Genomic DNA, 56,930 nt, shown 5'->3' with positions numbered 1-56,930 from the left:
GATGTTCGCGTTGCACTACGGCACCTACGGGGACATGGCCGTGCGCATCGTCTACCTGATCGCGGGCCTGGCGGGTGCCTTCCTGTTCTACTCCGGCAACCTGCTCTGGATCGAAACCCGACGCAAGGCGCGCCAGGCCGAGCAGCCACGTGTACACAAGCTGCTGGCGCAGGCCACAGTGGGCGTCTGCATTGGCACCTGCATCGGCGTGGCGCTGTGCTTCCCGGCCGCGTTGCTGTGGCCAGAGCGTGCCGTGAGCTATGTGTTCTGGCCGGTCTTCGGCGTGGCGGTGGCTTGGGCGCTGGTCCGGCCGCCGATCCGTGCAGCGGTCGAGCTGCTGTACGTGGCCGCCCTTGCCACGCTGACCGTGCCCTTGGCGGACCTGATCCTGGCCGGAGACAATCTGTTCTCGGCCGCGCTCCAGGGTCGTTGGGTCATTGCTGGCTTCGACATCGCCGCCATCGCCATGGCAGTCGGGTATGTCGCGCTGGCACGTGCCACACAACGCCGTGCGCAGAATGGTCCGGTTGAATCGGTCTGGGCGCCACCCGGCGCCGCCGCTCAGGCCGCGCCGCAAGCCACGATGCGCAAGGCCGACGCCTCCTGATTGCAGGTGTCGACGCCTCAAACAAAAAGCCCCGCCATCACTGGCGGGGCTTTTTGTTGAGCGGTTCGCGGCAGCACTCAGCGCAACTGTGCTTCCATGGCTTGCTTGATGTCCCCGATCAGATCGCGCGTATCCTCGAGGCCAATGTAGAAGCGCACCAGTTCGCCAGCGTTCTCCCAATCGGCGGGTGGCCATGTTCCCACCGGCCGCATGGTGTCGACGTGATACGGCACCGCAAGGCTGTGCGCCCCACCCCACGACCAGCCGATGGCGAACAGCTTCAGCGCTTCGACAAAGGCATCGACCTGTTCTCGCGCGTAGCGGCTGTGCAGAATGATCGAGAACAGACCGCTGGCGCCGGAAAAGTCCCGCAGCCACTCGGCATGGCCGGGGCAATCTGGCAGCGCAGGGTGCAGTACGCGCGAGACCTCGGGTCGCTGCTTGAGCCATTCGGCGATTTCCCGTGCCGCGCGGTCGTGGGCGGCCAGCCGGACCGGCATGCTGGACAGGCCACGCAGCACCAGGAAGCAGTCATCCGCCGACACGCCCCAGCCCATGATCATGCGCGTGCGCTTGAGTCGGTCGTGAAGCTTGTCGTCGCGCGTGATCACCGCGCCCATCAGCACATCGCTGCCGCCGGACTGGTACTTGGTCAACGCCTGCACCGAGATATCGATGCCCTTGTCGAACGGCTTGAAATACACACCCGCCGACCAGGTATTGTCGATTGCCGTCACCACGCCGCGTGCCCGTGCTGCGGCCACAATCGCCTCGGAATCGGGCACCTCCATCGTCACGGACCCAGGCGCCTCCATCCAGATCAGCTTGGTATTCGGCTGGATCAGCGCCGCAATGCCCGCTCCGATGGATGGATGGTAGTAACGCACTGTCACGCCAAACTCCCGTGCCAGCCACTCGCCATGATCGCGGTTGGGACCATAGACGTTGTCCGGCACCAGCACATCGTCACCGGCCTTTACCAGCGCAAAGTAAACCAGTGATATTGCCCCCATACCCGACGGCAGCAGCAGCGTCTGGCTGCCACCCTCGATCTGCGCCAACTGCTGGCACAGTGCCTCGCTGGTGGGCGTGGCGTGCAAGCCATAGCGCCAATAGGTTTTGCTGCGGTCGCCATAGGCGCGCAGTTCGGCGAGATTGCGGAAAACGATGGTGGAGCCGCGATACGTCGGCGTCGAGAACGATTCGAAGCCCGGCGCGATGTCGAGGTCGGGTTGGACTGCGGTGGTCTGGGTATAGCGGGACGGATGGCGGGGCGAGTCGGAAGCAGACACGGCGCGTTTCCTCGGAAGACTGGACAGGCGTTCGAGCTTACCAGCAATCAGAAATCCGTCCACCCCTGCGCCGCAATCGCCGCTTCAGGCTCAGCGAGACTAGCGCGACTTGCCCGTCGAGATCGACGATTTCGGCGGTGGCGGCGCGTAGGTCACACCACTGCTGGGTTGCATGTCAAACGGTGGAATAACGAGAAACCCGCCAAACGGCCGGATGAAGAATGGCAGGACGATGGCCGGGTTGTAGGGATCGGTCCACGTTCCGCGCACGGCACCGTTGCGGTCAATCTGGCCGTCCCAGTTACCGGATACACGCGTACCATCGTCGGACTCTTCCATCAGGAAGTTGCCGTTATCCCACTCGCCGGACAACAACCGGACGCCCTTGCCATCGCCCACCGAGTATTCGCCCTGCAGGCTGTCCCGGGTGTCGGACTTCGGCGCCACGCGCATGCGCACCGGCTTGTCGCCAAGCGTGCCCACGTAGACGGGATATTGGGAGTATTCGGCGCGCGGCGCCAGCACGGTGGCTGCGCCGGTGGAGAGCGTGGTTCCGCGCCGGGACTCCCCGGCGCGAATCGCATCATTGATACCAAAGGAGCCGCCCTGCCCCCCCGCCGTCGACAAACTATCGCCAGCCGCCGAGGCGGCCATCGGTGCCGCCAACATCGCGGCCATCGAACATGCGCAAAACGCGTGCAAAGCTGAAGAAAAGCGGGGCAAGGCAGACTTCCTTGGGATGGGGGCTGCCGTGACTTTAAACGCGCTCGAAGATCGCGGCAATCCCCTGGCCGCCGCCGATGCACATCGTCACCAGCGCATAGCGGCCTTGCACGCGCTGCAGTTCGTGAAGCGCCTTCACCGTAATCAGCGCGCCCGTGGCACCGATAGGATGGCCCAGCGAAATGCCCGAACCGTTGGGGTTGACCTTGGCCGGATCGAGTCCCAGCGCCTTCGTCACGGCACAGGCTTGCGCGGCAAACGCTTCGTTGGCCTCGATCACGTCGAGATCCTTGACCGACAGCCCAGCGCGCTCCAGTGCGATCTTTGTTGCCGGAACCGGGCCGATGCCCATCGTCTTGGGATCGACACCTGCATGGCCGTACGACACCAGGCGCGCCAGCGGCTTCAGGCCGCGGCGCTCCGCCTCGGCACGCTCCATCAGCACCACTGCAGCAGCGGCATCGTTCAGACCCGATGCATTGCCCGCCGTGACCGTGCCGTTCTCCTTGACGAAGACCGGCTTGAGCTTGGTCATGTCATCGATGGTCGCATCGTGGCGCACGTGCTCGTCGGTATCGAAGACGACATCGCCCTTGCGGCTCTTCAGCGTGACGGGAACGATCTGGCCCTTGAAATGGCCGGCCTTGATGGCAGCCGACGCGCGGCGATGCGATTCCAACGCTGCCTCGTCCTGCTGCTGGCGCGAGATGTCGTATTCCTTGGCAACGTTCTCTGCGGTCACACCCATGTGGATCGCGTGGAAGGGGTCGTGCAGCGCGCCGAGCATCATGTCGATCAGCTTGGCATCGCCCATGCGCGAACCCCAGCGGGCCATCGGTGCGAGGTATGGCGCACGACTCATGCTTTCCGCACCGCCACCGATGGCGACATCGGCATCGCCAAGCAGAATGGTCTGGGCAGCACTGACAATCGCCTGCAGGCCAGATCCGCACAGGCGGTTGACCGTCAGCGCCGGGGCGTTGATCGACACCCCGCCGTTCACGGCGGCCACGCGCCCCAGGTACATGTCTTTCGGCTCGGTCTGAATGACGTTGCCGAACACCACATGCCCGACGTCGTCGCCGGACACCTTGGCGCGGGCCAGCGCTTCGCGCACCACTAGCGCGCCCAGGTCAGTCGGGGCCAGATCCTTGAGGCTGCCGCCAAAGGTACCAATCGCGGTGCGCACACCGCTGACAACCAGCACTTCACGCGTCATGTCTTGTCTCCATGCGAAATGTTGCGGCGCACAGTATAGACCGCGGAGCGAAAAAGTGAACGACCGTACTTTTACCTAATGGCAGCAGGCCCCGGTATCCGGAAGCCTGTCCTCAGGCGATTTCGCCCCACAGGTCATGACCGTCGGCGCCGGTGATTTTCACGTTGACGAATTCGCCCGCCTTGTAGCGCTGCGACGGCTTGGCGGCCGGATCGATATAGACCAGGCCGTCAATCTCGGGGGCATCAGCAGAAGAACGGCCGATACCACCGTCCTGATTGATTTCATCGACCAGTACGCGAAGCGTTTGTCCGACCTTGCGTTGCAAGCGGCGTGCCGAAACTTCCTCCGCAACTTCCATGAAACGCGCACGACGCTCTTCCCGCACCTCATCGGGTAGCGCACCCGGCAGATCATTGGCCGTGGCACCGTCGACCGGGGAATAGGCGAAGCAGCCCACACGATCCAGCTCGGCTTCCGCAATGAAGTCCAGCAGCGTCTGGAACTCTTGTTCCGTTTCGCCCGGGAAACCCGCGATGAACGTGCTGCGGATAGTCAGGTCCGGACAGATCGCACGCCAGGCCCGGATCCGGTCCAACGTCTTCTCGGCATTGGCCGGACGCTTCATGCGCTTGAGCACGTCCGGATGCGCGTGCTGGAGCGGCACGTCGAGGTACGGCAGCACGTTGCCCTGGTTCATCAGGGGAATGATTTCGTCCACGTGCGGATACGGGTACACATAGTGCAGGCGCACCCACGCGCCATAGTGGCTGGCGAGTTCGCCGAGCGCCGCGACCAGTTCCGTCATGCGCGTCTTCAGCGGGCGACCTGCCCAAAAACCGGTTCGGTACTTCACGTCCACGCCATAGGCACTGGTGTCCTGCGAAATCACGAGCAGTTCCTTGACACCGGCCTTGAACAGGTTTTCCGCCTCAAGCATGACCTCGGCCACCGGGCGCGATACCAGATCCCCGCGCATGGACGGGATGATGCAGAACGAGCAGCGATGGTTGCAGCCTTCCGAAATCTTCAGGTATGCGTAGTGCTTGGGCGTGAGCTTGATGCCGGCAGCCGGCACAAGGTCAGTGAAGGGATCATGCGGTTTCGGCAAGTGCGTGTGAACTGCCTGCATGACCTCGCCCAGCGCATGGGGACCCGTCACGGCGAGCACCTTGGGATGCACCGTGGTCACGATGTCCTGTCCGGCCGAATCCTTCTTCGCCCCCAGGCATCCGGTCACGATGACCTTGCCATTCTCGTTGAGCGCCTCGCCAATGGCATCCAGGCTCTCCTGCACAGCCTCGTCGATGAAGCCGCAAGTGTTGACCACCACAAGGTCGGCGCCGTCATAGGTGCCGCTGATCGCGTAACCTTCGGCGCGCAGTTGCGTGATGATCTGCTCGGAATCGACCAGTGCCTTGGGGCATCCAAGTGACACAAAGCCGACTTTCGGCGCAGGAGTGGACAAAATGTTTTCAGACGACATGGGGCACCGCGTATGTGGGGATTGGGCACGTCCTACCGTCCCCGGTGGCGCGCCGCTGGCTTAAGGGCATCCGGCGAGCCTGCCGGGCGCCGCAATTGCCATGAAAGGCGGAGATTTTACCTTGATCGGGCCGCCTTGGCGTGAGGTTCGGAAGGAGCCGGCCCGGCTGGTTGGAAACGCGTCCTGGTTATAGACCCAGAAGGCGGGTCAACCGATCCATCACGACGTCTCCGCCGATGGCGTATCCGAGCATGGCTCCACCTCCCGAGGTGAACCAGATCACCTTGTTTACACGGTCCCGCAAGGCAAGTATCCGGCCTTCGTTACTCTTGATCTGGGCGGACAGGTTATCTTCCAGACGATCACAACGGGCCTCGGTCTTGTCCTCGCATTTCTGGATGCGATCACCGAGGTCCGTTGCCACGCGATCGATGCGAATTTCGAGGTCACCCCTACTCTCCCGGATCTGCCTACCAAGGTCCGTTCGCACATGCTCGATCTTGTTTTCCGTCGCATCGATGCGGGTGTGCAGATCCACTTCCATCCTGTCGACGCGCGTCTCGAACTTGTCGAATCGCGTTGCAAGCTGTTCGATTGCCGCCAACACCCTGGACTCCGAGGCGTCGATCCGGTCGAGCAGGTATGCATGACCAGCGGACATACGCGTATCAAGCGTCGACAAACGTGTATCGAACGTCGACATACGCGAGTCGAGCGTCGAGATTTGCCCGGCAAGCCGCCCCTCCACCTCGCGCAAATCATTGCGCACTCCCACCTCCACCGCATCGAGCTGACGCTCCCCGCGCTCGACACGTGCTTCGAGCCCCTGCTGCGAAGCCTTCACCTCGCCTATCTCGCGCTGGATGCACGTCAGTTGGGTGTAGATGCCACCGGCGAATTCGACGAGCCGGGTCAAGCCGGTTGGATCGGCGGGTTCAGGCGCCATGCGCCAGAGATTCGCGCTGTCAGACATGAGTTACCCTCCGGACCAGACCGGATGGCATGCAAGGCGGGATACGCTTGGAAAAAGCCATCGTGCAGTGAAAGCAGGATTGTTATGGGGTCGCCCAGTGCTCAGGGCGTTGGCCGATTGGAGCACATGGCGGCTCCCCAAATCCTTGCTCTGCAATCAATAGCGGAGAAAAAAGGCTAAAAGACGCACATCGGACACACATCAGACACGCATTCACAAAAATGCGTGGCAAGCCAACAACTCAAAACGACCCTGCATTGCACAGGGCCGTCGCGGCGCGCGTTCGTGAGGCTACTTCTTGTCCTGCTGGTTGAACGGGAACGTGCCGAACATGTTCTTGGCCTGGCTCTGCATCTGTTCCTGCATCTGCACGAAGAGGTTTTTGCTCTGCTCGATGTAGTTGCTCATCATGCCCTGCATCATCGGACCCTGCAGGTTCATGAACTGCGACCACATGTCGGGGCTGAATGCCTCGCCCGAGTACAGACCCTTCGAGTTCTCGGCCAGCTTGCCCTGAATGTCGATGAATGCCTGGATGTTCTTTTCGAGGTAGGTGCCCATCATGCCCTGCATCGCGTGGCCGTAGAAACGGATGATCTGCGAAAGCATGGCGCTAGAGAACATCGGCACACCGCCGGTTTCCTCTTCCAGGATGATTTGCAGCAGGATGCTGCGTGTCAGCTCCTCGCCGCTCTTGGCGTCGACGACCTTGAAGTCCTCGGTATCCATGACCAGCTGCTTCACATCAGCGAGCGTGATGTAGGTGCTGGTTTGCGTATCGTAGAGCCGGCGATTGGGGTATTTCTTGATCAGTCGCTCTGCGCCTTTTTTGGTCGTGGCCATCGGTGCTCTATCCTTTTGTCGTCGCTGGTGCCGTGGGTCGGCACCGCTGCTGCGCCTTGACTCGCGCTGCTGCACCGCATGCAGTGCAGTGCGCAATGGAGCGCGTCTTCCCCGCCGAGAAACACGCTGCAGGCGCGCAAGAAACAACCGGACCAGACCCATGTGGACCGCGCCACTTTGGTGCCGGTTGCGCCATTGCCCTGATTCTATGCTCAAGAAAGCACTATGGAAAGCTGGCCGCGTTTAAGGAAAACCCGCAGCATTTGATTGTCCAGCCCCCAAAAGCAAACCGTCCGCATGCCAGCGACATGCGGACGGTGATGCGAATGCCAGGCCATCTCGGTGCAGCACTCGATGGTTTGTGCAGCGCGCCAGATGCGCCGCATCATCGGCAACCTCCGTGACGGCCTGCCGCCCCTCGCGGGCAACGCGCCGTCGCAGAGGTCCGCCTCGACATCAGCCCATGTGCAGGCCGCCGTTCAGGGAGAAGTCCGCACCCGTGGAGAAACCGGACTCTTCCGAAGCCAGCCAGGCGCAGATCGATGCGATTTCAGCCGGCTCGCCCAGGCGCTTCACCGGGATCGTGCCGACGATCTTGTCCAGCACATCCTGACGGATCGACTTCACCATGTCCGTGGCGATATAGCCCGGCGACACGGTATTGACCGTCACGCCCTTCGTGGCCATTTCCTGCGCCAGGGCCATCGTGAAGCCGTGCAGGCCGGCCTTGGCTGTCGAATAGTTGGTCTGGCCGAACTGCCCCTTCTGGCCGTTCACCGACGAGATGTTGATCACGCGGCCGAAGCCACGATCCGCCATGCCATCGATGACCTGCTTGGTCACGTTGAACAGCGACGTCAGGTTGGTGTCGATCACCGCATCCCAATCGGCACGCGTCATCTTGCGGAACACCACATCGCGCGTGATGCCGGCGTTGTTGACCAGAATGTCGACCTCACCCACCTCGGCCTTCACTTTCTCGAAAGCCGCCTTGGTCGAATCCCAGTCCGCCACGTTGCCTTCGGACGCCACGAACTCGAAACCGAGCGCGCGTTGTTGTTCGAGCCACTTCTCGCGACGCGGCGAGTTCGGGCCGCAGCCCGCCACCACCTTATAGCCCTCTTTTGCCAGGCGTTGGCAAATCGCGGTTCCGATGCCACCCATGCCGCCGGTCACGTATGCAATGCGCTGAGTCATATCCACTCCTAGTTGGCTCGATCGGTTCGTTGTTGTCGAAACTTTTCGGTCGTTGTTGTCAATGCCGGCGGCGGTTCCTCGGTACGTACCGCCGGCATACCCCTCATGCACGTCTAGCCAATGCTTTTGTTATGTATTGCAGTTCAACGTTCGACTGCCAGCGCCACGCCCATGCCACCGCCGATGCACAGCGAGGCCAGGCCCTTCTTGGCGTCGCGGCGCTTCATCTCGTGCAGCAGCGTCACCAGGATGCGGCAGCCGGATGCGCCGATCGGGTGGCCGATGGCAATCGCGCCACCGTTCACATTGATCTTCGACTGGTCCCAGCCCATTTCCTTGTGCACCGCCAGCGCCTGCGCCGCAAATGCCTCGTTGATTTCCATCAGGTCGAGATCCTGCACGCCCCAGCCCGCACGCGACAGGCAGCGTCGGCTGGCCGGCACCGGGCCCATGCCCATCACGGCCGGGTCCACGCCGGCATTGGCGTAGGCCTTGATCGTCGCCAGCGGCGTCAGGCCAAGTTCCTTGGCCTTGGCGGCCGACATCACCACCACGGCGGCGGCGCCGTCGTTGAGGCCGGAGGCATTTGCGGCCGTCACCGTGCCCGCCTTGTCGAACGCCGGCTTCAGGCCCGACATGCTATCCAGCGTGGCGCCCTGACGCACGAACTCATCGGTCTTGAACGCCACCGGATCGCCCTTACGCTGCGGAATCATCACCGGCACGATTTCCTCGTCGAATTTGCCGGCCTTCTGAGCCGCTTCGGCCTTGTTCTGCGAACCGACTGCGAACTCGTCCTGCGCTTCGCGCGTGATGCCATATTCCTTGGCCACGTTTTCGGCGGTGATGCCCATGTGGTACTTGTTGTACACGTCCCATAGGCCATCGACGATCATCGTGTCGACGAGCTTGGCATCACCCATGCGGAAGCCGTCGCGCGAGCCCGGCAGCACGTGCGGGGCCGCGCTCATGTTCTCCATGCCACCCGCCACGACGATCTCTGCCTCGCCGGCGATGATGGCATTGGCGGCCAGCATCACGGCTTTCAGGCCCGAGCCGCACACCTTGTTGATGGTCATGGCCGGCACCATGTCCGGCAGGCCGGCTGAGCGCGACGCCTGGCGGGCCGGGTTCTGGCCCGAGCCGGCCGTCAGCACCTGGCCCATGATCACTTCGCTCACCTGGTCGGGCTTGACGCCTGCGCGCTCCAGCGCGGCCTTGATCACGAGTGCGCCCAGCTCCGGTGCGGGGATCTTGGCCAGGGAGCCACCGAATTTGCCTACGGCGGTGCGAGCTGCGGAAACAATGACGATGTCGGTCATGTGAGGTCCTTTCGAGAAAACGAATCGCGGATCGGTTCGAAACGGGGCCGGCGGCTCATCCGCCGCCCCGGCAAAATCAGGCGCGCTGCTTGACGTAGCGTCCCGGTGCAGGCTCGATCGCCTTGTAGTGGGCGTTGCCGTAGGTATCAGGCGCCGCACGCTTCTGGCCGGCCTGCTTGCCGAGCCATGCCATCCAGTCCGGCCACCAGCTACCCGGATGTTCCTCCGCGCCAGCCAGCCATTCATGGGCCGAAACGGGCAGCGTATCACTGGTCCAGTGACTACGCTTCTTCTTGGCTGGCGGGTTGATGACGCCGGCAATGTGCCCAGAGGCGCCCAGCACGAAGCGCAGCTTGTTTTTCAGCAGTGCGGTGGAAGCATACGCAGCCGACCACGGCACGATATGGTCCTCGCGCGAGCCGTAGATATACGTCGGCACGTCGATGGCACCCAGGTCCACCGGGGCATTGCAGACGGTCAGCTTGCCCGGCACCTTCAATTCGTCCTGCAGGTAGGTATGGCGGAGGTACCAGCAATACCAGGGTCCGGGCAGGTTGGTGGCGTCGCCGTTCCAGAACAGCAGATCGAAGGGCACAGGCGTGTTGCCCTTCAGGTAGTTGTCGACCACGTAGTTCCAGACCAAATCGTTCGGACGCAGGAACGAGAACGTGTTCGCCAGTTCCACTCCCCGCAGCAGACCGCACGGCGCACCCGATGCGCCGCCCAGCGTAGCCTCGCGCAGTTGCACATGCGATTCATCGACAAAGACGTCGAGGATGCCGGTGTCGGCAAAGTCGAGTAGCGTGGTGAGCAGGGTCAGGCTGGCTGCGGGCCGCTCGCCGCGTGCCGCCAGCACGGCAAGCGCCGTGGAAATGATGGTGCCACCCACGCAGAACCCGAGCACGTTGATCTTGTCGAGACCGCTGATGTCGCGCGCCACCTCGATCGCGCGGATGGCTGCATGCTCGATGTAGTCGTCCCAGGTCCGCTCGGCCATCGAGGCATCGGGGTTCCGCCACGACACCAGGAACACCGTGTGCCCCTGCTCCACCGCGTGCCGCACCAGCGAGCTTTCGGGCTGCAGGTCAAGGATGTAGTACTTGTTGATGCACGGCGGCACCAGCAGCAGCGGCCGCGCGTAGACCTTGTCGGTCAGCGGCTTGAACTGCAGCAACTGGAAGTATTCGTTCTCGTAGACGACAGCGCCTTCGGTTACGGCAACATTGCGGCCCACCTCGAAGGCGGTCTCATCGGTCTGCGAAATCTTGCCGCGCCCCAGATCCTCCAGCATGTTGCGCACGCCGTTGCGCAGCGATTCGCCGCCGGACTCGATCAGGCGCTGCTGGGCATCCGGATTGGTCGCCAGGAAGTTGGCCGGCGACATCGCATCGACCCACTGCGAAACCGCAAAGCGGATGCGTTGGCGCACCTTGGGATCGGCTTCCACAGCATCGGCAAGCTCGGTCATGGCGCGCGCCGTGAGCAGGTAGAACGCGGCCGTGTAGCGATATGCCGCATTGTTGCGCCATGCATCGCTGGCAAAGCGGCGATCGGACAGACGCTGGCTGGCAGCACCGGCTTGCCCGGCCTGCGGCGCACCATTCGGCACCATGGCCCCGGCACCCATTTCACGCCAGAGTTCGGTGAAATCCTTCAGATAGCGTTCCTGGATGCTGGCGAGCTGCGTGGGCGCGATCTTCACCGCACCATTGGCACCATTGCCCTGCAGAGCCTGGAACGCCTTGGCGAATGCATCGCCGCCCGGAAAGCTGCCGGGGAAACCGTTCGGAAGACCATTCGGGAAGCCACCGGGGAATGCACCGGCCAAGCCGGCGGGAAAACCAGGCGGCATCGCGCCGTTGGTTTCGGGTGCCCACTGACGGGACCACTCCAGCCAGGCGGCTGGGTCGAATGGCCCCGGCGCAAATTGAAACGGTTGGGACTTGTCTTCCTTTCCGGAAGCTGCCGCACCTTTGCCGGTCGCCATGATGTATTCGTCTCTCTGCCGTCGTGATGGTTGACGGGCACGGGGTAACTGTCTCCCGACCCGCCCCGGAATCCGGGATGCGTTAGCGGGCCGCCTGAGCGGCTCGCCACTTACGCTATGCTTGCCGGCGAAACCCTGATACTTCCTCGGTTCCGATACATTTGAAGGCATTGTTGCCTTGCAATGTAGAGGCTGTCAATGCGGAATTCCGCATTCCCATGCGGGCGCCAGGGAAGTGATGTCCGACCTACCGGACGGCCCAAGCGGGTTGCCGGGGTTCGGAACCCGCCTACCAGAGAGAGATGAACGGCTGATGTATATCGTGGCAATTGGCTGGCTATATGTGGCGCTGATGATGGCCATCACGGAGACAAACGTGGTGGCCGGTGTGGCCACGTTCCTGTGCTACGGGCTGGCGCCCGTCTCGCTGGTGATGTACATCCTGGGCACACCGGGCAGGCGGCAGCGGCGACGCGCACGGGAAGAGGCGGAAGCCCGCGCAGCGGTGGACGCGGCGGAAACCCCGGGAACTTCGAGCGCGCCGTCTTCTGCCGTGCGGGACGGCGACGCCTAGGCTTCCAGCCAGACCATCGTGGCCATGCGACCCGTAGTGCGGTCGCGGCGATAGGAGTAGAAGCGGTCTGCGTCGGTTACCGTGCAGGTATCGCCGCCAAAGACCTGCGTGCAGCCAGCTCGCGCCAGGCGTATGCGTGCCAGCGCGTAGAGGTCGGCCATGTACTTGCCCTGCCCCACCGCGACGAATGCCGCATCGACTTCGGCCTGTTCGTGTTGGAACGCGCGATCGAGGAATGCTGCGCGGACTTCCGCGCCCACTTCGAACGCATCGGGGCCGATCGCAGGCCCCAGCCACGCCAGCCATTGCGGCATGCCGCCCGCGCGCTGCGCCATGCGCGACAGCGTGGCCTCGATCACGCCATCGCACAGACCTCGCCAGCCGGCATGCGCCGCGCCGACGACAGTACCCGCCGTATCGCAAAGCAGCACGGGCAGGCAATCGGCTGTCATGATCGCGCAAACGTCGCCCGGCCGCCCCGAAATGCTGGCATCGGCTTGCTGGATCTCGCTCCCGGCATCGCCATGCTCTGCCGTGGCCACGCCACAGCCATGCACCTGTTCCAACCAGAGCGGCATGGCGGGCAGGCTGCGGGCCAGCCGCGCACGGTTGGCCGCAACGGCGGACGGATCGTCGCCGACATGGGTGCCGAGATTCAGCCCGCCCGTCGAGCCATCGGCCAGCCCATAGGCGCCGCGACTGACACCGCCCTGACGCGTGGTAGACAGCGCGCGCACATTTGCCGGGGCCGGCCAGTCCGGGACGAGCCACGAAGTTGAAATAGCTGTCGATTCAGTCGTCATCGGCCTCGCCTTCGTACCACGTGCCTTCGTCGTGGTAATCGTCGTAGTCATCGTCCTGTTCCGCGTGCCCCTCAAAGTCGAGCGCGGCAATCAGCGCCTGCAGGTCCTCGGGTGGCTGGGTTTCCCAGGAGATCTTGCGACCCGTAGCCGGATGCACGAGTCCAAGCTTGTAGGCATGCAGCGCCTGGCGCGTATACGGCACCGGCAGCGGCACCCGGATTGCCTGACGCTGACCGCGCTGGGTGGCCTTGTAGTAGACCGGATCGCCCACGAGCGGATGACCAATGGACTCGAAATGCACGCGAATCTGGTGCGTGCGGCCCGTTTCAAGTTGGCACATCACCATCGACACGTGCGACCGGCCCAGCGGCACGGTGCCGAGCGTCTTGAAATGCGTACGCGAAGGCTTGCCGCTGTTCGTGTAGACGATGGCCATGCGGGTCCGCTCGCGCGGATCGCGGGCAATCGGTGCGTCGATGGTGCCTTCCTCGGGCGTTTCGCCCCACACCAGCGCGAGATAGGTCCGCTTGACCGTACGCGCAGCCAGTTGGCGCACCAGATCGGTCTGCGCGGTCAGCGTGCGGGCCACCACCATCAGGCCGGACGTCTCCTTGTCCAGCCGATGCACGATACCGGCGCGCGGCAGCCGTGCCGCGTGCGGATCGCGATACAGCAGGCCATTGAGCACCGTGCCGCTCCAGTTTCCTGCAGCAGGATGCACCACCAGACCGGGCGGCTTGTCGATGACCAGCAGCGTATCGTCCTCGTAGACCACGTTGAGCGGCACATCCTCGGCCGTGAAAGCCGTGGATTCGGGTGCCGCCTGCGGGCGGATCTCGATCTGCTGCCCCATCTGCATCGATGCCTTGGCGCGGCTCGGTTCTCCGTCCACGCGCACGGCGCCCTCTTCGATCCATTGCTGGATGCGGCTGCGGGAGAACTCGCTGAAGTGGCGTGCGAGCAATTTATCGAGCCGTTCGCCGTGATCGGCACTGCCGACTTCCATGAACTGGGGCACGAGATCGGGGGCGGCAGGCGCTGCCACGAGCACGTCGTCCTGCAACTCCCCACCTTCGTCGAGGACCTCGAATGGGTCGTTCAAGTCCCCATTGACGGGGGCTGCGGCCTCCCTGGATTCGACCTGACTGTCCAGACCGGTTTCGGCGCTGGGGCTTCGGCTATAATGCTTGGCGGTATTTTTCTTCATCCGGAACAGGTTGCCCATGCAATTGCAGAGCATGAAACGCGCGGATTGGCGCGCGAAAATTGGAGCGGTTTTGCTCGCAGGCGGCTGCGTCATGCTGTCGGCATGCGGCCTGCTTGGAGACCAGCCTGACGAAACAGCCAGCTGGTCGGCTAACAAATTATATTCGGAAGCCAAGGATGCCCTCGACGGCGGCGACTATACGCGTGCCGTGAAGCTCTATGAAAAGCTCGAGGGCCGCTATCCGTTCGGCCGTTACGCGCAGCAGGCACAGATCGACACTGCCTATGCCAGCTACAAGGATGGCGAGACCGCTGCCGCGCTGGCAGCTGTGGACCGGTTCATCCAGCTGCACCCGAGCCATCCGAATATCGATTACGCCTACTACCTCAAGGGCCTGATCAATTTCAACGACAACCTGGGCTGGCTGGGCCGCTTCTCGGGCCAGGATCTCAGCGAGCGCGACCCCAAGGCCGCCCGCGCTGCCTACGATGCGTTCCAGATCCTGATCACGCGCTATCCGGACAGCAAGTACACACCCGATGCCACGCAGCGGATGCAGTACATCGTCAACTCGCTGGCCCAGCACGAAGTGCATGCGGCACGCTACTACTACCGTCGCGGCGCCTACCTCGCCGCAGTCAATCGCGCGCAGCAGGCGCTGAAAGACTATGACGGTGCTCCGGCCAACGAGGAAGCGCTCTACATCATGGTGCGCTCGTACGACGCGCTTGGCATGAAGGATCTGCGCGACGACACCGCACGGGTGATGGAACGCAACTACCCGAACAGCGACTTCATCAAGTACGGTGCGCGCAAGAAGGACAAGGCGTGGTGGGAAGTCTTCTGATCTGGAAGCACTGACCATGCAGCATTGACTGCCTGAAAGCAAAACACCCCGAATGCCGGTCACTGGCTTCGGGGTGTTTTGTTTTGCGGGGCCGTCTGCGCATCGGCCTCAGGCATTACTCAGGCATCGGCGTCGCTGGTCTCAGGCCCTCCCGCTCCTTCGACCGTCTTGCCGTTCAGCCCTTCCAGGAAGCGGATCACCGTCTCGGCCTCACGCGTACGCGTGAACGGCGGCAGGCTCTGCCAGATCTGGCGACCGTAGGGTTTTTCCACCAGCCGTGTATCGCAGATCATCAGCACGCCGCGATCGGACTCCGACCGGATCAGGCGTCCAGCGCCCTGCTTCAGCGTGATGACCGCATGCGGCAACTGATGCACGGCAAACGGACTCAAACCCTTCTTCTGCAGCACCTCCATGCGCGCCGCGAGGACGGGATCATCGGGCGGCGCGAATGGCAGCTTGTCGATGATGACGAGCGACAGCGCTTCGCCGCGCACGTCCACGCCTTCCCAGAAACTCTGGCTGCCCACCAATACGGCATTGCCGAGTTGGCGGAAGCGGTCCAGCAGTTCCGTGCGGCTCGCCTGGCCCTGGACGAGCAGCGGCAGATTCAGACCCTTCTCGGCAAACAGGTCGTAAAGCATGTCCGACGCCTTCTGCACCGCGCGCAGCGTGGTGCAGAGCAGGAACGTGCGACCTCCGGCCGCCTCGATCAGCGGCAGCGCCTTCTCCACGACGGCTTCCGTAAACTGCGGGGAATTCGGCGCCGGCATCTCGCGCGGCACGTAGAGCAGGCCCTGCTTCGCGTAGTCGAAGGGGCTAGGCAACGTCAACGAGCGGTCCTTGTCGAGTCCGAGCTGCGCGGCGTAGTGCGTGAAATTGCCCTTGACCGATAGCGTGGCCGACGTGAATACCCATGCGCGCGGATGCCCGGCGCGCTGGCGCGAGAAGATCGGCGCAATCGAAAGCGGTGTGCGATGCAGTTGCACCGTGTGAGAGAAGACCTCTACCCAACGCACGGTTTCCGGGCCCAGTGACATCGGCTCGGGCGCTGCAGCCGTCTCGGCACCATCTGCACCTTCTTCCGCCACGGCGGGTGTCGGGGTGACACTCACGCGGTCATCGCGCCATGCCGCCAGTCGCTGCGCCAGTTCCACGGCGCGGCGATGGCACTGCTCAAGCGTTTCGGCACGCTCGGCCTGCGACTCCAGCGCCTCGACAAAATCGGACAAGGCAGTGTCCAGCGCATCGAGCGTTTCATTGAACGGTTCGCGCATGCGTGGATCGGCCTCGATCTGACCCAGCGCCAGCCGCATGTTCTCCTTGCTGAACGCCAGCCGCAGGTCGCGCGCGGCGCGTTCGAGCGGCGCACCCAGGGCCACCCAGTCCACGGCATCGCGTGCATGGGACAGCCCTTCGGCCACGGTATCGCGCGCCAGTTCAAGCAACTGGCTCGTGGACAGCGTCTCGCCGAAGAACAGCGTGGCCGTTTCCGGCAACTGGTGGGCTTCGTCGAAGATCACGGTATTGGCGGCGGGCAGCAGTTCGGCCATGCCGGTATCGCGCAGCACCACATCGGCAAAGAACAGGTGGTGGTTGACCACCACCACGTCCGCCTGCTGGGCCTCCTTGCGCGCCCGCATCACAAAGCATTCCTTGTACTGCGGGCATTCGCTGCCCAGGCAGTTGTCGCGCGTGGACGTGACCATTTGCCAGACGGGCGCGTTTTCGGGCACGGCAGCCAGTTCGGCCTTGTCACCGGTCGCGGTGGTCTTGGCGAACTTCGCGATGTCGCGCAACCATGCCGCATCCTGCTTGGATGCCAACCGGCCATTGGCCTGCGCGCGCTCCAGGTGGTAGTGGCACAGGTAGTTGGCACGGCCCTTGAGCAGCGCGATCGATATCGGCACGTTCAGTGCATGACGCACCGTCGGGATATCGCGCAGATAAAGCTGGTCTTGCAGGTTCTTTGTGCCCGTGGACAGTATGACCTTGCCGCCCCACAGCATCGCCGGTACGAGGTAGGCAAAGGTCTTGCCGGTGCCGGTGCCGGCTTCGACGATGACCGTATCGTTCTGCGAAATGGCATCCGCCACCGCCTCGGCCATCTTCTGCTGCGAGGCCCGTGGACGATAGCCGGGAATGGCCGTCGCCAGCGTGCCGGTCTCCGCGAACATCGTCGACAGTTGCGACTTCTGCAAGGCCACCTGGCTGGCAGAAGCCACCGCTACCGCTTCGCCGATGGATTCGGGAGGCTCGGCGGGTTCGGGCGTGTCGGCGGCTGGATCACCGGGCAGGTCTGCGGCGTCGGAGAGGAGATCGGGCTGGGGCAAGATGTTTGGGTGGGGTTTTCTTTTGGGCGGCCTCGCCTGATGCGAACGGGCCGGGCACTGCTACCGGGGTCAGGCCGGTACGTCCGGTTCCACGTGCAGTTGCAGCAGCGTGATGGCGTCCTTGAGCTTGAGCCGGCGCTTCTTGAGCCGACGCAACTGCAGTTCGTCATGCGCGGGATCGGATGACAGTCGGTCGATCAGGAAATCCAGATCGCGGTGTTCGATCTGTAATTCAATGATCTGCCGTTCCAGGGTGTTCAGATGTTCATCCATGATGCCTTCCTGCTGCACTGCGGCGGCGGATGCCACCGCAAAGGGCGCGCCGAATCAGAAGCCGAACGGACTCGGACTCTTCCCGCTGCCCTGCCCTTCCTTCTGCTTTTCCTCGGCCTTGGCCCGGCGTTCATCCAGATCCTTCTGGCGCTGCACCGCGTCCTGCTGCTTCTGCTCGTAGGCCTTGACGTTTTCTTGTCGCTGACGCGCCTGCTCGGCCCCCTTCTGACGGGCTTCCTCGATGCGGGCGTCGCGCTCGCCCTGCTTCTGCTGGTACGCCGCCGCGTTGGCAGCGCGCTCAGGCGCCTGCGCATTGGCCTGCGCATCGCGCGCCGCCTGCTCCTGCTGCTTGCGGTCGAACGCGTCGCGGCTGGCCTGTTCGTTGGCCGCGCGGCCCGGCTGGCCCGCTTCGTACTCGGCGCGGCGGATAGCCTGGTTGCGGTCGCGCTGGGCGGCCCGGAAGGCCCGCTCGGCATCGCCCACCTCAAGATCCTTGGCGCGCAGCACCTGCAACTCCGCGCGCTGCTGATCCTTGGCCTTGTCGATGCAGTTGTTGGTCAGGAACTTGCTGTAGCACTCGCGCTCGGCCACCGCAAAACGGTACTTGGCCCATGCGCGCGAATCGTCGATGGCGCGGCGCTCGGCCTGGAAGTCGCGCGGCGTGCCCGGATCGGCCGGAATAGCCGGATTGGCAGCCGCCGCGGATGGGGCCGACGCCTGCGCGTGCGCAGCATGCGGCGCGACGGCCAGCAGTGCGGCCAGAGCGAAGGCGGAAACAGTAAGGGAAAGCGGGAGAGCCATGACGGCCGCTTGGGGCTTGACGATCATGGCGCGATTCTAGCATCCGGGGCCACATCGGGCCCCCGCGCGAAGCGTTACGAAGTGAGCCCGGGACCATGGCCGCGCGCATCGTGCCGAATTGCGGGTGTAAAAGGTGTCTCTCCGTCACCGGAACGGTCCTGCGCTTGTGGCACAATGCCCCGCTTTCGACTGACCGTTTTCTCGATGTCCAAGCTGCCTGCTGCCGTCCTGCAAAAGATTGTGTCGCTGATCGCGGCCGAACTATCCGTGCAACCCCGCCAGGTGGCGGCTGCCATCGACCTGTTGGACGAAGGCGCCACGGTCCCCTTTATCGCCCGCTACCGCAAGGAAGTCACAGGAAACCTGGACGACACCCATCTGCGGAATCTCGAAGAGCGCCTGCTCTACCTGCGCGATATGGAAGACCGCCGCGCCACGATCCTGGCCTCCATCGAGGAACAGGGCAAGATGACCGATGCACTGCGCACGGCCATCGAAGCTGCCGAGACCAAGCAGACGCTCGAAGACCTCTACCTCCCCTACAAGCCCAAGCGCCGCACGCGTGCGCAGATCGCCCGCGAATGCGGTCTGGAGCCACTGGCGCAAGCGCTGCTGGCCGATCCCACGCTCGACCCGCAAGCCGAAGCCGCCAAGTTCGTCAACGGCAACCCGACCGCCGATGGTGGCGTGCCCGACGTGAAGGCTGCGCTCGATGGCGCGCGCGACATCCTCTCCGAACAATTTGGCGAAACCGCCGAATTGCTCGGTAAACTGCGCGAGCACCTCTGGAACAACGGCGTAGTGGCCTCGTCCGTCATGGAAGGCAAGGAAACCGCCGAGGAAGAGAAGTTCCGCGATTACTACCAGTACAGCGAGACCATTCGCACCGTGCCGTCGCACCGTGCACTGGCCCTGTTCCGCGGACGCAATGCGGGCGTGCTGCTGATCAAGCTCGGCCTGGGCGAGGAACAGGACGCGATGGTGCCGCATCCGTGCGAAGGCATGATCGCGCGCCATGTCGGCATCGAGAACCGTAACCGTCCGGCGGACAAGTGGCTGGCCGATGTGTGCCGCTGGTGCTGGCGCGTGAAGGTGCAGCCGCACATCGAGACCGAACTGCTGACGCAACTGCGCGAGACCGCTGAAGCCGAGGCCATCAAGGTTTTCGGTCGCAACCTGCACGAACTGCTGCTGGCCGCACCGGCGGGTCCGAAGTCTGTGATGGGTATCGATCCGGGCATCCGCACCGGCTGCAAGATCGCCGTGGTCGATCACACCGGCAAGCTGCTGGAAACAGCTACGATCTATCCGCACGAGCCGCGCCGCGACTGGAATGGCTCGCTGGCTGTGATGGCTCGCCTTGCCAAGCAGCACAACGTGGCACTTTGCTCGATCGGCAACGGCACCGCCAGCCGCGAAACCGACAAGCTTGTGCAGGACCTGATGAAGAACCTGCCCGATCTCAAGCTGACCAAGATCGTGGTCAGCGAGGCTGGTGCCTCGGTGTACTCCGCATCGGAACTGGCTGCCAAGGAGTTCCCGGAACTGGACGTGTCGCTACGTGGCGCGGTGTCGATCGCCCGCCGCCTGCAGGACCCGCTGGCGGAACTGGTCAAGATCGATCCGAAGTCGATTGGCGTGGGCCAGTATCAGCACGATGTGAACCAGCGCGAATTGGCCCGCGCGCTCGACGCCGTGGTGGAAGACTGCGTGAATGCGGTGGGCGTGGACGTGAATACGGCCTCGGCGCCGCTGCTGGCGCGGGTATCGGGACTGAATTCGGTACTGGCACGCAACATCGTCGATTTCCGCGATGCCAACGGCGCCTTCGCGAATCGCGATGCGCTGAAGAACGTGCCACGCCTGGGCGACAAGACGTTCGAGCAGGCCGCCGGCTTCCTGCGCATCAACACCGGCGACAATCCGCTGGACCGCTCGTCGGTTCACCCGGAAGCCTATCCGGTGGTGCAGAAGATTCTGGAACACATCAAGAAGGGCTTGTCCGACGTGATGGGTAACCGCGAGGCACTGCGCGGCGTATCCGCCCAGCAGTTTGCCGATGACAAGTTCGGCCTGCCCACCGTGCGCGACATCCTGACGGAACTCGAAAAGCCGGGCCGCGACCCGCGCCCCGAGTTCAAGACCGCGACGTTCCAGGAAGGCGTGGAAGACGTGAAGGACCTGCAGCCGGGCATGATCCTGGAAGGCGTGGTCACCAACGTGGCCGCCTTCGGCGCGTTCGTCGATATCGGCGTACACCAGGACGGGCTGGTCCACATCTCGGCGCTGTCGACGAAGTTCGTCAAAGATGCGCATGAAGTGGTCAAGGCCGGCCAGATCGTCAAGGTCAAGGTGATGGAAGTGGACGTCAAGCGCAACCGGATCGGCCTGACCATGCGCCTGGACGACGAACCGGGCCAGACGGCTGCGCGCGTTGGCGGTGGTGGCGATCGCGGCAATGATCGCGGCCAGCGTAGCGGCGGTGGCAATCGCAATGCTGGCGGCGGTCAGCGTCAACCGGAAACGCAAGGTGCGATGGCGGCTGCGTTTGCGAAGTTGAAGCGGTAAGCGTTTTCAACTTCCGCTTGGTTTGCCCCCTCTCCGGCAAGCGGGAGAGGGGAACAAGATTCAAAAACAAAAAACCCCGCAACTGCGGGGTTTTTTGTTCCTTAAATTTCCACCTTCGTCCCCAACTCCACCACCCGGTTGGTCGGGATCGAGAAGAAGTCCGAGGGCTTGGCGCCGTTCTGATGCATCCAGGCGAACAGGCTCTCGCGCCACATCGACATACCCGGCAGCTTGGATGGGATCACCGATTCCCGGGCGATGAAGAACGAGGTCTCCATCAGTTCGAACTGCATGTTGAGCTTGCGCTGCGCAAGGTCCAGCACGCGTTGCACGTCGGGGGTTTCCTTGAAGCCATATTCGGAATTCAGGATGAACACGCCGCCGCCGAGATCCTTGCAGCTCAGGCGCTGGTCATCGTCGACATAGGGAATGTCGCGCGTTACGAAGCACAGGAACACCACGCGCTCATGCAGCACGCGATTGTGCTTCAGGTTGTGCAGCAGCGACACCGGCACCGATTCGGTATTGCCCGTCAGGAACACGGCGGTGCCCTCCACCCGATGCGGCGGGTGGGCCAGCAGGCCGGCGATGAACGGTTCGAGCGGAATGCCATCCTCGAGGCTGCGGGCGCGCAGCAGCTTGCGGCCGTTGTGCCAGGTCATCAGCAGGAAGAACGCCGTGGAGCCCATCAGCAGTGGGAACCAGCCGCCCTCTGCCACCTTGAGCAGGTTGGCCGAGAAGAACGACAGGTCGACGATCAGGAATACTGCGCCGAGTGCCACCACCAGCACGCGGTTCCACTTCCAGAACCGGCGCATCACGATGACGGCCAGGAACGTGGTAATCAGCATCGTCGTGGTCACGGCAATGCCGTATGCCGCAGCCAGATTCTCGGACTTCTTGAACGACAGCACCACGCAGATCACCAGCACCAGCAGCGCCCAGTTGATCACCGGCAGATAGATCTGGCCGATCTCCGCCGCCGACGTGTACTGGATACGCATGCGAGGCAGGAATCCAAGCTGGATGGCCTGGCTCGTCAGCGAGAACGCGCCGGAAATCACTGCCTGCGACGCGATGACGGTGGCCGCCGTGGCCAGCAGCACCATCGGCAGTTGCAGCAGGTCAGGCACCATCAGGAAAAACGGATTGGCGATGGCCGCGGGGTTGCCCAGCAGCATGGCGCCCTGGCCGAAATAGTTCAGCATCAGGCACGGCATCACCATCACGAACCAGCCGTAACGGATCGGCCGGGCACCGAAGTGGCCCATGTCGATATAGAGCGCCTCGGCCCCGGTCAGCACCAGAAACACGCTGCCCAGCACGATGAACGCCTGCAGCGAATGATCCAGGAGGAACGAAATCCCGTACCACGGGTTGATCGCCTTGAGGATCTCGGGCGATTGCATCAGGTTGTACACACCCAGCGCACCAAGCGCCAGGAACCACGCCACCATGATCGGGCCAAAGAACTTGCCCACGGCGGCCGTGCCGTGGCGCTGGATGAAGAACAGCACGCACAGGATGGACAGGGTGATCGGGATCACGAAGTGCGACAGCCCCGGTGCGGCGATCTCCAGGCCCTCCACGGCCGACAGCACCGAGATAGCCGGCGTGATGACCGCGTCGCCATAGAACATGCAGGCGCCGAAGATGGCCGACATCATGATGATCTTGGCCATACGCGAACGGGGGGCCGCCGTGCGCAGCGCCAGCGCCATGAGCGCCAACACCCCGCCTTCGCCGTTGTTGTCGGCGCGCATCACGAACAGCACGTACTTGATGGACACCACGACGATCATTGCCCAGAACAGCAGCGAGATGATGCCGAGCACGGCTTCGGGACTGAACGGAATGCCGTGGTCCTTGCTGAAGCATTCCTTGAGGGCGTAGAGCGGGCTAGTGCCGATGTCGCCGAAGACGACGCCGATCGCGCCGATCATCAGGGCACGCGTGCTCGGACTTTCGACGAAGTAGTGACTGGTTGTGGACTGGGTGGTCATGGATTTGGGTCAGGTGGACCGGCTCGCGGCCTCCGCACGCCAAAGTGACTTGGCGGGCACAGTTTCTCTCTCGCAAGCGGTTCCGGTCCCCGATGGGGCGTGTTGGCCTTCTCAGTTTCTATTGCGTTGCACAAACGCGCGCATTCTAGAGGAAGTGCCGTAGGACGACCACTGTTGTAATTCCCAGCACAGCCGCACGATCGATCAAGGATGGGAAAGAAGGCTCGCCGGGTCAAGCTCGGCACGCGCTCGAACCGTGGGACATCACACCGTGCCGCCGTTGCGAGAGCACGACAGACATGGATCAAGCTCCACTTTTAGTAATGTAATGGTTTCAAACGCCCGTCTTCGCGATGTCAGACGCCAAGGTATCGATCCAGCGCAGCCGGCGCAGCGGCCAACTCGGCGGCTGGGCCCGCCATGGCGACGAGCCCTTTCTCCAGCACCACCACGCGCTCGGCATGGGCCAGGACGGCCCGATAGTTGCGATCCACAACGATCGATGCAATCCCGGTGGCACGCACCGTGGCAATCACGTTCCAGATCTCGTGGACGATCTTCGGTGCCAGGCCCTCGGTGGCCTCGTCGAGGATCAGGCAATCCGGGTTCGTCATCAGCGCGCGACCAATCGACAACATCTGCTGTTCGCCGCCGGATAGCTGCTGCCCGCCGTGCGAGAGGCGCTCCTTGAGCCGGGGGAACAAGTCGAGCACGCGCGACTCGTCCCAGTCGCGGCGCCCGTTGCAGCCCGGTCGCGCCGCCATCAGCAGGTTCTCGCGCACGCTCAGGTTCGGAAAAATTCCGCGCCCTTCCGGCACATAGGCCACGCCGAGCCGAGCTACCTCATGCGGCCGGGCACGCGACATATCGCGTCCGGCCACCCGGATCGCGCCCTCGCGCTCGCGGACGTGGCCGAGGATGGTGCGCAGCAGTGTGCTTTTGCCCATCCCGTTACGACCTAGCAGGCCCACGGTCTCGCCAGCCCCAACGCGGAAGTCGACGCCGCGCAGCACGTGGCTGGAGCCATACCAGGCGTTGACGCCAGCAATGTCGATGATGTCTGCGGCGCTCATACCGATTCTTCCTCGCCGAGATAAGCCAGTTGCACCTCGCGATTGGCACGGATCGAAGCCGGATCACCCGATGCGATCACGCTGCCGTTGACCATCACCGTGATGCGGTCCGCTACCGCGAACACGGCTTCCATATCGTGCTCGACCAGCAGGATCGCGTGCCCATCGCGCAGGCCGCGCAGGAGATCGAGCATGCGGGCCGATTCCTCGGCACCCATGCCGGCCAGCGGCTCGTCGAGCAGCAACGCCACGGGCTCCGTCGCCAGGCACATCGCCACTTCGAGTTGACGCTTCTGCCCGTGGGCGAGTTCGCTGGCCACGCGATCGGCGTGCTGCACCAGCCCGGCGCGCTCCAGCGCATCGTCGGCCAGGCTGCGGCTGGTACGGCAACCCTGCGCTGGCTCCCAGATCCGCCATGCCCGCTGCGCGCGAGATTGCGCAGCGAGCCTGCAGTTCTCGCGCACGGTCAGCGGCAGGAAGATGTTGTTGCGCTGGTAGCTGCGCCCCACCCCTTGCCGGGCCAGCTTCGGCTGCGGCCAGCCGGTGACATCCTGTCCCTGCAGGTCGAGGCGGCCTTCGCTGGGCGGCAGTTCTCCCGACATCAGGTTGATCAGCGTCGACTTGCCCGCGCCATTGGTGCCGATCACCGCGTGGATCTCGTGCAGGTGAAGCGACAGATCCACCTGGTTCACCGCCGTCAGGCCACCGAAGCGGCGCGTCACCGCATGCGCCTGCATCACTGGTGCGGCGCGATTCGTATTCGAATCCGTGTTCATACGGCCTCCCGGCTGCGTGCAGCGGATTCCGGCGCTTCGCCCTGCTGGCGTTGGCGACGCGGCGAGCGATGGCGCAGCACAGTGGGCACGCTGACCAGTCCGCGTGGCAGCAACGCTACGGCGGCGATGATGAAACCGCCCATCAGCAGTTGCCAGTGTTTGGTCAGCGCGCCGAACCATTCGGCCAGCAGCACGAACGAGAACGCGCCCAGCACCGCGCCGGCCAGGCTGCCCACGCCGCCCAGGATCACCATCAGCATCGCATTGCCCGACTGGTGCCACGAGGCGATCTCCGGATTCACGAAACCGAACTGGATGGCGTAGAGGAAGCCCGCCACACCCGCCAGCATCCCGCCCGCCACGAAGGCGCCGAGCTGGTAGCGATACGTGGCGTATCCCGCTGCGCGCATGCGCTGCTCGTTGTGACGAATGCCAACCAGTGCATGGCCGAACCGCGACCGCAGCAGCAGCGCGAGCACGGCAACTGTCAGCACCAGCGCCGCCAGCACGAGCCAGTAGAACTGCACGGGCTCGTTGACGGTCATCGGCTGCTCGGAGAACAGCCCGAACTCCGGGCGGAAGTAGATATAGGTGCCGTCGCTGCCGCCCGCGATCTTGGTGTCGTGGAACACGAAATACACCATCTGCGCGAAGGCCAGCGTGACCATGATGAAATAGATGCCCCGCGTGCGCAGCACCAGCGCACCCACCACGAGGGCCAGCAGTCCCGACGCGCCCACCGCCCCGAGCAGCAGCAGCCAGCCGTTGCCTGCCCCGCCCTGGGGCGCGAGCATGGCCGTGGCATAGGCGGCCATCGCAAAGTACGCCGCATGACCCAGGCTGACCAGCCCTGTGTATCCGATCAGTAGTTGCAGCGACAACGCGAAGATCGCCATGATCATCACCTTGCTGAGCAGCTCGACGTAGTACTTGTGGCTATCCGCAGTCAGCAGCAGCGGCGCGGCGCAGAGTAACGCTAGCGCGATGACCCAGCCAGCGGCAGCCAGCCATGCGGGACGGCGGACTTCGAGCGGCGGCGGGGTTTCGGTGTTGGTTTGCATTTGAATCCAGCTCGGTTACGCGCTCCCCTCTCCCGCCTGGCGGGAGAGGGGTCGGGGGAGAGGGCCAGCGCCTCGTTCCAGACGAATTGCAATTTGCACCGCCTACCCTCTCACCCTGCCCCTCTCCCGCGTAGCGGGAGAGGGGAGCAAACAATCGGTCATCCTTCGTTCTACCCCGCCTTGAACAACCCCTGCGGCTTCCAGATCAGGATCACCGCCATCAGCAGATACACCAGAACCCCTGCGGCGTCCTGCCAGAAGACCTTGCCAAAGGTATCGACGAAGCCGATCAGCAGCGATGCCACGAGCGCGCCCTTGACCGAGCCGATGCCGCCGATGACCACCACCACGAAGCAGATGATCAGCACCTGCCCGCCCATGCCCGGATAGACCGACGACACAGGCGCCGCAATCATCCCCGCCAGTACGGCCAGCGCCACACCCAGGGCGAACACGAAGCGATACAGCACATTCACATTGACGCCGAGCGACTGCACCATCTCGCGGTTCGAGGCGCCGGCGCGGATCATCATCCCCACGCGGGTGCGGCGAATCACGTAGTACATGGCACCGGCCACCAGCAGGCAGACCGCCGAGATGAAGAGCCGGTAGACCGGATACGTCATGTCGTTGCCGATGGGCAGCGACCCGGCCAGCAGCTCTGGCACGGACACGCCGTGCACATCGTCGCCCACCAGGATGCTTCGCAACTCCTCGAAGACCAGGATCAGGCCATAGGTCATCAGCACCTGCTGCAGGTGGTCGCGGTGGTACAGGTAGCTGAAGAAGGCCCATTCAAGCACGTAGCCGAATGCCACCGCCAGCACGATGCCGAGCGGCAACGCAATGAACAGGTTGCCGGTCAGGCTGGCCAGCGTGAATGCCAGGTAGGCACCCAGCATGTAGAAGCTGCCATGGGCGAGGTTGATCACGCCCATGATGCCGAAGATCAGGGTCAGCCCGCTGGCCACCAGGAACAGCAGCAAACCGTACTGCACGCTGTTCAGGCATTGAATCAAAAACGAAACGAGGTCCATGCGGGCTTACCGTTGCACCAAAGTCACGAAAGACAAAGCAGGAACGATCACAGGCGGCAGCCGCGCGCCGGATCGGCCAGCGCCTTCACCGCCACGGTGCTGACCTTGTTCTCGCGACCATCTACCTTGCGCAAGTAGAAGTCCTGCACCGGGTTATGCGCCTTCGACAACGTGAACGCACCGCGCGGGCTATCCACCTTGGCCGCTTCCATGGCCTTGATGACTTCGGGCTTGCGCGTCATGTCCCCCTTCACCGCGTTGGCGCCAGCCGCCAGCAACTGCGCGGCGTCGAAGCCCTGCACCGCGTAGACATCGGGCTGCAGCTTGTATTGCTTGGCGTAGTCCAGGCGGAAGGCCTTGTCGCGCGGATTGGTCAGGCCATCGGCGTAATGCAGCGTGGTCTCCAGCCCCTGTGCCGCCGCGCCCTGCGCCTCCAGCGTGCCGTCGGTCAGGAAGCCCGAGCCGTACAGCGGAATCTTGTCCTTGAGGCCCGCAGCCTGCCAGTCTTTGACGAACTTGACTGCGCCACCGCCAGCGAAGAATACGAACACGGCGTCAGGCTTCAGCGATGCCACCTCGGTAATCAGCGCCTGGAACTCGACGTTCGGGAACGGTACGCTCAGTTCCTTGACGACCTTGCCGCCCTTGGCTTCGAACGCCTCCTTGAAGCCCTTGACCGACTGCTCGCCCGCCGCGTACTTCCACGTCAGCGTGACCACCTTCTTCATGCCACGCTCGGCCACCACGTGGCCCATTGCATAGCCGGGCTGCCAGTTCGAGAACGACGAGCGGAAGATGTTCGGGCCGCACAACGGGCCAGTGGCCTCGTCTGCACCGGCATTGGGAATGATCAGCAGCGTGTTGTTTTCCTTGGCGACCTTGACGATGCCCATCTGCACGCCGGAATGCACCGTGCCCACCACCACATCGACCTGATCGCGCTTGATCAGCTTGGTGGCGTTTTCCGGGGCTTTGGCCGGGTCCGATTCATCGTCGACCTTGAAGTACTCCACATCGCGCCCGCCGAGCTTGCCACCCTGCTGCTGCACATACATCCGGAAACCGTTCTCGATGGCCGTGCCGAGCGCCGCGTAGGTGCCCGTGTAGGGCAGCATGAAACCCACCTTGATCTTGGCGCCCAATGCGGGTGCAGCCGGCGCAGCGGTCTGGGCGACGGCGCCCGTACCGGCCGCGAGCAGCGCTGCGGTGCCGAGCCAAAGGGACAAACGACGAACGCGGGGCGGCCTGCGCGATGCATTGCGATGCATGAAATCTCCTCCTGGTGGTCTGAAGCCCGAGGCACGCCTTGCAGCCCGGAGCGTTGAAACCCGGGAACCGAGAAGCCGGCGGCGCCAATTATTTTAGGATTGAAGTATGTGTGTTTATAAACGCCACGGTGGCCGCCGTCAATGCACCGGTCTGGTCGCGGTGCGGCGAGTGCCCACAGCGCGCGAGTTTAAGCAGCACGGTTTGCGGGGCAAATTGATGGATACCCTCGATCTGCGCCATCGTGCCGTACTCGTCGTCCTCGCCCTGCACGGCCAGCACCGGGCAACGAATACCGTCGAGCAGCGGACGCAGGTCGAAGCGACGAAACGCCGGATCGAGCCAGATATCGTTCCAGCCCCAGAACGCCGAGTCCACATCGTTGTGGTGGCGTGCCAGCCGCGCGCGCAGGTCGGTGGTCAGGTAGGTGTGGCGTGTGGCGGCAATGCTGCGCACGGACAGATCCTCCACCTCGATATGCGGCGCCAGCACCGTGATGCCGTCCACTGCATCGGGGAAGCTGGCCGCGTGGATCAGCGCGATAGACCCGCCATCACTGTGACCAAGCAGCCAGGGCTTGCCATGGCGACGCCCCGGGCCGATGTCGAGCGCCTCGAACAGTGCGGGCAATGCCTCGCGCGCCTGGCGATGCATGAAGTCGACGCCCCACTTTTCGTCGTGTGGCCGGGGCGTGGAACCGCCATAGCCATACCGCGAGAACACCAGTCCACGAAAATCCCCAGCCTCGCACAGCTTGTGCGGGAAGTCGCGCCACATGGCCACGGAGCCCAGCCCCTCATGCAGGAACACCACCAGCGGACGCCGCGCGCGCTCGGGCCGCAGCCACTGGTATTCAATCTCGATCTGCCGCCCGTCAAACGGAATGCGCACCGCTTCACTGCTCATGTCATCACCCTGCCTCGCTGCCCTTCACTTCACGCCGCGCCTCACGCCACCCGTGCTGCGTCCTCGCGCTGGCGCAGGCGGAACCGTTGGATCTTGCCAGTGGCCGTCTTCGGCAACTCGGCCACGCATTCGATCTGGCGCGGATACTTGTACGGCGCCAGCTTCGTCTTGACGAACGCCTGCAACTCGCCCGCCATGCCGTCGTGCCATTGCTGTCCGGGGCGCAGTACCACGAATGCCTTTGGCTTGACCAGTTCATCGGCATCGGTCACGCCAATCACGGCGGCTTCCAGCACGGCCGGATGCTGGGCCAGCGCCGCCTCTACCTCGAACGGCGATACGTAGATGCCGCCCACCTTGAGCATGTCGTCGCTGCGGCCCGCGTACGTGTAATAGCCATCCGCATCGCAGACATACTTGTCTCCGCTGCGCGTCCAGGCGCCCTGGAACGTATCGCGGCTCTTGTCACGATTGCACCAGTACATCAGCGCCGCCGATGGCCCCTTGATATAGAGATCGCCGATCTCACCCGCTGCGCAGGGCTGCCCCTGTTCGTCGAGCAACTTCAGCTCGTAGCCGGGCACAGGCTTGCCCGTGGTGCCGTAGCGTACCTCGCCCGGACGGTTCGACAGGAAGATGTGCAGCATCTCCGTGGAGCCGATGCCATCGAGGATGTCGCAGCCGAAATGCGCAAGAAAGCGGTCACCGATGTCGCGCGGCAGCGCCTCGCCGGCCGATGTGCAGACGCGCAGCGCTACGCTGGCCCGCTCGGGCAGGTCTGCGCTGGCAAGCATGCCGGCGAACAAGGTCGGCACCCCGCAGAACACCGTGGGACGATGCGCGGTCAGCCGCTGGAATACCGCTTGCGGCGTGGGCCGCTCGGCCATCAGCACCGTCGTGGCGCCCACCGACATCGGAAAGGTCAGTGCATTGCCCAGTCCGTAGGCAAAGAACAGCTTGGCCGCCGAGAACACCACGTCGTCCTCGCGAATGCCGAGCACCTGGCGTGCGTAGAGATCGGCGGTATGAAAGAGGTTGCCGTGGGTATGCACTGTGCCTTTCGGCCGCCCTGTAGAGCCCGACGAGTAGAGCCAGAACGCGATATCGTCCGGGCCCGTCGCCACGGCCTGTTCGAGAGGCGCGGCGGTGTCCGCCAAGTTCCCCACGGTCGGCAATCCCTCGCCCGGGTCGGTGTGGGGAGCGGCCGCGATGATCTCTGGCGACAGCGCTGCCTTGTCCATGGCGTTGCGCATCATGGGCAGCAGGGGAGCGGACACCACCACGGCGCGCGCGCCGCTGTGCTCCAGCATGTACGCGTAATCGTCGACGGTAAGCAGTGTGTTGACTGCCACCGGCACCACGCCAGCCAGCAGGCAGCCAAGAAATGCGGTGGGAAAATCGATGGTGTCGAGCGCGCATAACAGCACGCGCTCCTCACGACGAAAACCTGCCTGACGCAGCGCCCCCGCAAAACGCCGGCTGCGCGCATCGAGTTCGGCATAGGTGAGCGCGCCCGCATCATCGATATATGCGGGCTTGCCGCCACGGCCGGCGCGAAGATTGCGCGAGAGCAAGTCGTCGGCGGCGTTGTAGCGCGCAGGAAGCGCCGTCACCGGGGTCGCCTCGGCGGCACTGGAAGTTGGGGGCATGTCTCACTCCTCTGGCCAACCGGGTCATCGAAAGTCCAAATGCGGCCCGTGTGGCTGTCAGCAGTTTGTCTTCTTGTCCGGTCCGCGCATCCGCCGGAGGTTATGCGATGCATTTTATTTCATATCGACTATTATGCGACTATTATGCAAGCGAGGGTATGCACTATATAACCGAGGGTAGCCGCCGTATAATGCGCGCGCCCCGCTTCACTGCATTACCGAAACGTCTCACACATTTCTTCTGACCGAACCCAGCATGCGCCGAGATCCCGAATCGCTCCTGACGCCAGGCACCAGCGCCGAACCTCGCGCCACGGGCGAGCGCGACCCCTATCTCACGCACCTGGGCGAGCGCATCCGCTCGCTACGCGCGGCGCGCGGCATGTCGCGCAAGGACTTGGCGCGCGGCGCCGATGTCTCGGAACGTTATCTCGCCAATCTGGAGACCGGCACCGGCAATGCGTCGGTGCTGCTGCTGCGCCAGGTGGCCAGCGCACTCGACGTACCCCTGCCCGTGGTACTGGCAGAGGTGGACGGCCATATCGATGGTGCGGGCCAGTCCGGCCATCGCGCCGCCGAGTTCTCCCAACTGGTGCAATGGCTCGCCCAACTGCCAGCCGGCGATCTGGCGCGCGTTCGCGACGCCGCCCGCCACGCGCTTGCCCCGGCGGAATCACGCGATGCACGGCATCGACGCATCGCGCTGATTGGCCTGCGCGGCGCCGGAAAGTCCACGCTGGGGCGCGCACTGGCCGCGGCCGAGGGGATGCCGTTCGTCGAACTCAATGCAGTGATCGAGCGTGAAGCCGGCGCCAGCCTGTCTGAAATCCACTCGCTGTACGGCCAGGCGGCCTATCGTCGCTATGAAAGCCGCGCACTGGATCGCGTGCTGCGCGAGCACGACACCATGGTGCTGGCCGCGCCGGGCAGCCTTGTCTCGGAACCGGCCACATTTAACCTGCTGCTGGCCCGGTGCTTCACGGTTTGGGTACGGACCTCGCCCGAGGAACACATGGCGCGTGTGGTGGCCCAGGGCGACATGCGCCCCATGGAAGGCAACCGTGAAGCCATGGCCGACCTGCGCCGCATCCTGCAGGCCCGCACGCCGCTCTACTCGCGTGCCGACGTATCGCTCGATACCAGCGGTCAGGACGCTTCCACCTCCCTCAAGGCGCTGCAGGCCATGCTGGTACCGGCGTCACATTGACGCCCTTCGACCCGAGCGGGAAAAGGTAGGGTTCCGGCGGCCTTGCAACGCGCCTGACAGTGCACTATATTTCATGCCAAACGATACGGCACTATAGTGCACCGAAGGAGACATCCCCATGCCGACGGACCTCAACGTCGCCGAACCCGCGCCCTCGCCTGTCACGTTCGAGCGCGATCCTGCGCACTACCGCCACTGGAAGCTCGCGTTTGACGGCCCGGTCGCCACACTGGCGATGGGCGTTGATGAGGAAGGTGGGCTGCGTCCCGGCTACACGCTGAAACTCAATTCCTACGATCTCGGGGTGGACATCGAACTGCACGACGCGCTGCAACGCATCCGCTTCGAGCATCCGGAAGTCCGCACTGTGGTCATCACCAGCGCCCGTGACCGCATCTTCTGCTCGGGCGCCAATATCTTCATGCTTGGGAAATCCAGCCACGCGTGGAAGGTGAACTTCTGCAAGTTCACCAACGAAACACGCAATGGCATCGAGGACGCGAGCCGCCACTCCGGCCTGAAGTTCATCGCCGCCTGCAACGGCACCACGGCTGGCGGCGGCTATGAGTTGGCGCTGGCCTGCGACGAGATCGTGCTCGTGGACGACCGCTCGTCAGCCGTCAGCCTGCCCGAGGTTCCCCTGCTCGCCGTACTGCCCGGCACCGGCGGTCTCACCCGCGTGACGGACAAGCGCCGCGTCCGCCGCGACCACGCCGACATCTTTTGCCTGACCACCGAGGGCGTGCGCGGCCAGCGGGCTCGCGACTGGCGGCTGGTGGACGAGGTGGTCAAGCCAGCGCGATTTGCCGAGCACGTGCGCGAACGTGCGCAGGCACTGGCTGCCCAGAGCGATCGGCCCTCGGACGCTGCTGGCATCACGTTGACGCCGCTCGCACGCAAGGTCGAGGACAACGGCTATCGCTATGACACCGTACACGTCGATGTCGATCCCGACACGCGCCGCGCCACCATCACGGTTGCGGCACCTGCATCGGACCAACCGACCGATCTGCCCGGCCTGCTCGCCGCTGGCGCCCAGTGGTGGCCGCTCAAGATGGCGCGCGAACTCGACGACGCCATCCTCACACTGCGCACGAACCATCTCGACATCGGCATGTGGATTCTGAAGACCGAGGGCGATGCCGCGCAAGTACTGGCCGCCGATGCACTGATGGATGCCCACGCCAGCCACTGGTTCGTGCGCGAGACCATCGGCATGTTGCGCCGTACGCTGGCGCGGCTCGACGTGTCGTCGCGCAGCCTGTTCGCACTTGTCGAGCCGGGCTCGTGCTTTGCCGGGACGCTGCTGGAATTGGCGCTCGCAGCGGATCGCACCTACATGCTGCTGTTGCCCGACGCTCAAGATGAGACGCCCTGCCTCCACGTTCACTCGGCAAACTTCAGCCGATATCCGATGCCGAATGGCCTCACGCGGCTCGCAGCGCGCTTCTACGAGGATGCATCCGACATCGCCGCTGTGCGCGAAGCGGTGGGACAACCACTCGACGCCGATCAAGCCGAGCAATTGGGACTCGTCACGGCAGCGCTCGACGACATCGACTGGGACGATGAAATTCGCATCGCGCTCGAAGAACGCGCAAGCCTCTCGCCCGATGCATTGACCGGGCTGGAAGCCAACCTCCGCTTTGGCGGCAAGGAGACGATGGAAACCCGTATCTTCGGCCGCCTGACCGCGTGGCAGAACTGGATTTTCAATCGCCCCAATGCCGTGGGCGAACAGGGCGCGCTCAAGGTTTTCGGCACGGGCAACAAGCCGCGCTTCGACTGGGACCGGGTCTGACCCCTCCCCTGCCAAACCCATTCATATAAGAGGAGACCCCATGAACATCGACTACAGCCAGAAGATTCCGAACAACGTCAATCTGGCCGGGGACCGCACGCTGCAACGCGCGCTGGAACACTGGCAGCCGGCGTTCCTCGACTGGTGGCAGGACATGGGTCCCGATGGCTCCCACGGCTACGATGTCTACCTGCGCACGGCCGTATCGGTCGATCCTTCCGGCTGGGCACATTTCGATCACGTGAAGATGCCCGACTATCGCTGGGGCATCTTCCTCCAACCGGCCGATGCCGAGCGCCGCATCCACTTTGGCGAGCACAAGGGCGAAGCGGCCTGGCAGGAAGTACCCGGCGAACATCGTGCCAACCTGCGCCGCATCATCGTCACGCAGGGCGACACCGAGCCGGCCTCGGTGGAGCAGCAGCGTCACCTGGGCCTGACAGCGCCATCGCTGTACGACTTGCGCAACCTGTTCCAGGTGAACGTGGAGGAAGGGCGTCACCTTTGGGCGATGGTCTACCTGCTGCACCGGCACTTCGGCCGCGATGGCCGCGAGGAAGCCGAAGCGCTGCTGGGCCGACGCTCCGGCGACGAGGACAACCCGCGCATCCTGGGGGCCTTCAACGAGCGCACGCCGGACTGGCTGGCCTTCTTCATGTTCACGTATTTCACGGACCGCGACGGCAAGTTCCAGCTCTGCGCGCTGGCCGAATCGGGTTTCGATCCGCTGGCCCGCACCACCCGCTTCATGCTGACAGAGGAAGCGCATCACATGTTCGTGGGCGAGTCCGGGGTGTCACGCGTGATCCAGCGCACCTGCGAGGTGATGCGCGAGCGCGATATCCGCGATCCCGCCGATGTGCGCGCGGCTGGCGTGATCGATCTGGAAACCATTCAGCGCTACCTGAACTTCCACTACAGCGTGACCATCGACCTGTTCGGCGCTGACCAGTCGTCGAACGCGGCCACCTTCTATAGTGCCGGCCTCAAGGGCCGCTTCGAGGAAGGCAAGCGCGCCGACGACCACGTGCTCAAGAGCGATGTCTACCGCATTCTCGAAGTCAAGGATGGCCGGCTCGGCGAACGCGAGGTGCCGATGCTGAACGCGCTGAACGAGGTGCTGCGCGACGACTACATCAAGGATTCGATGGGCGGCGTGGCGCGCTGGAACAAGGTGATCGAGAAAGCCGGCATCGACTTCCGCCTGACCGTGCCGCACAAGGCATTCAACCGCAAGATCGGTACGCTGGCCAACCTGCACGTGTCGCCCGCTGGCGAGGTCATTAGCGAGGCCGAATGGAACGCGAACGAAGACAAGTGGCTGGCCACGGAAGCAGACCGCCGCTTCGTGGCATCACTGATGGGCCGCGTGGTAGCCCCGGGCAAGTTTGCCAACTGGATCGCACCGCCGGCCATCGGCATCAACCGGCAACCCGTGGATTTCGAATACGTGCGCTTCAACTGACTCCGATCCAACCCGACACGAACTTCGACTCACCATGGGCGCCGCCGACCTCATCAAGCAACACCTGATCGATCCGGAAATCTGCATTCGCTGCAACACGTGCGAAGACACCTGCCCGATCGACGCCATCACGCACGACGACCGCAACTACGTGGTCAAGGCCGATGTCTGCAACGCGTGCGGTGCCTGCCTCTCGCCCTGCCCCACGGGCGCCATTGATAACTGGCGCACGGTGCATAAGGCCGATGCCTATCCCATCGACGCGCAGTTGCTGTGGGATGAGCTGCCCGCAGAGGTGCCGCCCGAAGTTTCTGCTACCGCTATCGCCATCGATGCCGCACCCGATGGTCTTGGGGCAGTGGACACCCCCGTTCAGCAGGTGGAAACCAGCCGCCACACCTCGGCCCGCGCGCCGTGGTCGGCCGCGCACCCCTATGTCAATCTCCACGGCCTGCGCACGCCTGCCACCGCGACGGTGGCAGGCAACTACCGGCTGACCGAGGCCGATGCATCGAGCGACATCCATCACATCGTGCTCGACTTCGGCAGTCAGTTCTTTCCGATCCTGGAGGGTCAGGCCATCGGCATCGTGCCGCCTGGTGTGGATGCGTCCGGCAAGCCGCACTACATCCGCATGTATTCGGTCGCCAGCCCGCGCGATGGCGAGCGCCCCGGCTACAACAACCTCGCCCTGACCGTGAAACGCGTGGATGTCGATCACGATGGCAATCCGGTGCGAGGCGTGGCGTCGAGCTTCCTTTGCGACCTGAACAAAGGCGACACGGTGCAGGTGGTCGGGCCGTTCGGCAGCACGTTCCTGATGCCGAACCATCGCGAGGCCAGCATCATGATGATCTGCACCGGCACGGGTTCTGCACCGATGCGCGCGATGACCGAGCGCATGCGTCGCAACATGGAGCATTTCGCCGGCCGGCGGCTGCTGTTCTTCGGCGCGCGAAATCGCCGGGAGCTGCCGTACTTCGGCCCATTGCTGAAGCTGCCGAAGGACTTCCTCGATATCCACTTCGCGTTCTCGCGCGACGCCGACGTACCCCGCCGCTACGTGCAGGACGCCATCCGCGAGGCGCCGGCCAGCGTGGCCGCCCTGCTGGCCGACCCGCATGGTCACATCTATATCTGCGGACTCAAAGGCATGGAGGAAGGCGTGTTGCGGGCATTCGCCGATGTCTGTGCGAGTGCGGGGCACGCGTGGTCCGAGATCGAAACTGCCCTGCGCGCCGAGGGACGCCTTCACATCGAAACCTATTAAGGGTTGCCCCTAGCGCCCTCGCCCGGAAATCCACCTTCCCTTCTGAAACCTGCTACCTATAATGTTTCTCAAGAAACAGGAGCAGAGCGATGCAATCGAGGCAGATTCCGGAGACCGAACCCGGCGGCAGCCCCGACCCTGGCGTGACGCTGACCAAGGCCGTCATGCGGGCGGCCGGCTTCCTGGGCATCAGCCAGGCCATCGTGGCCAGCGTGCTGGGCATCAGCACCGCATCGGTGTCTCGCATGGCCTCGGGCGGCTATGTACTCGATACGCATCGCAAGGAATGGGAGTTCGGCGTCCTGTTTGTGCGCCTGTTTCGCTCGCTCGACGCCATCCTGGGCCATGATGAACAAGCCCGTCTCTGGCTCACCCATGACAACCTCGCCCTCGGCGGCAAGCCGCTCGAACTGATCCGTACCACCGAAGGTCTCGTCCGTGTCGTTCACTACCTGGACGCCACCCGTGGTCGCATCTGAGCGCAAGCCATTCGCGCTCACACTGTGGCGAGCTGTGGAAGCCCAGCATGTGGTCTCGACCATGCCCCTCGTCGACACACTGGAAGAACAGGCTGTCCTCGAAGCCGTGCTCGACGCCGGCAAACCGGCGATCCCTCCCGACGCCCGTCACCTGCACTACCTGATGTTCACCCCGTTCCGTTATCCGCCCACGGCGTGGGGATCGCGCTTTCGCGGCGGCCCGGACCCCGGCGTGTTCTATGGCGCCCAGACCGTCCGCACGGCTTGCGCGGAACTGGGCTACTGGCGCTGGAGCTTCCTGATGGACTGCCCCGACCTGCCTCGCATCGACGCTCGTGCGCAGACGCTGTTCCAGGTAGGTGTGCGCACGGACGGCATTGCGTTGACCGCCCCTCCTTTCGACCAGGCGTCGGAAAGCTGGTTGGCCCCGAACGATTACACCGCGTGCCAGGCACTGGCCCAATCGGCTCGGGATGCCCGCATCGGCCTGATCCTCTACACAGCCGTGCGCGATCCCGAGCCTGGCATCTGCGGCGCGGTGCTGACGCCCAAGGCATTCGACCCACCCCAACCGCTGGCCACCACCACATGGATGCTGACGGTCCGCCGCGACCGCGTGATCTGGCAGCGCGACGACCTGCAGCAGCGCGACAGCTTCGAGTTCGAAAGTTCTTATTGGCAGACCCTGCGGCACCGCACAAGCGAAATACCGCCCACCGCTTGAACGACGCCGAGCATCCGCACTCCAATGCTTTACGGACGCCGTGAAGCGCCCGGTCGAGCGTGATAAAGGGATCGGCAAAGTTTCTGTTGCAATGCGCCAACAGGTCACCTATAATCACCTCTTCGACGGACGCGGGGTGGAGCAGTCTGGCAGCTCGTCGGGCTCATAACCCGAAGGTCGCAGGTTCAAATCCTGCCCCCGCAACCAAGCATCGCAACCTGTCGAAATCAAACAAACCCGCCTTCCTTGGCGGGTTTTTTGTTTGGGTTTCTGCTTTGCATTTCGCTGCAGCGCCCCCGCCCCCCTCCCTCTGCACAACCTCCCCGCAAATTCTTCATCCGTGTCCCGCGCATTCTTCAATCGACATGGCGCGCGCATCACAACTCATGGTGATTCGGGCGATAAGCCCGGCCGGAACGGGAATTGCAGACCCTCTAGCTCCTTCGCAACGAATTCCAAGGAGTCCGAGATGAAGATGCAAAAGACCATGGCAGTATTGGCAGCCTCAGCGTTGCTCGCTAGCGGCGCAGTTTTGGCACAGGGTTCTGGTGGTGGCGGCTCCGGTGGTGGGAGTGCAGGCACTGGTGTGAGCGGCGGTGCGCCGGGCACCAGTACCAACCCCGGCCCCACAGCCACCAAACCCGGCAATGCAACCGGCGCGTCCCCGCGCTCGGATGGGACGGCCACTGGGTCCACGTACGACTCGGGCCGCAACACAGATAGCACCCGCCGCAACAACACGACTGGCCGCACCACCACCGATCCGGGTGGCATGCATCCGCGAACCGCACCGGGGACTACGCCACCGGCCGTTGGCACGACCCCGGCCACGACTCCGGGCACGATGCCGGGCACCGGCACAACCGCGCCGGGTAGCGGACGCTAACTGCGTTTCACAGGGTTTTTCACTCATGGCGCCACAGGAGCGACCGGGCGGCGCGGTGTTACACTTGGCGCCATTCTTCCCGGACGCTCCTCCATGAAATTCTGCTCGAACTGTGGTCATGCGGTGGTCCTGCGCGTGCCTCAAGGTGACAATCGTCCGCGCAGCGTTTGCGACGGCTGCGGCACCATCCACTATGTGAATCCGCGCAATGTCGTTGGCACGATCCCTGTCTGGGAAGACAAGATCCTGATCTGCAAACGTGCCATCGAGCCGCGCTATGGGTTCTGGACACTACCTGCCGGTTTCATGGAAATCGGTGAGACCACGGCGCAAGCGGCAGCACGCGAGACACTGGAGGAAGCCGGTGCCCGCGTGCAGGTAGGCGAACTGTTCTCGATGCTCAACGTGCCGCACGTCCATCAGGTGCATCTGTTCTACCTCGCACAATTGCAGGACCTCGATATAGCCCCCGGCGAGGAAAGCCTCGAGGTCAAGCTCGTCGACGAGTCCGAGGTGCCATGGGACGAACTGGCCTTTCCCACCGTCATTCACACGCTGCGCAGCTTCTTCGCCGATCGTGCGTCGGGCAGGATTGCGGCAGGCGATTTCCGACTGCACACGATGGACATCGACAAGCCGATGCGTCCGCTGACCAGTCCCGCCACGGTCGCACCCTGACGGCTGCCAGGCGCTTCGCACCCTCCCGCGCATGATCACCTGGCTTGACCCGCAGGATCCGTTTCCACCCGTCGAGCACGCGCTTGGCGCCACAAGTGACGCGCCCGGTCTTCTCGCAGCCAGCCGAGACCTCACACCCCAGCGGCTGTTGCTCGCCTACCGGCAGGGCATCTTCCCGTGGTACTCCGATGGTCAGCCGGTGCTGTGGTGGAGCACCGACCCCCGCATGATCCTGGTCCCTGCGGCCCTCAAGATATCCCCCTCCCTGCGCAAGACGCTGCGACGGGTACTGCGCGACCCGGATTGGGAAATCCGCGTGGACGACAACTTCGTCGCAGTGATGCGGGCCTGCGCCATGACGCCGCGCGACGGACAGCTCGGCACGTGGATTACCGACGAGATCGTTTCCGCCTACAGTGCACTGCATCGGGGAAGCCGCGCACACTCCGTGGAAACCTGGTATCAGGGAGAGCGCGTTGGCGGGCTGTATGGCGTGGCGCTGGGCCGCATGTTCTATGGCGAATCAATGTTCGCGCATCGCACGGACGCGTCGAAGATCGCGCTGGCGGCCCTGTGCGGTTTCCTCGCGAATCACGGTGTCACCATGATCGACTGCCAGCAAGAGACGGATCATCTGGCCTCCCTTGGCGCCCAGCCAATTCCGCGCGGAGAATTTGTGGCCCATGTGCGGCAAGCGACTGCCGCGTCGGACATCCAACCCTGGCGCTTCGACAAGACGGCTCTGACCCATTGGACGGGTTCGCAGGCCAACGCCGCTCACGGCTGACCGCTACTGGCGCGGCAGCAGCGCCCCTTCCAGCCGGCCGATGCGGGAGTTGAGCTGCGAAGCGTTATCGGACAGGAACTCCAGCCGTCGATCCACCCGGTCCAGCCGGCGCTCGACCTTGTCGATCTGGCCCGATAACCGCTTGTCCATTTCATCGATCCTGCCGGTCAGCCGCTTGTCCATTTCTTCGATTCTGCCGGTCAGCCGCTTGTCCAATTCGTCGATGCTGCCGGTCAGCCGCTTGTCCATCTCCTCGATCTTTGTTTCGAGTGGCGCAAGTTCGCTCCGGATGGCTTGCGGAAGTACACGCTGCACCTCGTCGCGGACCACCTGCGGGACAACCCGCTGCACCTCCTCGCGGACAGCCTTCCCGACTTCCGCGCGAATGCTCTGCTGGATCATCCCCGTCTGCTGCTGCAGCATGCCAAACACGGCGGCGATCACTGTGATGCCGACCGCGACAACCGTTGCCATGTTGGCGTATCGGCTCCATCGTCCGCCGTCCCCCGCCAACCCGGCATTTCCTGCCGTGCCAGCGTCCGTTATCGCCAGGGTTCTCATGTTCTTCTCCATTCATGTGCCAGATGCCCCACATGGTAAGGAGTGATGGCGCGAAAGCGATATGGGACGACTCTCAAAATGCATGCAGTCTTCGCAACGCGCAAATGAGCCGCGCCGGACCCCGGCTCACCGTCCTCCATCGTGTCTGATAGACTGCCTATCACACCCATGGAACACGCCTGAGCCGGTGCTCGACCTCCGCCCCTAGACGTCATGAGCAAGCTAAAGGAACTACCGCTATCCGCGCTGCAGTTTTATGCGACGGCGCCCTACGCCTGCAGCTATCTCGATGGTCGCATGGCGCGCTCGCAGGTGGCCACGCCGGCCCACCTGATCAATGCCGACGTCTATTCACGGCTGGTACGCGCCGGCTTCCGCCGCAGTGGCATCTTCACGTATCGCCCTTATTGCGACGAATGCCGTGCCTGCACGCCCTGCCGTGTGGTGACAGACCAGTTCCGGCCCGATCGCAGCCAGCGCCGGGCCTGGCGCCAGCATCAGGGGCTGCAGGCGCTGGTGGCGCCGCTGACCTATGTCGAAGAACACTACGCGCTCTATCTGATGTACCAGTCGATGCGTCATGCCGGGGGCGGCATGGATCAGGACAGCCGCGACCAGTACGAGCAGTTCCTGCTGCAGAGCCGCGTCAACTCCCGGCTCGTGGAGTTCCGCGAGCCGCCTGGCTCGGCCGAGGCCGGCAAGCTGCGCATGGTCAGCATGATCGACGTGCTCGATGACGGCCTGTCTTCGGTCTACACGTTCTACGATCCGCTGATCGAGGGCGCCAGTTATGGGACGTACAACATCCTCTGGCAGATCGCCCAGACGCGCGAACTTGGACTGCCACACCTTTACCTGGGCTACTGGATCGCCGAAAGCCGCAAGATGGCCTACAAGGCGCGCTTCCAGCCGCTGCAGGTGCTGACGGGCAACCAGTGGCAGGCATTCGATGAAGCGTCGGCACCCGCCGCTCCACCGCCTGCGCCACGCCAGCCGGGTCCGGCACAGGAATGAGCCATCGCTGAGCGGCTACAATGCCGGCCTGATACCGACTTCACGCCGGCCGCCGGCCGCTCCTGCCCCGTGCTCAACGCGCTCTACCCCCTGTTTCGCCCCGCCCTGTTCTCGATGGATGCGGAGGACGCCCACCATTTCACGCTCAACAACCTGATGCGCGCCCGGCGCCTGGGGCTGGCCGGCTGCATCGGCAACAGCATTGCCAGCGATCCGCGCACCGTGATGGGCATCCGCTTTCCGAATCCTGTGGGCCTGGCAGCCGGACTCGACAAGGACGGCGCCTATATCGACGGCCTGGCCGCTTTCGGGTTCGGCTTTATCGAGGTGGGAACCGTGACGCCCCGCGCGCAGCCCGGCAATCCGCGTCCGCGCATGTTCCGGCTGCCGCAGGCGGATGCGCTGATCAACCGGATGGGTTTCAACAATGGCGGCGTGGATGCGTTCGTGCGTAACGTGCAGGCGTCGCGCTGGAAGGCCGAGGGTGGCGTGCTGGGACTGAACATCGGCAAGAACGCCGATACGCCAATCGAGCGCGCGGCGGACGACTACCTCTATTGCCTGGAACGCGTCTATCCGCACGCAAGCTACGTGACGGTCAACATCTCGTCGCCGAACACCAAGAACCTGCGCCAGTTGCAGGGCGCCAGCGAACTGGACAGCCTGCTGTCCACGCTCAAGGCCGCGCAACAGCGGCTGGCCGACCAGCACAAGCGCTACGTGCCGGTCACGCTGAAGATCGCTCCCGATCTCGATGACGATCAGATCCGCAATATCGGCGATGCACTGGTGCGCCACCAGATTGATGGCGTGATCGCCACCAACACGACCATCTCACGCGATGCGGTCAAGGGCCTGCCCCATGCCGAGGAAGCAGGCGGGCTGTCGGGCCGCCCCGTATTCGATGCGTCGACGCGTGTGGTGCGAGAGCTGCGCAAGGTGATTGGCGATGCGCTACCGATCATCGGCGTGGGCGGCATCTTCGACGGTGCCGGCGCGCGTGCAAAGATCGATGCCGGTGCCGAGCTGGTGCAGGTGTACAGCGGCCTGATCTATCGCGGCCCCACGCTCGTGCGCGAGTGTGCCACGGCGCTCAGAGCGGCAACGTAAGGCGCGCTTCCAGGCCGCCTTCACTGCGATTGGCCAGCCGCAGGTCCGCGCGAATCGCCTGCGACAGCCGTCGGGCAATGGCGAGTCCGAGCCCGCTGCCCTGTGCGCGCGCCGCCGTTTCCGGCGCGCGATACCAGGGCTGGAACACCGTTTCGAGTTGCGCGGGAGAGATCCCCGGGCCGGAATCGACGACGCAAACCGTCAGCCGCTGCGCCTCCACGCGCACCGACATCTGCACATTGCAGCCGTAGCGCAGTGCATTGTCGATCAGGTTGACGAGTATCCGTCGCAGCGCATGGGGGCACGTCAGCACGGGGCATCCGATGCGGCCCTCCAGCGGGATGGGACGACCGGCTTCCCGATAGTTGACCAGCAGCGCATCGAGCAAATGATCGGCATCGACATGCCGCAATGACTGGGGCGCACTGCCCTGCATGCGGGCGCAGGCCAGGCTGGCCTCGGCTAGTTCGCGCATTTCGTCGAGATCGCGCTCGATGGCACCGCGCAGCACGGCATCGTCGATCAGTTCGCTGCGCAGCATCAACCGGGTCATCGGCGTGCGCAAGTCGTGGGCGTACGACGCCTGCACCGCCAGCAATTCCGATTCACGCTCCACGCATTGCTGCTTCGCCAGATTGATTGTTTGTACGAGCCGCCTGACGACGGCCGGCCCCTCCACTGGCAGGAACTGGCCCACATCGTCGGACGGTGGCGGATTCTCGATCCGCGAGGCGAGCGTACCCAGGGCCGCCTGCACCGCCAGCAGATGCGCCGCACAGAGCGCGGCAACGACGGCGAAGCCCATCACGCAGGCCAGCAACACGAAAATTGCTATCTCCGCCGCGGCGGACACGCGTCCCATCACCCCATGCAGGCCGATCCACGCAGCAACCCCGAGCAGCATCACCAGGAGCGCCGACACACCGATGCGTACGCGATCGTAGCGGGCAAAAGTATCGCCGCAGCGACGCAGGACGCCCTTGGCCGGCCCGGTCTCAGCCGCGGTCAGTGGCGCCGCAGGCGCGGCGATGCGGTGCGAAAGGGTCGGTTGCATGGTCATCACATTCTCCGTAAGCCGCCTCACAGAACGGCTGAACGGTATGACACCATGGTCGCAGTGCACGCACCATTGAACGTGAGTTCGCCCACCCTATACGTTCATTTACTGCACCCTATGCGAGGTGACGATATCGCCACCCCGGCTGTTTCGGGAAAATCAGCGCACCGCCACCGTCTTCGGCTCAAGGTATGAAACGAGCCCCGCCAGGCCGAACTCCCGGCCCACACCCGATTGACGGACCCCGCCGAACGGCGCCAGCACCTCCGGATCGATGCGATTGACCAGCACCGATCCGGTCTGCATCTGCGCCGCCACGCCCCGCGCACGCGCCACATCCGCCGAGTACACGTAGCCGAACAGGCCGTAGACCGAGTCGTTAGCAAGATCGACGGCCTCCTGTTCGGTCTCGTAGCCGATGATCGACAGGACCGGGCCGAAGATTTCCTCTCGGGCGATCTCCATATCGTTGTGGACGCCGGCGAATACCGTAGGCTTCACGAAGAAACCTTCGGGCAGACCTTCCGGACGGCCTTCGCCACCGGCCACCAGCACGGCGCCCTGCTCCAGGCCGCGACGGATGAAACGCTGCACGCGATCGAACTGTGCGCGACTGGCCAGCGGGCCGATCGTCGTGGCCGGGTCGCGCGGATCGCCCACCTGGAGCTTCCCGACGATCTCGCGCACCCGCTCCGTTACTTCGGCCATGCGCGCATGCGGCACCAGCAGCCGTGTGCCGGCCACGCAAGCCTGGCCGTTGTTCATGAACGCCCCGCCCACCGCCAACGGCAGCGCGTGGGCCAGGTCGGCGTCATCGAGCACGATGGCCGCCGACTTGCCCGATAGCGCCAGCGTCACGCGCTTCATGGTCTCCACTGCGGCCCGCGCAATGACCTTGCCGGTCTGCGTGGAGCCGGTAAAGGAAATCCGCGCGACATGCGGGCTGGTACAGATCTCGTCACCCACATCGGCGCCACGGCCCAGCAGTACATTGAACACACCGGAAGGCAGGCCAGCCTCGTGCAGCGCTTCGCAAAGAACCTGGGTCTGGAGCGGGCTCAGTTCGCTCGGCTTGATCACCGTGGCGCAACCCGCCGCCAGCGCGGACGCCAGCTTGCTGCACACCGTGCCCGCCGTGCTGTTCCACGGTGCGATCAACGCCGAGACTCCTACCGGCTCCATCGTCACCGTGGCCGTGCCCACCTCGTAGCTCAGCGGGTATTCCTCCAGTGCCTGCGCTGCACTGGCGAAACATTGCGACGCGTACTGGCTGACCCACTGGGCCCGCGCCACGGGCGCACCGTACTCTTCGATGGTGACATCCCGGATCGCATCGGTGTAGCGCAGCACCGCAGTCTGCAGACGTCGCAGCATGTCGATGCGCTCGGCCTTGCCAGTCTGGCGTAGCAGCGCCTGGGCATCGCGCGCGGCAGCGATGGCGCGGCGTGCGTCGGCACGATTTGCCAGCGTCACCACGGCGAGCGGCGCACCGGTTGCGGGATTGGCAATCTCCAGGGTTTCCGTGCCCTGCACGCGCACGAACTGGCCATCGATATAGGCGGTATTCAGGTTTCGCATGGTATTTCTCCAAATGCACGGCAACGTTGAATCGCGCTGCCATGAGGGCCACTGTAAGGCGCCGACGTATCGCATCCGTAGCTTGCGGTGGGCGTTGTGTGATCCGACGTATCGCGGCAAAGCCGTGATACACGCCGATACAAGCCCGCCCCTTCCCAGACACAAAGGCAATACACGGCCCCGTCTCAATGGAGCCCAGACCAAACCCCGCCTGGAGAAGCCCCATGAAGAAGATCCACACTGCCGCCATCGTTGCAGCAGGCGCCGCCACGTTGTGCGCCACGCTCTTCGCCGCGCACGCCATCGCCGCAGAGAAGTCGGCGGACAAGGCCGCAGCGAATCCGAATGCCTCGCCGATCTACGGCGTGACGATTCCCGAGGGCTATCGCAAGTGGGAACTGGTGGCACCGGCACTGGAACACGAGCCACTCAACGAACTCCGTACCGTGGTGGGCAACCAGATCGCCATCGACGCCTACAAGAGCGGCAAGCTGCCGTTCCCGGACGGCGCGGTACTGGTCAAGCTGGCGTGGAAATACACGCAGTCGCCCGACTTCGCCTCCGCGCTGGTTCCAGGCAAGGCCACCACCGTGCAGGTCATGGTCAAGGACTCGAAGAAGTACGCGGCATCGGGCGGTTGGGGCTACGGGCGCTTCATTGACGGCAAGCCGGCCGACCTGGCCCAGCATCAGACCTGCTTTGCCTGCCACAACGCGCTCGTGAAGGACCGGGACTATGTGTTTACCCGCCTTGCACCGTGACGCAATTTGTAGCAGGAGCCGCTTGCGGCAGGTGAGCCAAAACACGCCAAAATCGGCTTTTCGGCGCAATTTCTTGCGGTAGCCTCGTCCCCCGGAGGCGTTTTACGGCAGGATATGCCGCTATGCAGCACTAAAAGCGAGCCATCCCACCCCCGAAAATGGTATCCTCGCAGGCTTCGCGCCGTCGCATCCGATGCGGTCACGCGCGCGCCTGCACCTGCCGCCAGGCGCGCAGCGTCCTCCTTGGACCGCCGGGCCGTCATGCAGCACGCTTTTCGTGTACGTGGTCGCCCTGGCAGGACGGCCGTGTACCGCTTGCGGCTGACTGATAGCACCGATCCTTCGGGGGAGAACAATTACATGCTGCGTCTCAAGGCATCCACCACCCAGACCATCCTCGGCAGCGCGGTCGCGCTGGCCCTGCTCTACGGCGGCGCCGTGCAGGCCCAGACGGCTACCGTGAAGGTCCTGTCGATCGTGGATCACCCGGCGCTCGACGCCATTCGCGACGGTGTGCGCGACGAACTGAAGGCTGCCGGCTACGACGCCGACAAGAACCTGAAGTGGGAATACCAGAGCGCCCAGGGCAATCCGGGGACCGCCGCACAGATCGCACGCAAGTTCGTGGGCGACCAGCCGAGCGCCATCGTGGCCATCGCCACGCCGTCGGCACAGGCCGTGGTCGCCGCCACCAAGACCGTTCCCGTGGTGTACTCCGGTGTGACCGATCCGGTGGCTGCCCAGCTCGTGAAGACCTGGACCGCCACGGGCACCAACGTCACGGGCGTCTCGGACAAGCTGCCGCTCGACAAGCAGGTCACGCTGATCAAGCGCGTCGTTCCCAACGCCAAGACCGTCGGCATGGTCTACAACCCCGGTGAAGCCAATTCGGTGGTGGTGGTCAAGGAACTGAAGGAACTGCTGGCCAAGCAGGGCCTGTCGCTCAAGGAAGCCGCCGCACCGCGTACCGTGGACATCGGACCGGCTGCCAAGAGCCTGATCGGCAAGGTCGACGTGATCTACACGAACACCGACAACAACGTGGTCTCGGCCTACGAATCGCTGGTCAAGGTGGCCAACGAATCGAAGATCCCGCTGGTGGCGTCCGACACCGACAGCGTGAAGCGTGGCGCCATTGCCGCGCTGGGCATCAACTACGGCGATCTCGGCCATCAGACCGGCAAGGTCGTGGTTCGCATCCTGAAGGGCGAGAAGCCCGGTGCGATTGCCTCGCAAACTTCCGACAACCTGGAACTGTTCGTCAACACCACCGCCGCTGGCAAGCAGGGCGTGACGTTGGCCCCGGATCTGGTCAAGGAAGCCAAGACCGTCATCAAGTAATACCGCCGCGCCGCGCGCCCTACCCTGCGGCGCGCGGCCCGAAGCGCCCCCATGGCCCTACCCGGGCCATCCGGACGGCCCGCAAAGGATTCCCCCATGTCCCTGTTTTCCCTGATGGGCGCCCTGGAGATCGGCCTGATCTTCAGCCTCGTGGCGCTCGGGGTGCTGATCTCGTTCCGCATCCTCAATTTTCCCGACCTGACCGTCGATGGCAGCTTCCCGCTGGGTGGCGCCGTGGCGGCCACGCTGATTTCCGCCGGACAAGACCCATTCGTATCGACGCTGGTGGCGATCGTCGCCGGCGCGATGGCGGGTTTCGTCACTGGCTGGCTCAATGTGCGGCTCAAGATCATGGATCTGCTCGCCAGTATCCTGATGATGATCGCGCTGTACTCGGTCAACCTGCGCATCATGGGACGTCCCAATGTGCCGCTGATCACCGAGCCGACAATCTTCACGATTCTCCAGCCCGAATGGCTGCCCGATTACTTGCTGCGCCCGCTGGTGCTGTTTGTCGTCGTGATCCTTGCCAAGCTCGCGCTGGACTGGTTCTTCTCGTCGCAGCTCGGCCTCGCCATGCGCGCGACCGGCGCCAACCCGCGCATGGCGCGCGCCCAGGGCGTGCCCACCGGCCGTGCCACGCTGGCCGGCATGGCCTTGTCGAACGCGCTGGTGGCGCTGGCTGGCGCGCTGTTCGCCCAGACGCAGGGCGGCGCCGATATCTCGATGGGTATCGGCACGATCGTGATTGGTCTGGCAGCCGTGATCATCGGCGAGACCATCATTCCGGCGCGTCGCCTCGTCTACGTGACGCTGGCCGTCGTGATCGGCGCGATCCTGTATCGCTTCTTTATCGCGCTGGCGCTGAACTCGGAATTCATCGGCCTCAAGGCGCAGGATCTGAATCTTGTCACCGCCGCGCTCGTGACGCTGGCGCTGGTGCTGCCGGCCACGCGCAAGAAGCTGTTCGGCCGCAAAAATGGAGGTGCCTGACATGTTGCGCGCTGAAAACCTGAAACTCACGTTCAACCCGGGCACGCCAATCGAGAACCGCGCGCTGCGCGGTCTGAGCCTGGAAATCCCGGCGGGCCAGTTCGTCGCCGTGATCGGCTCGAACGGCGCGGGCAAGTCCACGTTCCTCAACGCGGTGAGCGGCGACACGATGGTCGACACCGGCCGGATCATGATCGATGACACCGACGTGACGCGCCAGCCGGCCTGGGATCGCGCCCATCTGGTGGCGCGCGTGTTCCAGGACCCGATGGCCGGTACGTGCGAGGCGCTGACGATCGAGGAGAACATGGCGCTGGCCATGGCACGCGGCTCGCGTCGCGGCTTCCGCCCGGCGCTGAACAAGCCCTCGCGCGAGTTGTTCCGCGACAAGCTGCGCTTGCTGAACCTCGGCCTGGAAAATCGCCTGACGGACCGTATTGGTCTGCTTTCGGGCGGCCAGCGTCAGGCAGTGAGCCTGCTGATGGCATCACTGCAGCCGTCGCGCATTCTGCTGCTCGACGAGCACACCGCCGCGCTGGACCCAAAGACTGCAGCGTTCGTGCTGGAACTGACCGCGCGCATCGTCGAGGAAAGCAAGCTGACCACGATGATGGTCACGCACTCGATGCGCCAGGCGCTGGACTATGGACAGCGCACGGTCATGCTGCACCAGGGGCAGGTCGTGCTCGACGTGTCCGGCGAGCAGCGCAAGGGGCTCGACGTGCCGGATCTGCTGAAGATGTTCGAGCAGACACGGCACGAGCAGCTGGATGATGATGCGTTGTTGTTGGGGTGATTAACTCTAGAAGTTACTCCCCTCTCCCGCCTGCGGGAGAGGGGTCGGGGGAGAGGGCCAGCGGTTCAAATTGCAGCATGTCGGCAAGCAGAACCTCCTGCTCTCTCCCCCAGCCCCTCTCCCACGATGTGGGAGAGGGGAGCGCTACCGCGGTAGGTTCAGATCAAACCGTCCCCGCCTTCTCCAGCCATTTTCCCAACTGATCCGTCACGGCCGTGCTCGAAAACGAGCAGCTGTCTTGCGCAAACGCTGCAGCCATCTCCATGCGGCGCAGCAATTCTTCCATCGCCTGACCAAACACCGGTGGCAACGTCAGCGACGTCGCCGAAGCACGCCATTGCGCGACCAGTTCGCTGACCGGCAACTGGCCGGCGATGTGCGAATCGAGTGTCTGCCGCATCGCGGCCAGCGTAGATTGATTGGCGCCCATCAACGCGCCCTCCTTTCTTTATAAAGTTCTCGGAACGTGCGACCGCTTGGGGCCGGCATGTCGCGGGTATCGGTCCACCCCTTGCCGGCCATCGGCAATCGGGAAATCAGTTTGCCACGCCCGCCCATGCGCGCCATCAGCCGCGCGCCGAGGCGAGTGACGAACGCGTAGAGATCCGGTCGACGCGCCACATAGCCCCAGACCTGCAGCGCCATGCGCTCCTGCCAAGGCCGCAGGCCGCGCTCCATCTGCTTTTCGCGTAGCTTGCGCAGCAGGTCGGACAACGGGATCGACGCCGGACACACGCGGTTGCATTCACCGCACAGCGTAGCCGCCTGCGGCAAGTCCACGGCGTTGGCCAGCCCCACGTAACTCGGCGTCAATACGCTGCCCATCGGCCCCGGATACACCCAGCCATACGCGTGCCCCCCAATCTTCTGGTAGACCGGGCAATGGTTCATGCAGGCCCCGCAGCGGATGCAGCGCAGCATCTCCTGAAACTCGCCGCCGATGAGCCCGCTGCGTCCCCCATCGACCAGCACGAAGTACATATGTTCGGGACCATCGCGCTCGCCTTCTGCGCGCGGCCCGGTCAGGATCGAGAAATAGTTGGAGATGGCCTGCCCGGTCGCCGAGCGTGGCAGCAGGCGCATCACCGTGGCCAGGTCCTCCAGCGTCGGAAGCACCTTCTCGATACCGGTCACGGCCACGTGGACGCGCGGCATGATCGTACACATGCCTTCGTTGCCCTCGTTCGTGACCACGGCCACCGAGCCGGTCTCCGCGATGATGAAGTTGCCGCCCGTCACGCCCATGTCGGCGGACAGGAACTCCGGACGCAGTACCTCGCGGGCTTCGCGCGTCATCTCCGGAATATCGGTCAGGCGCGGCTTGTTATGGACCTTGGCGAAGAGATCGGCAATCTCGTCCTTGTCCTTGTGGATCACCGGCGCAATGATGTGCGACGGCGGTTCGGCATCGTTGATCTGCAGGATGTACTCGCCGAGATCGGTCTCGATGCTCTGCACGCCCATCTCGCCAAGCACCTGGTTCAGCCGCATTTCCTCGGTCACCATCGACTTGCTCTTGATGACCTTCTTCACGCCGTGCTTCTGCGCGATCTCGGCCACAAGCCTGGCTGCGTCCGCAGTGGATTCCGCGAACAGCACGGTGGCGCCACGCTTCGTTGCGTTCTCCTCGAACGTGGCGAGCCAGACATCGAGGTTTTCCAGCGCCCGGTTGCGACGCTCCTTGAGCGCGGCGCGCGTGGCATCGAAGTCGATATCGCGGATGGCGTCGGCGCGTGCGGTCACGAACTTCGTGGAGAGCTTCTTGAGGTTCTGCTGCAAGCGCTGGTCGGCCAGCTTCTGGCCTGCGCGCGCCTTGAATTCCATGCTGTGGACTTGCATCGTGGGGGCTCCGATGTTGGGTTGGCGTGACCGCGTCAGGCGTCGCCCGCCAGCACCTGCGCGATATGGAGCACGCGCGTGCGTGAATCGCCTGACCGCCGCAGGCGGCCTTCGATATTGAGCATGCAGCCCAGGTCGCCCAGCACCACGGCATCCGCGCCACTGGCCTGAATGTTGGCGCATTTCTCGTCAACGATTGCCGTGGAGATATTGCCGTACTTGACCGAGAACGTGCCGCCAAACCCGCAGCATGATTCGCAATCCTTCATCTCGGTCAGTTGCACGCCGGGCAGTTTGCCAAGCAGCGCGCGCGGCTGCTGCTTGACGCCGAGTTCGCGCAGCCCAGAGCAGGAATCGTGATACGTAACGTGCCCGGAAAAACCCGAGTCGAGCGACTCGATCTTCGCCACGTTGACCAGGAAATCGGTGAGTTCGTACACCCGTTCCCGCAGCCGCTCGTAGCGGCCATTCAGTTCGGGATCGTCGCGCAGCAAGTCGTGATAGTGCTGGCGGATCATGCCGCCGCATGAACCTGAAGGCACCACCACGTAATCGAACATCTCGAACTCGCGCAGGAATTTCTCGGCCAGATCGCGCGAGACGGTTCGTTCTCCGGAGTTATAGGCAGGCTGACCACAGCAGGTCTGCGCCTCGGGCACCATGACCTCATAACCCGCCGATTCCAGCAGTTTCAGCACCGAAAACCCGATTTCGGGACGCATGAGGTCCACCAGACAGGTGGCGAACAGTCCGATTCGCATCGTTGAACCTTTATTCCAGACCCGGAAACCCCGCAATTATGCCTGCCTGCCCCGCCACTGCGGGCATCGGCGTGCATGGGGAAACCCTTGGGCGGTGCTGTGCACCTCACCTTTCTATGAGGTGCATGCTTCATTTCATGCGGCCGCTCATCGCGCAATGTCTGGAAGGAAATCTCGGGAATCGCATTTCACCAGTTGAAATTTTCACAATGCGAGATAGAATCAGGCAGACGCTTAATTTTTGCCGCACGGCAACATTTTCCCTATGGCAGAAGCAGACAAGTCACCCGGCAAGACCTCGATCCAGGTGATCGAGCGCATGATGACGCTACTGGATGCGCTGGCCCAGCACGCAGACCCCGTCAGCCTGAAGGAACTCTCGCTGGCTACCGGCCTGCACCCTTCTACCGCGCACCGCATCCTCAACGATATGGTGGCGTGCCGCTTTGTCGATCGTTCCGATCCAGGCAGCTACCGCCTGGGCATGCGGCTGCTGGAGTTGGGCAATCTCGTCAAGGCGCGCCTGTCGGTGCGCGACGCGGCGCTGGCGCCGATGCGCGCACTGCACCGCGTCACCGGCCAAACCGTGAACCTGTCGGTACGCCAGGGCGATGAGATCGTGTATATCGAGCGCGCGTACAGCGAGCGCTCCGGCATGCAGGTTGTGCGCGCCATCGGTGGCCGCGCGCCGCTGCATCTGACCTCGGTCGGCAAGCTGTTTTTGGCCGCTGACGAATCGGCTCGCGTACGCAACTACGCCACGCGCACCGGCCTGGCCGGCCATACGCGCACGTCGATCACCGAGATCGCCCGGCTGGAACGCGAGTTGAGCTGGGTCCGCTCGAACGGTTATGCACGCGACAACGAAGAACTGGAGCTTGGCGTGCGCTGCATCGCCGCCGGCATCTACGACGATTCGCGTCGGCTGGTGGCTGGCCTGTCGCTGTCAGCACCCGCGGATCGGCTGCAGGATAGCTGGCTGCAGAACCTCAAGGAAACCGCGTTGCAGATCTCGCGCGGCATGGGCTATGTGCCCGATACGGTGGCGGCCTGATCGCAGTCCGGCTCGGCAAGCCATGCAATGAAAAACGCGCCGGAGGGCTTGGCCCCCGGCGCGTTTTTCGTTGCAGCAATCTGAATGTGATCAGGTGCCGTGCGAGTGATGGGACACCAGAACCATCGCAGGGGACTTAGGACCCTGCGTAAGATTGGGCGTCGAAGGAAAAGGGCGAGGCTGGCCCCCTGCCGACGGAGGCTGATGCTCAAGCCAGCTTCGCACCCGGGTGGCATCGGCAAAGCGCGACAGCTTGCCCACCGAATCCAGGAACACCATCACCACGTTGCGATCATTGACGCGCGTCTGCATCACCAGGCACTGGCCGGCCTCGGAGATATAGCCGGTCTTCTGCAGGCCGATTTCCCAATTGCCGCCGCGCACCAGGCGATTCGTGCTGACGTAGTGTTGCGAGCGGCCCAGCACATTCACTTCGTGCTCGGTCTGCGTGGAAAACTCGCGGATAGTGGGATTGCGATACGCCGCATTGACCAGGCGCGCCAGGTCCATCGCACTGGAGACGTTACTGCTCGACAACCCGCTGGAGTCGACGAAGTGGCTGTCGTTCATGCCCAGTTCGCGCGCCTTCTTGTTCATCGCGCTTACAAACGCCGGCAGGCCACCCGGATAGCTGCGGCCCAGCACGGACGCGGCGCGGTTCTCGGACGACATCAGCGCGAGCAGCAGCATCTCATGGCGCGTCAGCGTGGTCCCAAAGCGCAGGCGCGAGCTGCTGTGTTTCTCGGTATCCCGGTCATCCTCGGAAACCGTCAGCATTTCATCCATCGGCAACCGGGAATCCATCACCACCAGCGCCGTCATCAGCTTGGTAATGGAGGCGATGGGCAGCACGGCCGTGGAATTCTTTTGGAACAGCACCTCGTTGGTGTTTTGATCCAGCACCAGGGCGACGGACGAACGCAGCGACAGCGCGTCATCGGTATCGCGCAGGCCCATGGCCTCGCCCAACGACGGTTTGGCCGGCACGAACGCGGCACGGACCGGGGCGGCACGGCTGGCCACCACGGTGCGCTTGCCGTTCTTCACGACAATCACCTTGCGCGAGGACGGCGCGGCACTAACGGCTGCAGTCTTCTTCGAGGATTTTACGGATTTAGCGGATTTTGAAACTTTTTCGGTCTTTTTGGCCGACGATTTCGTCGCAGTCGACTTCGTCGCTGCGTACGCTACCGGTGCGGTCATCAAGGCAACGGACACCAATGCCGTGGTGGCAAAGGCCGTCAGTTGGGGAAGGCCGAAGAGTCGAGACATAAAGGATTCGGTCCGGAACATGGTCTGCTCAGCGCGGCTGCGGAATGGCGCTAGTTTAGAAAATTAAGAAATCTATAGCAAGATTAATGACTTACAGCGGCTCTTTAAAGTTGGAATTACAAACATTTCCACATTATGAAAAATGAGCCGCTTAAGTCATTCACTCGCTACCACAAATACAACAAAGTGCAACTACTCCCGGCGATACCGAAAGGTTTCGCCAGCGGATTAAGTCAGGACAGAAAACGCGCGAACTGTCCAACTGGTTCACGCTCCGTCATCAACTGGTTGGCCGTAGCATCGGGATCGGCAAAGCCGAGGGACATGCCGCACACCACCATCTCCTCATCGGTCAGTTTCAGGTGTTCCTTGATGATGCGATGAAACTGCGTGAAAGCCGCCTGCGGACACGTATCGAGCCCACGTGCGCGCGCCGCCACCATGATGCTCTGGAGGAACATGCCGTAATCCAGCCAACTTCCCTGCTCCATGATGCGATCGATGGTGAAGATCAGTCCGACCGGCGCATCAAAGAAACGGAAGTTGCGCGCGTGCTGCTCGTGCATGCGCGATTTATCCTCGCGGCGGATATCGAGCAGGCTGTACAAGTCCCAGCCCACCTTTCGGCGGCGCGCCAGGTAGGGATCGACCCACTCACGCGGGTAGTACGGATATTCCTCGCGATACTTGGCATCGCGTTCAGGATCGTCGTATGCCGTCAGCACATCGGTGCAGAAACGCACCTTGGCGTCGCCAGACAGTACGTAGACCTTCCACGGCTGCGTATTCGTGCCCGAAGGCGCACGGCTGGCCACGGCCAGGATGTCTTCGATGGTCTGGCGCGGCACTGGCGTATCCAGGAATGCGCGCACCGATCGACGCGTGGTGATGGCGCGATCGACGCAGGCTGCCTCATCGGGGTTCGACATACTTGGCGGTCTCCTTAGTTCTTGTTCACTGCGTTGTTGTCATGGGGCTGGTTCACGACCAGCCTCTCAAGTGCCTGGCGCAACGGCTGCGGCAACGCCACCGGCCTCCGCGTCTCGCGATCCACGTAGACGTGCACGAAATGGCCCTGCGCCGCAGCGATCTCGTCATCCCCGCGAAACAGCCCCACCTCGTAGCGCACGCTCGTCTTGCCAAGCTTCGCCACACGCAATCCGGCCACCACCGTGTCCGGGAAAGTCAGCGACGAGAAATAATTGCACTGCGTCTCGATCACCAATCCGATAGTGCTGCCTGCTTCGATATCCAATGCACCCGCATGAATCAGGTACGTGTTCACGACCGTATCGAAATAACTGTAGTAGACAACGTTATTCACGTGGCCATAGACATCGTTATCCATCCAACGTGTGGTGATCGGCTGGAAGTGCTTGTACGCGGAGCGGTGAGCAGGTTCGGGCTTCATCGAGAGGAAGTCAGTCGGACTACAACGGCAACAGGCCAGTGGGATAGCGCTGCCGACGCCACACGAAAGTTCGTATGAGCACGCGGCACGCCGCAAGGTTCCAAACTTTTTGCGATGACTGCAACAAAGTCATGATGCGGTGACAAAGGCCGCTGCATCTTGCACGCAGCTTTCTGTCGAATGGCGCGCATGATACTGCGCAGCCAGAGCCACCGTCTGCGTATGCACAGCCACGGTGTTTTCGATCTGGTTGCCATAGCCACCGGCCATTGCCACCGCAACGGGAAGACGTTGCGACAGCGCGAAGTCGAACACCATCTTGTCGCGTCGCGCCAGGCCCGCCATGGTCAGCCGCAGGCGCCCCAGTCGATCGTCTTCATGGGGATCGGCGCCGGCCAGATAGATCAGCAGGTCGGGAGCAAAGCGGGCATGAAGCATGTCGAGCGCGCCGGCGAGCGCCGCCATGTACGTATCGTCGTCGCACCCATCGGGCAGGCCTACGTCGAGATCGCTCGCTTCCTTGCGGAAGGGGTAGTTCTTCTCGCCATGCAGCGAGAGCGTGAAGATGCTGGAATCGTCCCGCAAAATCGATGCAGTGCCATTGCCCTGATGGACATCGAGGTCGATCACGGCCACGCGACGCACGGCGCCATCACGCTGCAATCGACGCGCGGCGATGGCGGCATCGTTGAACACACAGAAACCGCCGCCCTTGTCGGCATAGGCATGGTGCGTGCCGCCGGCAAGGTTCACGGCGATGCCCTGCGTGAGTGCGGTCTGGCATGCGGCAATCGTGGCACCGGCCGAACGTCGAGAGCGCTCCACCATTTCATGGGACCACGGAAAACCGATCTCGCGCTGACGCGCGGCATCGAGTTGTCCGGATGAGACTTCAGCAACATACGCAGGGGTGTGGGCCAACGTCAGGTCGCTATCGTCGGCTCGTGGGGCTTCATGCAGCACCAAGCCCGGCACCTCTCGGACCACGGCATCGCGCAGCATGCTGTATTTGCGCATCGGGAACCGATGGCCGGGAGGCAGCGGCAGGACGAAGTGGTCGGCGTAGAAGGCGAACATGGGAACGGGGCGGAGCAGATACGGACGGCTTGTGATGGCTTCACATCATTGACCGACCGGGCAGTCAGCGATGGTAGCACCGTCCTGCACGCAATGCGTCATGGCGCTTCAAACACCTGCCTTTCGTGCATCGCACCAAGTTGCCGTATCGGTATTTACCCTTGTAGGACACTGCGTACGTG

Annotated in this window: 53 protein-coding genes and 1 tRNA gene (1 of these 54 running past the window's edge); 21 read left to right on the top strand and 33 right to left on the bottom strand. The window is 63.8% G+C overall.

Going from position 1 to position 56,930, the window contains the following annotated elements; translation table 11 throughout:
* Positions 1-607: the end of a PepSY-associated TM helix domain-containing protein gene (locus FFS21_RS08810; protein ID WP_137924443.1), read on the top strand. Its footprint begins 1,025 nt before the window's first position; only the last 607 of its 1,632 coding nucleotides appear in the window; its start codon lies off the left edge, out of view; its stop codon occupies positions 605-607.
* 77 nt (positions 608-684) lie between these two features.
* On the opposite strand, the gene FFS21_RS08805 is transcribed toward FFS21_RS08810, so the two are convergent.
* The 10 genes from FFS21_RS08805 to phaC form a co-directional block, all read right to left on the bottom strand.
* On the bottom strand, positions 685-1,899 hold the full coding sequence (locus tag FFS21_RS08805) for a cystathionine beta-lyase (RefSeq protein ID WP_137924442.1): 1,215 nt from the start codon (positions 1,897-1,899) through the stop codon (positions 685-687).
* Between the two features lie 99 nt (positions 1,900-1,998).
* Complete coding sequence (locus FFS21_RS08800; RefSeq protein WP_370459273.1) at positions 1,999-2,577, bottom strand: hypothetical protein; 579 nt, start codon at positions 2,575-2,577, stop codon at positions 1,999-2,001.
* A 79-nt stretch (positions 2,578-2,656) separates the two neighbouring features.
* Complete coding sequence (bktB, locus tag FFS21_RS08795) at positions 2,657-3,841, bottom strand: beta-ketothiolase BktB (RefSeq protein WP_137924441.1); 1,185 nt, start codon at positions 3,839-3,841, stop codon at positions 2,657-2,659.
* A gap of 112 nt (positions 3,842-3,953) precedes the next feature.
* A complete protein-coding gene (gene rimO / locus FFS21_RS08790) occupies positions 3,954-5,327 on the bottom strand; it encodes a 30S ribosomal protein S12 methylthiotransferase RimO (protein WP_137924440.1) in 1,374 nt (457 codons plus the stop codon).
* A gap of 187 nt (positions 5,328-5,514) precedes the next feature.
* A complete protein-coding gene (locus tag FFS21_RS08785; protein WP_137924439.1) occupies positions 5,515-6,300 on the bottom strand; it encodes a hypothetical protein in 786 nt (261 codons plus the stop codon).
* Between the two features lie 291 nt (positions 6,301-6,591).
* Positions 6,592-7,143 carry a polyhydroxyalkanoate synthesis repressor PhaR gene (gene phaR / locus FFS21_RS08780; protein WP_137924438.1) on the bottom strand — a complete coding sequence of 184 codons (552 nt, stop codon included), beginning with the start codon at positions 7,141-7,143 and terminating at the stop codon, positions 6,592-6,594.
* 212 nt (positions 7,144-7,355) lie between these two features.
* A complete protein-coding gene (locus tag FFS21_RS31970) occupies positions 7,356-7,532 on the bottom strand; it encodes a hypothetical protein (RefSeq protein ID WP_171020354.1) in 177 nt (58 codons plus the stop codon).
* 67 nt (positions 7,533-7,599) lie between these two features.
* Positions 7,600-8,340 (bottom strand): 3-ketoacyl-ACP reductase, encoded by a 741-nt coding sequence (locus FFS21_RS08775; protein ID WP_137924437.1) that lies wholly within the window; start codon positions 8,338-8,340, stop codon positions 7,600-7,602.
* 143 nt (positions 8,341-8,483) lie between these two features.
* The gene (locus tag FFS21_RS08770) at positions 8,484-9,662 is read right to left on the bottom strand and encodes an acetyl-CoA C-acetyltransferase (protein ID WP_137924436.1); all 1,179 of its coding nucleotides are present in this window, start codon (positions 9,660-9,662) and stop codon (positions 8,484-8,486) included.
* A gap of 76 nt (positions 9,663-9,738) precedes the next feature.
* Positions 9,739-11,649, bottom strand: a complete 1,911-nt coding sequence (phaC, locus tag FFS21_RS08765; RefSeq protein ID WP_137924435.1) for a class I poly(R)-hydroxyalkanoic acid synthase — start codon at positions 11,647-11,649, stop codon at positions 9,739-9,741.
* 313 nt (positions 11,650-11,962) lie between these two features.
* On the opposite strand from phaC, the gene FFS21_RS08760 reads away from it, so the two are divergent.
* On the top strand, positions 11,963-12,223 hold the full coding sequence (locus tag FFS21_RS08760) for a hypothetical protein (RefSeq protein ID WP_137924434.1): 261 nt from the start codon (positions 11,963-11,965) through the stop codon (positions 12,221-12,223).
* Here the strand turns inward: FFS21_RS08760 and pgeF are convergent.
* Positions 12,220-13,026 (bottom strand): peptidoglycan editing factor PgeF, encoded by an 807-nt coding sequence (pgeF, locus tag FFS21_RS08755; protein ID WP_137924433.1) that lies wholly within the window; start codon positions 13,024-13,026, stop codon positions 12,220-12,222. The genes FFS21_RS08760 and pgeF overlap by 4 nt on opposite strands.
* Complete coding sequence (locus tag FFS21_RS08750) at positions 13,016-14,233, bottom strand: RluA family pseudouridine synthase (protein ID WP_137924432.1); 1,218 nt, start codon at positions 14,231-14,233, stop codon at positions 13,016-13,018. Before FFS21_RS08750 ends, pgeF begins: the two co-directional genes overlap by 11 nt.
* A gap of 16 nt (positions 14,234-14,249) precedes the next feature.
* Between FFS21_RS08750 and FFS21_RS08745 the strand changes: the two genes are divergently transcribed.
* Positions 14,250-15,080, top strand: coding sequence for an outer membrane protein assembly factor BamD (locus tag FFS21_RS08745; protein ID WP_137924431.1), 831 nt, complete (start codon positions 14,250-14,252; stop codon positions 15,078-15,080).
* 119 nt (positions 15,081-15,199) lie between these two features.
* Here FFS21_RS08745 and yoaA read toward each other — a convergent pair whose 3' ends face one another.
* The 3 genes from yoaA to FFS21_RS08730 form a co-directional block, all read right to left on the bottom strand.
* Positions 15,200-17,257 (bottom strand): DNA repair helicase YoaA, encoded by a 2,058-nt coding sequence (gene yoaA / locus FFS21_RS08740; protein WP_137924488.1) that lies wholly within the window; start codon positions 17,255-17,257, stop codon positions 15,200-15,202.
* A 225-nt stretch (positions 17,258-17,482) separates the two neighbouring features.
* Positions 17,483-17,686, bottom strand: a complete 204-nt coding sequence (locus tag FFS21_RS08735; protein ID WP_137924430.1) for a DUF465 domain-containing protein — start codon at positions 17,684-17,686, stop codon at positions 17,483-17,485.
* A 54-nt stretch (positions 17,687-17,740) separates the two neighbouring features.
* On the bottom strand, positions 17,741-18,514 hold the full coding sequence (locus tag FFS21_RS08730) for a hypothetical protein (RefSeq protein WP_137924429.1): 774 nt from the start codon (positions 18,512-18,514) through the stop codon (positions 17,741-17,743).
* Positions 18,515-18,691: 177 nt separating this feature from the next.
* Between FFS21_RS08730 and FFS21_RS08725 the strand changes: the two genes are divergently transcribed.
* Positions 18,692-21,055, top strand: a complete 2,364-nt coding sequence (locus FFS21_RS08725) for a Tex family protein (protein ID WP_137924487.1) — start codon at positions 18,692-18,694, stop codon at positions 21,053-21,055.
* A gap of 101 nt (positions 21,056-21,156) precedes the next feature.
* Here FFS21_RS08725 and FFS21_RS08720 read toward each other — a convergent pair whose 3' ends face one another.
* The 8 genes from FFS21_RS08720 to FFS21_RS08685 form a co-directional block, all read right to left on the bottom strand.
* Positions 21,157-23,058, bottom strand: a complete 1,902-nt coding sequence (locus FFS21_RS08720; protein WP_137924428.1) for a potassium transporter Kup — start codon at positions 23,056-23,058, stop codon at positions 21,157-21,159.
* A 356-nt stretch (positions 23,059-23,414) separates the two neighbouring features.
* Positions 23,415-24,131, bottom strand: coding sequence for a branched-chain amino acid ABC transporter ATP-binding protein (locus FFS21_RS08715; RefSeq protein WP_137924427.1), 717 nt, complete (start codon positions 24,129-24,131; stop codon positions 23,415-23,417).
* Positions 24,128-24,907, bottom strand: coding sequence for an ABC transporter ATP-binding protein (locus FFS21_RS08710; protein ID WP_137924426.1), 780 nt, complete (start codon positions 24,905-24,907; stop codon positions 24,128-24,130). Before FFS21_RS08710 ends, FFS21_RS08715 begins: the two co-directional genes overlap by 4 nt.
* Positions 24,904-25,968 (bottom strand): branched-chain amino acid ABC transporter permease, encoded by a 1,065-nt coding sequence (locus FFS21_RS08705; RefSeq protein ID WP_137924425.1) that lies wholly within the window; start codon positions 25,966-25,968, stop codon positions 24,904-24,906. Before FFS21_RS08705 ends, FFS21_RS08710 begins: the two co-directional genes overlap by 4 nt.
* Positions 25,969-26,138: 170 nt before the next feature.
* Positions 26,139-27,005, bottom strand: a complete 867-nt coding sequence (locus FFS21_RS08700) for a branched-chain amino acid ABC transporter permease (RefSeq protein ID WP_137924424.1) — start codon at positions 27,003-27,005, stop codon at positions 26,139-26,141.
* A 47-nt stretch (positions 27,006-27,052) separates the two neighbouring features.
* Complete coding sequence (locus FFS21_RS08695) at positions 27,053-28,273, bottom strand: ABC transporter substrate-binding protein (protein WP_137924423.1); 1,221 nt, start codon at positions 28,271-28,273, stop codon at positions 27,053-27,055.
* An 88-nt stretch (positions 28,274-28,361) separates the two neighbouring features.
* Positions 28,362-29,177 carry an alpha/beta fold hydrolase gene (locus FFS21_RS08690; RefSeq protein WP_137924422.1) on the bottom strand — a complete coding sequence of 272 codons (816 nt, stop codon included), beginning with the start codon at positions 29,175-29,177 and terminating at the stop codon, positions 28,362-28,364.
* Positions 29,178-29,218: 41 nt separating this feature from the next.
* Entirely contained in the window at positions 29,219-30,826 is a 1,608-nt protein-coding gene (locus FFS21_RS08685; protein WP_137924421.1) for a benzoate-CoA ligase family protein, read from the bottom strand.
* 256 nt (positions 30,827-31,082) lie between these two features.
* On the opposite strand from FFS21_RS08685, the gene FFS21_RS08680 reads away from it, so the two are divergent.
* The 10 genes from FFS21_RS08680 to aat all read left to right on the top strand — a co-directional run bounded on the left by FFS21_RS08680 (position 31,083) and on the right by aat (position 40,123).
* Complete coding sequence (locus FFS21_RS08680) at positions 31,083-32,033, top strand: helix-turn-helix transcriptional regulator (protein WP_137924420.1); 951 nt, start codon at positions 31,083-31,085, stop codon at positions 32,031-32,033.
* 118 nt (positions 32,034-32,151) lie between these two features.
* Positions 32,152-33,834 (top strand): 2,3-epoxybenzoyl-CoA dihydrolase, encoded by a 1,683-nt coding sequence (gene boxC, locus FFS21_RS08675; protein ID WP_137924419.1) that lies wholly within the window; start codon positions 32,152-32,154, stop codon positions 33,832-33,834.
* Positions 33,835-33,874: 40 nt separating this feature from the next.
* Positions 33,875-35,299, top strand: a complete 1,425-nt coding sequence (gene boxB, locus FFS21_RS08670) for a benzoyl-CoA 2,3-epoxidase subunit BoxB (protein WP_137924418.1) — start codon at positions 33,875-33,877, stop codon at positions 35,297-35,299.
* A 34-nt stretch (positions 35,300-35,333) separates the two neighbouring features.
* Entirely contained in the window at positions 35,334-36,569 is a 1,236-nt protein-coding gene (gene boxA, locus FFS21_RS08665) for a benzoyl-CoA 2,3-epoxidase subunit BoxA (protein WP_137924417.1), read from the top strand.
* An 89-nt stretch (positions 36,570-36,658) separates the two neighbouring features.
* Positions 36,659-37,048: an MbcA/ParS/Xre antitoxin family protein gene (locus FFS21_RS08660; protein ID WP_137924416.1), complete on the top strand. Its 390-nt coding sequence runs from the start codon at positions 36,659-36,661 to the stop codon at positions 37,046-37,048.
* The gene (locus FFS21_RS08655) at positions 37,008-37,772 is read left to right on the top strand and encodes an RES family NAD+ phosphorylase (protein ID WP_171020353.1); all 765 of its coding nucleotides are present in this window, start codon (positions 37,008-37,010) and stop codon (positions 37,770-37,772) included. The genes FFS21_RS08660 and FFS21_RS08655 overlap by 41 nt, the downstream gene beginning before the upstream one ends.
* A 130-nt stretch (positions 37,773-37,902) precedes the next feature.
* A tRNA-Met gene (locus tag FFS21_RS08650) sits at positions 37,903-37,979 on the top strand.
* A gap of 262 nt (positions 37,980-38,241) precedes the next feature.
* Positions 38,242-38,658 (top strand): hypothetical protein, encoded by a 417-nt coding sequence (locus tag FFS21_RS08645; RefSeq protein WP_137924415.1) that lies wholly within the window; start codon positions 38,242-38,244, stop codon positions 38,656-38,658.
* A 93-nt stretch (positions 38,659-38,751) separates the two neighbouring features.
* Entirely contained in the window at positions 38,752-39,336 is a 585-nt protein-coding gene (locus FFS21_RS08640; protein ID WP_137924414.1) for an NUDIX hydrolase, read from the top strand.
* Between the two features lie 31 nt (positions 39,337-39,367).
* Positions 39,368-40,123, top strand: a complete 756-nt coding sequence (gene aat / locus FFS21_RS08635; protein ID WP_137924413.1) for a leucyl/phenylalanyl-tRNA--protein transferase — start codon at positions 39,368-39,370, stop codon at positions 40,121-40,123.
* Positions 40,124-40,126: 3 nt separating this feature from the next.
* Here the strand turns inward: aat and FFS21_RS08630 are convergent, their stop codons facing one another.
* Positions 40,127-40,684 carry a hypothetical protein gene (locus FFS21_RS08630; protein WP_137924412.1) on the bottom strand — a complete coding sequence of 186 codons (558 nt, stop codon included), beginning with the start codon at positions 40,682-40,684 and terminating at the stop codon, positions 40,127-40,129.
* Positions 40,685-40,897: 213 nt separating this feature from the next.
* Between FFS21_RS08630 and FFS21_RS08625 the strand changes: the two genes are divergently transcribed.
* Both FFS21_RS08625 and FFS21_RS08620 read left to right on the top strand, forming a co-directional pair.
* The gene (locus FFS21_RS08625; protein WP_137924411.1) at positions 40,898-41,698 is read left to right on the top strand and encodes an arginyltransferase; all 801 of its coding nucleotides are present in this window, start codon (positions 40,898-40,900) and stop codon (positions 41,696-41,698) included.
* Positions 41,699-41,767: 69 nt separating this feature from the next.
* Complete coding sequence (locus FFS21_RS08620) at positions 41,768-42,808, top strand: quinone-dependent dihydroorotate dehydrogenase (RefSeq protein WP_137924410.1); 1,041 nt, start codon at positions 41,768-41,770, stop codon at positions 42,806-42,808.
* Here the strand turns inward: FFS21_RS08620 and FFS21_RS08615 are convergent.
* Complete coding sequence (locus FFS21_RS08615; protein WP_249359224.1) at positions 42,792-43,868, bottom strand: sensor histidine kinase; 1,077 nt, start codon at positions 43,866-43,868, stop codon at positions 42,792-42,794. The genes FFS21_RS08620 and FFS21_RS08615 overlap by 17 nt on opposite strands.
* A 156-nt stretch (positions 43,869-44,024) precedes the next feature.
* Positions 44,025-45,443, bottom strand: a complete 1,419-nt coding sequence (locus FFS21_RS08610) for an aldehyde dehydrogenase family protein (protein ID WP_137924409.1) — start codon at positions 45,441-45,443, stop codon at positions 44,025-44,027.
* Between the two features lie 224 nt (positions 45,444-45,667).
* Here FFS21_RS08610 and FFS21_RS08605 point away from each other — a divergent pair, with 224 nt between their 5' ends.
* The 4 genes from FFS21_RS08605 (at position 45,668) to FFS21_RS08590 (ending at position 49,334) form a co-directional block, all read left to right on the top strand.
* Positions 45,668-46,204 carry a cytochrome P460 family protein gene (locus tag FFS21_RS08605; RefSeq protein WP_137924408.1) on the top strand — a complete coding sequence of 179 codons (537 nt, stop codon included), beginning with the start codon at positions 45,668-45,670 and terminating at the stop codon, positions 46,202-46,204.
* Between the two features lie 360 nt (positions 46,205-46,564).
* On the top strand, positions 46,565-47,545 hold the full coding sequence (locus FFS21_RS08600) for an ABC transporter substrate-binding protein (RefSeq protein ID WP_137924407.1): 981 nt from the start codon (positions 46,565-46,567) through the stop codon (positions 47,543-47,545).
* A gap of 96 nt (positions 47,546-47,641) precedes the next feature.
* The gene (locus FFS21_RS08595; RefSeq protein ID WP_137924406.1) at positions 47,642-48,538 is read left to right on the top strand and encodes an ABC transporter permease; all 897 of its coding nucleotides are present in this window, start codon (positions 47,642-47,644) and stop codon (positions 48,536-48,538) included.
* Position 48,539: 1 nt separating this feature from the next.
* A complete protein-coding gene (locus FFS21_RS08590; RefSeq protein ID WP_137924405.1) occupies positions 48,540-49,334 on the top strand; it encodes an ABC transporter ATP-binding protein in 795 nt (264 codons plus the stop codon).
* Positions 49,335-49,497: 163 nt separating this feature from the next.
* Here the strand turns inward: FFS21_RS08590 and FFS21_RS08585 are convergent, their stop codons facing one another.
* From FFS21_RS08585 to FFS21_RS08575, 3 genes are read right to left on the bottom strand one after another with little or no spacing between them, the layout of a single operon-like run.
* Entirely contained in the window at positions 49,498-49,764 is a 267-nt protein-coding gene (locus FFS21_RS08585; protein ID WP_137924404.1) for a hypothetical protein, read from the bottom strand.
* Positions 49,764-51,173, bottom strand: coding sequence for a LutB/LldF family L-lactate oxidation iron-sulfur protein (locus tag FFS21_RS08580; RefSeq protein WP_137924403.1), 1,410 nt, complete (start codon positions 51,171-51,173; stop codon positions 49,764-49,766). The genes FFS21_RS08585 and FFS21_RS08580 overlap by 1 nt, the downstream gene beginning before the upstream one ends.
* A 35-nt stretch (positions 51,174-51,208) precedes the next feature.
* Positions 51,209-51,934, bottom strand: coding sequence for a (Fe-S)-binding protein (locus FFS21_RS08575; protein ID WP_137924402.1), 726 nt, complete (start codon positions 51,932-51,934; stop codon positions 51,209-51,211).
* A 265-nt stretch (positions 51,935-52,199) separates the two neighbouring features.
* Here FFS21_RS08575 and FFS21_RS08570 point away from each other — a divergent pair, with 265 nt between their 5' ends.
* A complete protein-coding gene (locus FFS21_RS08570) occupies positions 52,200-52,988 on the top strand; it encodes an IclR family transcriptional regulator (protein ID WP_137924401.1) in 789 nt (262 codons plus the stop codon).
* A 90-nt stretch (positions 52,989-53,078) separates the two neighbouring features.
* Here FFS21_RS08570 and pbpG read toward each other — a convergent pair whose 3' ends face one another.
* The 4 genes from pbpG to FFS21_RS08550 all read right to left on the bottom strand — a co-directional run bounded on the left by pbpG (position 53,079) and on the right by FFS21_RS08550 (position 56,748).
* Entirely contained in the window at positions 53,079-54,281 is a 1,203-nt protein-coding gene (gene pbpG / locus FFS21_RS08565; RefSeq protein ID WP_137924400.1) for a D-alanyl-D-alanine endopeptidase, read from the bottom strand.
* Between the two features lie 212 nt (positions 54,282-54,493).
* Positions 54,494-55,189 (bottom strand): nitroreductase, encoded by a 696-nt coding sequence (locus FFS21_RS08560; RefSeq protein WP_137924399.1) that lies wholly within the window; start codon positions 55,187-55,189, stop codon positions 54,494-54,496.
* A gap of 14 nt (positions 55,190-55,203) precedes the next feature.
* Positions 55,204-55,671 (bottom strand): acyl-CoA thioesterase, encoded by a 468-nt coding sequence (locus tag FFS21_RS08555; protein ID WP_137924398.1) that lies wholly within the window; start codon positions 55,669-55,671, stop codon positions 55,204-55,206.
* 129 nt (positions 55,672-55,800) lie between these two features.
* Positions 55,801-56,748, bottom strand: a complete 948-nt coding sequence (locus tag FFS21_RS08550) for a histone deacetylase family protein (RefSeq protein ID WP_137924397.1) — start codon at positions 56,746-56,748, stop codon at positions 55,801-55,803.
* Between the last annotated feature and the right edge of the window lie 182 nt (positions 56,749-56,930).

The sequence above is a fragment of the Cupriavidus sp. 2SB genome (genome assembly GCF_005503625.1).
Classification (GTDB): domain Bacteria; phylum Pseudomonadota; class Gammaproteobacteria; order Burkholderiales; family Burkholderiaceae; genus Cupriavidus.
This window is presented reverse-complemented; position numbering and strand designations above follow the sequence as displayed.

Excerpts from the sequence above, each read along its gene's own strand:
- FFS21_RS08800 (WP_370459273.1), bottom strand. The coding sequence starts at position 2,577 with ATGGCCGCGATGTTGGCGGCACCGATGGCCGCCTCGGCGGCTGGCGAT.
- bktB (WP_137924441.1), bottom strand. The coding sequence starts at position 3,841 with ATGACGCGTGAAGTGCTGGTTGTCAGCGGTGTGCGCACCGCGATTGGT.
- rimO (WP_137924440.1), bottom strand. The coding sequence starts at position 5,327 with ATGTCGTCTGAAAACATTTTGTCCACTCCTGCGCCGAAAGTCGGCTTT.
- FFS21_RS08785 (WP_137924439.1), bottom strand. The coding sequence starts at position 6,300 with ATGTCTGACAGCGCGAATCTCTGGCGCATGGCGCCTGAACCCGCCGAT.
- phaR (WP_137924438.1), bottom strand. The coding sequence starts at position 7,143 with ATGGCCACGACCAAAAAAGGCGCAGAGCGACTGATCAAGAAATACCCC.
- FFS21_RS31970 (WP_171020354.1), bottom strand. The coding sequence starts at position 7,532 with ATGATGCGGCGCATCTGGCGCGCTGCACAAACCATCGAGTGCTGCACC.
- FFS21_RS08775 (WP_137924437.1), bottom strand. The coding sequence starts at position 8,340 with ATGACTCAGCGCATTGCATACGTGACCGGCGGCATGGGTGGCATCGGA.
- FFS21_RS08770 (WP_137924436.1), bottom strand. The coding sequence starts at position 9,662 with ATGACCGACATCGTCATTGTTTCCGCAGCTCGCACCGCCGTAGGCAAA.
- phaC (WP_137924435.1), bottom strand. The coding sequence starts at position 11,649 with ATGGCGACCGGCAAAGGTGCGGCAGCTTCCGGAAAGGAAGACAAGTCC.
- FFS21_RS08760 (WP_137924434.1), top strand. The coding sequence starts at position 11,963 with ATGTATATCGTGGCAATTGGCTGGCTATATGTGGCGCTGATGATGGCC.
- pgeF (WP_137924433.1), bottom strand. The coding sequence starts at position 13,026 with ATGACGACTGAATCGACAGCTATTTCAACTTCGTGGCTCGTCCCGGAC.
- FFS21_RS08750 (WP_137924432.1), bottom strand. The coding sequence starts at position 14,233 with ATGAAGAAAAATACCGCCAAGCATTATAGCCGAAGCCCCAGCGCCGAA.
- FFS21_RS08745 (WP_137924431.1), top strand. The coding sequence starts at position 14,250 with ATGCAATTGCAGAGCATGAAACGCGCGGATTGGCGCGCGAAAATTGGA.
- yoaA (WP_137924488.1), bottom strand. The coding sequence starts at position 17,257 with ATGTTCGCGGAGACCGGCACGCTGGCGACGGCCATTCCCGGCTATCGT.
- FFS21_RS08735 (WP_137924430.1), bottom strand. The coding sequence starts at position 17,686 with ATGGATGAACATCTGAACACCCTGGAACGGCAGATCATTGAATTACAG.
- FFS21_RS08730 (WP_137924429.1), bottom strand. The coding sequence starts at position 18,514 with ATGATCGTCAAGCCCCAAGCGGCCGTCATGGCTCTCCCGCTTTCCCTT.
- FFS21_RS08725 (WP_137924487.1), top strand. The coding sequence starts at position 18,692 with ATGTCCAAGCTGCCTGCTGCCGTCCTGCAAAAGATTGTGTCGCTGATC.
- FFS21_RS08720 (WP_137924428.1), bottom strand. The coding sequence starts at position 23,058 with ATGACCACCCAGTCCACAACCAGTCACTACTTCGTCGAAAGTCCGAGC.
- FFS21_RS08715 (WP_137924427.1), bottom strand. The coding sequence starts at position 24,131 with ATGAGCGCCGCAGACATCATCGACATTGCTGGCGTCAACGCCTGGTAT.
- FFS21_RS08710 (WP_137924426.1), bottom strand. The coding sequence starts at position 24,907 with ATGAACACGGATTCGAATACGAATCGCGCCGCACCAGTGATGCAGGCG.
- FFS21_RS08705 (WP_137924425.1), bottom strand. The coding sequence starts at position 25,968 with ATGCAAACCAACACCGAAACCCCGCCGCCGCTCGAAGTCCGCCGTCCC.
- FFS21_RS08700 (WP_137924424.1), bottom strand. The coding sequence starts at position 27,005 with ATGGACCTCGTTTCGTTTTTGATTCAATGCCTGAACAGCGTGCAGTAC.
- FFS21_RS08695 (WP_137924423.1), bottom strand. The coding sequence starts at position 28,273 with ATGCATCGCAATGCATCGCGCAGGCCGCCCCGCGTTCGTCGTTTGTCC.
- FFS21_RS08690 (WP_137924422.1), bottom strand. The coding sequence starts at position 29,177 with ATGAGCAGTGAAGCGGTGCGCATTCCGTTTGACGGGCGGCAGATCGAG.
- FFS21_RS08685 (WP_137924421.1), bottom strand. The coding sequence starts at position 30,826 with ATGCCCCCAACTTCCAGTGCCGCCGAGGCGACCCCGGTGACGGCGCTT.
- FFS21_RS08680 (WP_137924420.1), top strand. The coding sequence starts at position 31,083 with ATGCGCCGAGATCCCGAATCGCTCCTGACGCCAGGCACCAGCGCCGAA.
- boxC (WP_137924419.1), top strand. The coding sequence starts at position 32,152 with ATGCCGACGGACCTCAACGTCGCCGAACCCGCGCCCTCGCCTGTCACG.
- boxB (WP_137924418.1), top strand. The coding sequence starts at position 33,875 with ATGAACATCGACTACAGCCAGAAGATTCCGAACAACGTCAATCTGGCC.
- boxA (WP_137924417.1), top strand. The coding sequence starts at position 35,334 with ATGGGCGCCGCCGACCTCATCAAGCAACACCTGATCGATCCGGAAATC.
- FFS21_RS08660 (WP_137924416.1), top strand. The coding sequence starts at position 36,659 with ATGCAATCGAGGCAGATTCCGGAGACCGAACCCGGCGGCAGCCCCGAC.
- FFS21_RS08645 (WP_137924415.1), top strand. The coding sequence starts at position 38,242 with ATGAAGATGCAAAAGACCATGGCAGTATTGGCAGCCTCAGCGTTGCTC.
- FFS21_RS08640 (WP_137924414.1), top strand. The coding sequence starts at position 38,752 with ATGAAATTCTGCTCGAACTGTGGTCATGCGGTGGTCCTGCGCGTGCCT.
- aat (WP_137924413.1), top strand. The coding sequence starts at position 39,368 with ATGATCACCTGGCTTGACCCGCAGGATCCGTTTCCACCCGTCGAGCAC.
- FFS21_RS08630 (WP_137924412.1), bottom strand. The coding sequence starts at position 40,684 with ATGAGAACCCTGGCGATAACGGACGCTGGCACGGCAGGAAATGCCGGG.
- FFS21_RS08625 (WP_137924411.1), top strand. The coding sequence starts at position 40,898 with ATGAGCAAGCTAAAGGAACTACCGCTATCCGCGCTGCAGTTTTATGCG.
- FFS21_RS08615 (WP_249359224.1), bottom strand. The coding sequence starts at position 43,868 with ATGACCATGCAACCGACCCTTTCGCACCGCATCGCCGCGCCTGCGGCG.
- FFS21_RS08610 (WP_137924409.1), bottom strand. The coding sequence starts at position 45,443 with ATGCGAAACCTGAATACCGCCTATATCGATGGCCAGTTCGTGCGCGTG.
- FFS21_RS08605 (WP_137924408.1), top strand. The coding sequence starts at position 45,668 with ATGAAGAAGATCCACACTGCCGCCATCGTTGCAGCAGGCGCCGCCACG.
- FFS21_RS08600 (WP_137924407.1), top strand. The coding sequence starts at position 46,565 with ATGCTGCGTCTCAAGGCATCCACCACCCAGACCATCCTCGGCAGCGCG.
- FFS21_RS08595 (WP_137924406.1), top strand. The coding sequence starts at position 47,642 with ATGTCCCTGTTTTCCCTGATGGGCGCCCTGGAGATCGGCCTGATCTTC.
- FFS21_RS08590 (WP_137924405.1), top strand. The coding sequence starts at position 48,540 with ATGTTGCGCGCTGAAAACCTGAAACTCACGTTCAACCCGGGCACGCCA.
- FFS21_RS08585 (WP_137924404.1), bottom strand. The coding sequence starts at position 49,764 with ATGGGCGCCAATCAATCTACGCTGGCCGCGATGCGGCAGACACTCGAT.
- FFS21_RS08580 (WP_137924403.1), bottom strand. The coding sequence starts at position 51,173 with ATGCAAGTCCACAGCATGGAATTCAAGGCGCGCGCAGGCCAGAAGCTG.
- FFS21_RS08575 (WP_137924402.1), bottom strand. The coding sequence starts at position 51,934 with ATGCGAATCGGACTGTTCGCCACCTGTCTGGTGGACCTCATGCGTCCC.
- FFS21_RS08570 (WP_137924401.1), top strand. The coding sequence starts at position 52,200 with ATGGCAGAAGCAGACAAGTCACCCGGCAAGACCTCGATCCAGGTGATC.
- pbpG (WP_137924400.1), bottom strand. The coding sequence starts at position 54,281 with ATGTTCCGGACCGAATCCTTTATGTCTCGACTCTTCGGCCTTCCCCAA.
- FFS21_RS08560 (WP_137924399.1), bottom strand. The coding sequence starts at position 55,189 with ATGTCGAACCCCGATGAGGCAGCCTGCGTCGATCGCGCCATCACCACG.
- FFS21_RS08555 (WP_137924398.1), bottom strand. The coding sequence starts at position 55,671 with ATGAAGCCCGAACCTGCTCACCGCTCCGCGTACAAGCACTTCCAGCCG.
- FFS21_RS08550 (WP_137924397.1), bottom strand. The coding sequence starts at position 56,748 with ATGTTCGCCTTCTACGCCGACCACTTCGTCCTGCCGCTGCCTCCCGGC.